This window comes from Bradyrhizobium sp. CCBAU 51753 (genome assembly GCF_015291565.1).
GTDB lineage: Bacteria > Pseudomonadota > Alphaproteobacteria > Rhizobiales > Xanthobacteraceae > Bradyrhizobium > Bradyrhizobium ivorense.
Genome location: NZ_CP030037.1, coordinates 4,169,645 through 4,222,924, shown reverse-complemented (window position 1 = coordinate 4,222,924; position 53,280 = coordinate 4,169,645). Strand labels below are relative to the sequence as shown.

At 66.1% G+C, this 53,280-nt stretch carries 58 protein-coding genes and 1 pseudogene (2 of these 59 only partly in view); 29 read left to right on the top strand and 30 right to left on the bottom strand.

Annotation, left to right across the window (positions count from 1 at the left end):
- Positions 1-532 carry the 5' portion of a GlxA family transcriptional regulator gene (locus tag XH93_RS18940; RefSeq protein ID WP_194474717.1) on the bottom strand. It extends 434 nt beyond the left edge of the window, so only the first 532 of its 966 coding nucleotides appear in the window; it begins with the start codon at positions 530-532; its stop codon lies off the left edge, out of view.
- Positions 533-740: 208 nt separating this feature from the next.
- Between XH93_RS18940 and XH93_RS18935 the strand changes: the two genes are divergently transcribed.
- Positions 741-1,382, top strand: a complete 642-nt coding sequence (locus XH93_RS18935) for an HD domain-containing protein (protein ID WP_194474716.1) — start codon at positions 741-743, stop codon at positions 1,380-1,382.
- Between the two features lie 24 nt (positions 1,383-1,406).
- On the opposite strand, the gene XH93_RS18930 is transcribed toward XH93_RS18935, so the two are convergent.
- The gene (locus XH93_RS18930; protein ID WP_139483037.1) at positions 1,407-1,862 is read right to left on the bottom strand and encodes an SRPBCC domain-containing protein; all 456 of its coding nucleotides are present in this window, start codon (positions 1,860-1,862) and stop codon (positions 1,407-1,409) included.
- Positions 1,863-1,938: 76 nt separating this feature from the next.
- Here XH93_RS18930 and XH93_RS18925 point away from each other — a divergent pair, with 76 nt between their 5' ends.
- Positions 1,939-3,027: an adenylate/guanylate cyclase domain-containing protein gene (locus tag XH93_RS18925; protein WP_194474715.1), complete on the top strand. Its 1,089-nt coding sequence runs from the start codon at positions 1,939-1,941 to the stop codon at positions 3,025-3,027.
- A 5-nt stretch (positions 3,028-3,032) separates the two neighbouring features.
- Here the strand turns inward: XH93_RS18925 and XH93_RS18920 are convergent, their stop codons facing one another.
- Complete coding sequence (locus tag XH93_RS18920) at positions 3,033-3,287, bottom strand: hypothetical protein (protein WP_194474714.1); 255 nt, start codon at positions 3,285-3,287, stop codon at positions 3,033-3,035.
- Positions 3,288-3,375: 88 nt separating this feature from the next.
- On the opposite strand from XH93_RS18920, the gene XH93_RS18915 reads away from it, so the two are divergent.
- Positions 3,376-4,596, top strand: coding sequence for a helix-turn-helix domain-containing protein (locus XH93_RS18915; protein ID WP_194474713.1), 1,221 nt, complete (start codon positions 3,376-3,378; stop codon positions 4,594-4,596).
- 88 nt (positions 4,597-4,684) lie between these two features.
- Entirely contained in the window at positions 4,685-5,335 is a 651-nt protein-coding gene (locus XH93_RS18910) for a glutaminyl-peptide cyclotransferase (protein WP_139861276.1), read from the top strand.
- A 19-nt stretch (positions 5,336-5,354) separates the two neighbouring features.
- Here XH93_RS18910 and XH93_RS18905 read toward each other — a convergent pair whose 3' ends face one another.
- The 5 genes from XH93_RS18905 to XH93_RS18885 form a co-directional block, all read right to left on the bottom strand.
- Positions 5,355-6,572 carry an MFS transporter gene (locus tag XH93_RS18905; protein ID WP_194474712.1) on the bottom strand — a complete coding sequence of 406 codons (1,218 nt, stop codon included), beginning with the start codon at positions 6,570-6,572 and terminating at the stop codon, positions 5,355-5,357.
- A 269-nt stretch (positions 6,573-6,841) separates the two neighbouring features.
- Positions 6,842-8,008 (bottom strand): substrate-binding protein, encoded by a 1,167-nt coding sequence (locus tag XH93_RS18900; protein WP_194474711.1) that lies wholly within the window; start codon positions 8,006-8,008, stop codon positions 6,842-6,844.
- A 21-nt stretch (positions 8,009-8,029) separates the two neighbouring features.
- A complete protein-coding gene (locus tag XH93_RS18895) occupies positions 8,030-8,755 on the bottom strand; it encodes a site-2 protease family protein (RefSeq protein WP_194474710.1) in 726 nt (241 codons plus the stop codon).
- The gene (locus XH93_RS18890; protein ID WP_246799664.1) at positions 8,752-9,582 is read right to left on the bottom strand and encodes a DUF2167 domain-containing protein; all 831 of its coding nucleotides are present in this window, start codon (positions 9,580-9,582) and stop codon (positions 8,752-8,754) included. The genes XH93_RS18895 and XH93_RS18890 overlap by 4 nt, the downstream gene beginning before the upstream one ends.
- A gap of 10 nt (positions 9,583-9,592) precedes the next feature.
- Positions 9,593-9,886, bottom strand: coding sequence for a hypothetical protein (locus XH93_RS18885; protein ID WP_194475556.1), 294 nt, complete (start codon positions 9,884-9,886; stop codon positions 9,593-9,595).
- A gap of 350 nt (positions 9,887-10,236) precedes the next feature.
- On the opposite strand from XH93_RS18885, the gene XH93_RS18880 reads away from it, so the two are divergent.
- Entirely contained in the window at positions 10,237-11,577 is a 1,341-nt protein-coding gene (locus XH93_RS18880) for an RtcB family protein (RefSeq protein WP_194474709.1), read from the top strand.
- 261 nt (positions 11,578-11,838) lie between these two features.
- Positions 11,839-12,362, top strand: a pseudogene (locus tag XH93_RS18875) (AAA family ATPase).
- 8 nt (positions 12,363-12,370) lie between these two features.
- On the opposite strand, the gene XH93_RS18870 reads toward XH93_RS18875, so the two are convergent.
- Both XH93_RS18870 and XH93_RS18865 read right to left on the bottom strand, forming a co-directional pair.
- Positions 12,371-12,922: a carboxymuconolactone decarboxylase family protein gene (locus XH93_RS18870; RefSeq protein ID WP_194474708.1), complete on the bottom strand. Its 552-nt coding sequence runs from the start codon at positions 12,920-12,922 to the stop codon at positions 12,371-12,373.
- Between the two features lie 75 nt (positions 12,923-12,997).
- Positions 12,998-13,459 (bottom strand): MarR family winged helix-turn-helix transcriptional regulator, encoded by a 462-nt coding sequence (locus XH93_RS18865; protein WP_246799663.1) that lies wholly within the window; start codon positions 13,457-13,459, stop codon positions 12,998-13,000.
- 148 nt (positions 13,460-13,607) lie between these two features.
- Between XH93_RS18865 and XH93_RS18860 the strand changes: the two genes are divergently transcribed.
- Both XH93_RS18860 and XH93_RS18855 read left to right on the top strand, forming a co-directional pair.
- Positions 13,608-14,009: an Ohr family peroxiredoxin gene (locus XH93_RS18860; RefSeq protein WP_194474706.1), complete on the top strand. Its 402-nt coding sequence runs from the start codon at positions 13,608-13,610 to the stop codon at positions 14,007-14,009.
- 110 nt (positions 14,010-14,119) lie between these two features.
- On the top strand, positions 14,120-14,524 hold the full coding sequence (locus XH93_RS18855; protein ID WP_194475226.1) for a cupin domain-containing protein: 405 nt from the start codon (positions 14,120-14,122) through the stop codon (positions 14,522-14,524).
- A 12-nt stretch (positions 14,525-14,536) separates the two neighbouring features.
- On the opposite strand, the gene XH93_RS18850 is transcribed toward XH93_RS18855, so the two are convergent.
- Positions 14,537-16,051 (bottom strand): MFS transporter, encoded by a 1,515-nt coding sequence (locus XH93_RS18850; RefSeq protein WP_194474705.1) that lies wholly within the window; start codon positions 16,049-16,051, stop codon positions 14,537-14,539.
- A gap of 239 nt (positions 16,052-16,290) precedes the next feature.
- Between XH93_RS18850 and XH93_RS18845 the strand changes: the two genes are divergently transcribed.
- Complete coding sequence (locus XH93_RS18845; protein ID WP_194474704.1) at positions 16,291-17,187, top strand: LysR family transcriptional regulator; 897 nt, start codon at positions 16,291-16,293, stop codon at positions 17,185-17,187.
- Position 17,188: 1 nt separating this feature from the next.
- Here the strand turns inward: XH93_RS18845 and XH93_RS18840 are convergent, their stop codons facing one another.
- Positions 17,189-18,094: a LysR family transcriptional regulator gene (locus XH93_RS18840; RefSeq protein ID WP_194474703.1), complete on the bottom strand. Its 906-nt coding sequence runs from the start codon at positions 18,092-18,094 to the stop codon at positions 17,189-17,191.
- A gap of 87 nt (positions 18,095-18,181) precedes the next feature.
- Between XH93_RS18840 and XH93_RS18835 the strand changes: the two genes are divergently transcribed.
- A complete protein-coding gene (locus XH93_RS18835) occupies positions 18,182-19,618 on the top strand; it encodes an MFS transporter (protein WP_194474702.1) in 1,437 nt (478 codons plus the stop codon).
- A gap of 1 nt (position 19,619) precedes the next feature.
- Here the strand turns inward: XH93_RS18835 and XH93_RS18830 are convergent, their stop codons facing one another.
- Both XH93_RS18830 and XH93_RS18825 read right to left on the bottom strand, forming a co-directional pair.
- Positions 19,620-20,813, bottom strand: coding sequence for an MFS transporter (locus tag XH93_RS18830; RefSeq protein WP_210340501.1), 1,194 nt, complete (start codon positions 20,811-20,813; stop codon positions 19,620-19,622).
- Complete coding sequence (locus XH93_RS18825; protein ID WP_194474701.1) at positions 20,810-21,367, bottom strand: GNAT family N-acetyltransferase; 558 nt, start codon at positions 21,365-21,367, stop codon at positions 20,810-20,812. Before XH93_RS18825 ends, XH93_RS18830 begins: the two co-directional genes overlap by 4 nt.
- A 101-nt stretch (positions 21,368-21,468) precedes the next feature.
- Here XH93_RS18825 and XH93_RS18820 point away from each other — a divergent pair, with 101 nt between their 5' ends.
- Positions 21,469-22,362 carry a LysR family transcriptional regulator gene (locus tag XH93_RS18820; RefSeq protein WP_194474700.1) on the top strand — a complete coding sequence of 298 codons (894 nt, stop codon included), beginning with the start codon at positions 21,469-21,471 and terminating at the stop codon, positions 22,360-22,362.
- Between the two features lie 32 nt (positions 22,363-22,394).
- Here XH93_RS18820 and XH93_RS18815 read toward each other — a convergent pair whose 3' ends face one another.
- A complete protein-coding gene (locus tag XH93_RS18815; protein WP_194474699.1) occupies positions 22,395-23,183 on the bottom strand; it encodes a DUF899 domain-containing protein in 789 nt (262 codons plus the stop codon).
- Positions 23,184-23,456: 273 nt separating this feature from the next.
- Here XH93_RS18815 and XH93_RS18810 point away from each other — a divergent pair, with 273 nt between their 5' ends.
- Both XH93_RS18810 and XH93_RS18805 read left to right on the top strand, forming a co-directional pair.
- Positions 23,457-23,963 carry a MarR family winged helix-turn-helix transcriptional regulator gene (locus XH93_RS18810; RefSeq protein ID WP_194474698.1) on the top strand — a complete coding sequence of 169 codons (507 nt, stop codon included), beginning with the start codon at positions 23,457-23,459 and terminating at the stop codon, positions 23,961-23,963.
- Positions 23,960-24,820, top strand: a complete 861-nt coding sequence (locus tag XH93_RS18805) for a DMT family transporter (protein ID WP_194474697.1) — start codon at positions 23,960-23,962, stop codon at positions 24,818-24,820. The genes XH93_RS18810 and XH93_RS18805 overlap by 4 nt, the downstream gene beginning before the upstream one ends.
- Positions 24,821-25,064: 244 nt before the next feature.
- Here XH93_RS18805 and XH93_RS42350 read toward each other — a convergent pair whose 3' ends face one another.
- Positions 25,065-25,907 (bottom strand): GrpB family protein, encoded by an 843-nt coding sequence (locus tag XH93_RS42350; RefSeq protein WP_246799662.1) that lies wholly within the window; start codon positions 25,905-25,907, stop codon positions 25,065-25,067.
- Here XH93_RS42350 and XH93_RS18795 point away from each other — a divergent pair.
- The 5 genes from XH93_RS18795 to XH93_RS18775 all read left to right on the top strand — a co-directional run bounded on the left by XH93_RS18795 (position 25,827) and on the right by XH93_RS18775 (position 29,969).
- Entirely contained in the window at positions 25,827-26,684 is an 858-nt protein-coding gene (locus XH93_RS18795) for a LysR family transcriptional regulator (protein ID WP_246799661.1), read from the top strand. The genes XH93_RS42350 and XH93_RS18795 overlap by 81 nt on opposite strands.
- Before the next feature lie 123 nt (positions 26,685-26,807).
- Positions 26,808-27,872 carry an alpha/beta fold hydrolase gene (locus tag XH93_RS18790; protein ID WP_194474696.1) on the top strand — a complete coding sequence of 355 codons (1,065 nt, stop codon included), beginning with the start codon at positions 26,808-26,810 and terminating at the stop codon, positions 27,870-27,872.
- Between the two features lie 131 nt (positions 27,873-28,003).
- Positions 28,004-28,474 (top strand): carboxymuconolactone decarboxylase family protein, encoded by a 471-nt coding sequence (locus tag XH93_RS18785; RefSeq protein ID WP_194474695.1) that lies wholly within the window; start codon positions 28,004-28,006, stop codon positions 28,472-28,474.
- A 44-nt stretch (positions 28,475-28,518) separates the two neighbouring features.
- Entirely contained in the window at positions 28,519-29,388 is an 870-nt protein-coding gene (locus XH93_RS18780) for a bifunctional helix-turn-helix transcriptional regulator/GNAT family N-acetyltransferase (protein WP_194474694.1), read from the top strand.
- A 77-nt stretch (positions 29,389-29,465) separates the two neighbouring features.
- Complete coding sequence (locus tag XH93_RS18775) at positions 29,466-29,969, top strand: peptide deformylase (RefSeq protein ID WP_194474693.1); 504 nt, start codon at positions 29,466-29,468, stop codon at positions 29,967-29,969.
- Positions 29,970-30,032: 63 nt separating this feature from the next.
- Here the strand turns inward: XH93_RS18775 and XH93_RS18770 are convergent, their stop codons facing one another.
- The 3 genes from XH93_RS18770 to XH93_RS18760 all read right to left on the bottom strand — a co-directional run bounded on the left by XH93_RS18770 (position 30,033) and on the right by XH93_RS18760 (position 31,964).
- Positions 30,033-30,506, bottom strand: a complete 474-nt coding sequence (locus XH93_RS18770) for a VOC family protein (protein WP_139861299.1) — start codon at positions 30,504-30,506, stop codon at positions 30,033-30,035.
- 429 nt (positions 30,507-30,935) lie between these two features.
- Positions 30,936-31,637 (bottom strand): isoprenylcysteine carboxylmethyltransferase family protein, encoded by a 702-nt coding sequence (locus XH93_RS18765; RefSeq protein WP_194474692.1) that lies wholly within the window; start codon positions 31,635-31,637, stop codon positions 30,936-30,938.
- Positions 31,638-31,676: 39 nt separating this feature from the next.
- Positions 31,677-31,964: a hypothetical protein gene (locus XH93_RS18760; protein ID WP_194474691.1), complete on the bottom strand. Its 288-nt coding sequence runs from the start codon at positions 31,962-31,964 to the stop codon at positions 31,677-31,679.
- Between the two features lie 65 nt (positions 31,965-32,029).
- On the opposite strand from XH93_RS18760, the gene XH93_RS18755 reads away from it, so the two are divergent.
- Positions 32,030-32,491 (top strand): GbsR/MarR family transcriptional regulator, encoded by a 462-nt coding sequence (locus XH93_RS18755; protein ID WP_194474690.1) that lies wholly within the window; start codon positions 32,030-32,032, stop codon positions 32,489-32,491.
- Between the two features lie 37 nt (positions 32,492-32,528).
- On the opposite strand, the gene XH93_RS18750 is transcribed toward XH93_RS18755, so the two are convergent.
- Positions 32,529-33,044, bottom strand: coding sequence for a hypothetical protein (locus tag XH93_RS18750; protein ID WP_194474689.1), 516 nt, complete (start codon positions 33,042-33,044; stop codon positions 32,529-32,531).
- Between the two features lie 12 nt (positions 33,045-33,056).
- Positions 33,057-33,887: a class I SAM-dependent methyltransferase gene (locus XH93_RS18745; RefSeq protein WP_194474688.1), complete on the bottom strand. Its 831-nt coding sequence runs from the start codon at positions 33,885-33,887 to the stop codon at positions 33,057-33,059.
- An 86-nt stretch (positions 33,888-33,973) separates the two neighbouring features.
- On the opposite strand from XH93_RS18745, the gene XH93_RS18740 reads away from it, so the two are divergent.
- Together XH93_RS18740 and XH93_RS18735 are read left to right on the top strand one after the other, a co-directional pair.
- A complete protein-coding gene (locus tag XH93_RS18740) occupies positions 33,974-34,927 on the top strand; it encodes a LysR family transcriptional regulator (protein ID WP_194474687.1) in 954 nt (317 codons plus the stop codon).
- 99 nt (positions 34,928-35,026) lie between these two features.
- Positions 35,027-35,665, top strand: a complete 639-nt coding sequence (locus XH93_RS18735) for a glutathione S-transferase family protein (protein ID WP_194474686.1) — start codon at positions 35,027-35,029, stop codon at positions 35,663-35,665.
- Positions 35,666-35,772: 107 nt separating this feature from the next.
- Here the strand turns inward: XH93_RS18735 and XH93_RS18730 are convergent, their stop codons facing one another.
- Complete coding sequence (locus XH93_RS18730; protein WP_194474685.1) at positions 35,773-36,528, bottom strand: SDR family oxidoreductase; 756 nt, start codon at positions 36,526-36,528, stop codon at positions 35,773-35,775.
- A gap of 594 nt (positions 36,529-37,122) precedes the next feature.
- Here XH93_RS18730 and XH93_RS18725 point away from each other — a divergent pair.
- Positions 37,123-38,952 carry a Vps62-related protein gene (locus XH93_RS18725; protein WP_210340500.1) on the top strand — a complete coding sequence of 610 codons (1,830 nt, stop codon included), beginning with the start codon at positions 37,123-37,125 and terminating at the stop codon, positions 38,950-38,952.
- 182 nt (positions 38,953-39,134) lie between these two features.
- On the opposite strand, the gene XH93_RS18720 is transcribed toward XH93_RS18725, so the two are convergent.
- Entirely contained in the window at positions 39,135-40,025 is an 891-nt protein-coding gene (locus XH93_RS18720) for a LysR family transcriptional regulator (protein ID WP_194474683.1), read from the bottom strand.
- 298 nt (positions 40,026-40,323) lie between these two features.
- On the opposite strand from XH93_RS18720, the gene XH93_RS18715 reads away from it, so the two are divergent.
- Together XH93_RS18715 and XH93_RS18710 are read left to right on the top strand one after the other, a co-directional pair.
- The gene (locus tag XH93_RS18715; protein ID WP_194474682.1) at positions 40,324-41,058 is read left to right on the top strand and encodes an SDR family NAD(P)-dependent oxidoreductase; all 735 of its coding nucleotides are present in this window, start codon (positions 40,324-40,326) and stop codon (positions 41,056-41,058) included.
- A gap of 42 nt (positions 41,059-41,100) precedes the next feature.
- A complete protein-coding gene (locus XH93_RS18710; protein ID WP_194474681.1) occupies positions 41,101-41,700 on the top strand; it encodes an NADPH-dependent F420 reductase in 600 nt (199 codons plus the stop codon).
- Between the two features lie 129 nt (positions 41,701-41,829).
- Here XH93_RS18710 and XH93_RS18705 read toward each other — a convergent pair whose 3' ends face one another.
- Both XH93_RS18705 and guaA read right to left on the bottom strand, forming a co-directional pair.
- Complete coding sequence (locus XH93_RS18705; RefSeq protein WP_194475218.1) at positions 41,830-42,732, bottom strand: HNH endonuclease; 903 nt, start codon at positions 42,730-42,732, stop codon at positions 41,830-41,832.
- A gap of 88 nt (positions 42,733-42,820) precedes the next feature.
- Entirely contained in the window at positions 42,821-44,416 is a 1,596-nt protein-coding gene (gene guaA, locus XH93_RS18700; protein WP_194474680.1) for a glutamine-hydrolyzing GMP synthase, read from the bottom strand.
- A gap of 138 nt (positions 44,417-44,554) precedes the next feature.
- Here guaA and XH93_RS18695 point away from each other — a divergent pair, with 138 nt between their 5' ends.
- Both XH93_RS18695 and XH93_RS18690 read left to right on the top strand, forming a co-directional pair.
- A complete protein-coding gene (locus tag XH93_RS18695) occupies positions 44,555-44,926 on the top strand; it encodes a nuclear transport factor 2 family protein (protein ID WP_194474679.1) in 372 nt (123 codons plus the stop codon).
- Between the two features lie 174 nt (positions 44,927-45,100).
- The gene (locus XH93_RS18690) at positions 45,101-45,433 is read left to right on the top strand and encodes a DHCW motif cupin fold protein (protein WP_194474678.1); all 333 of its coding nucleotides are present in this window, start codon (positions 45,101-45,103) and stop codon (positions 45,431-45,433) included.
- 173 nt (positions 45,434-45,606) lie between these two features.
- Here the strand turns inward: XH93_RS18690 and XH93_RS18685 are convergent, their stop codons facing one another.
- Positions 45,607-46,059: a helix-turn-helix domain-containing protein gene (locus XH93_RS18685; RefSeq protein WP_194474677.1), complete on the bottom strand. Its 453-nt coding sequence runs from the start codon at positions 46,057-46,059 to the stop codon at positions 45,607-45,609.
- A gap of 106 nt (positions 46,060-46,165) precedes the next feature.
- Between XH93_RS18685 and XH93_RS18680 the strand changes: the two genes are divergently transcribed.
- A complete protein-coding gene (locus XH93_RS18680; protein ID WP_246799660.1) occupies positions 46,166-47,410 on the top strand; it encodes an MFS transporter in 1,245 nt (414 codons plus the stop codon).
- Positions 47,411-47,522: 112 nt separating this feature from the next.
- Here XH93_RS18680 and XH93_RS18675 read toward each other — a convergent pair whose 3' ends face one another.
- Positions 47,523-48,821: an RsmB/NOP family class I SAM-dependent RNA methyltransferase gene (locus XH93_RS18675; RefSeq protein WP_194474675.1), complete on the bottom strand. Its 1,299-nt coding sequence runs from the start codon at positions 48,819-48,821 to the stop codon at positions 47,523-47,525.
- Positions 48,822-49,049: 228 nt separating this feature from the next.
- Between XH93_RS18675 and XH93_RS18670 the strand changes: the two genes are divergently transcribed.
- Both XH93_RS18670 and XH93_RS18665 read left to right on the top strand, forming a co-directional pair.
- A protein-coding gene (locus XH93_RS18670) for an IS630 family transposase (protein WP_139480399.1) occupies positions 49,050-50,001 on the top strand; the annotation gives its coding sequence in 2 pieces (ribosomal slippage) (positions 49,050-49,396 and positions 49,395-50,001; 954 coding nt in all).
- A 238-nt stretch (positions 50,002-50,239) separates the two neighbouring features.
- Positions 50,240-51,076 carry a metallophosphoesterase gene (locus XH93_RS18665; RefSeq protein ID WP_194474674.1) on the top strand — a complete coding sequence of 279 codons (837 nt, stop codon included), beginning with the start codon at positions 50,240-50,242 and terminating at the stop codon, positions 51,074-51,076.
- A 179-nt stretch (positions 51,077-51,255) separates the two neighbouring features.
- Here the strand turns inward: XH93_RS18665 and XH93_RS18660 are convergent, their stop codons facing one another.
- From XH93_RS18660 to guaB, 3 genes are all read right to left on the bottom strand, one after another.
- Positions 51,256-51,510 (bottom strand): hypothetical protein, encoded by a 255-nt coding sequence (locus XH93_RS18660; RefSeq protein ID WP_194474673.1) that lies wholly within the window; start codon positions 51,508-51,510, stop codon positions 51,256-51,258.
- A gap of 175 nt (positions 51,511-51,685) precedes the next feature.
- Entirely contained in the window at positions 51,686-52,708 is a 1,023-nt protein-coding gene (locus tag XH93_RS18655; protein ID WP_139861368.1) for an NADP-dependent oxidoreductase, read from the bottom strand.
- Positions 52,709-52,956: 248 nt separating this feature from the next.
- On the bottom strand, positions 52,957-53,280 hold the 3' portion of the coding sequence (gene guaB / locus XH93_RS18650) for an IMP dehydrogenase (protein ID WP_194474672.1). The gene runs 1,167 nt beyond the window's last position; only the last 324 of its 1,491 coding nucleotides appear in the window; its start codon lies off the right edge, out of view; its stop codon occupies positions 52,957-52,959.

Genomic DNA, 53,280 nt, shown 5'->3' with positions numbered 1-53,280 from the left:
GTTCGGCGACCAGCGCGAGACCAAGATCGATGCCTGCGGTCACGCCCGCCGAGGTCATCAGCCTGCCGTCGCGAATATGGATGCGATCGAACATCACCTCGGCCGCCGGGAAGCGCGCCGCGAGCCGCTGCGCGTTCTGCCAATGCGTCGTGACCTTGTGGCCGTCGAGCAATCCGGCATGGCCGAGCGCGAAGGCACCGGTGCAGATCGAACCATAGAGTTCGGCGCGCTCCGGCGCCGCGCGCAGCCACTGCGTCAGTTCGGGATCGGGCTCGGCGTCGGGCAACCCCGGACCGCCGGCAACGAGCAGGATGTCGAAGCCCTCCCGCGCCTCATCGAAGCTGAGGTCGGCCGAGATCTTCATGCCGTTCGACGCGCGCAGCGGGTCGCGGCTGGCGCCGACCAGCACGGTCTCATAGCCATCGCCGGCCGCGACGAAGCCGTTGGTTTCGGCAAAGACGTCGACGGGACCTGCGACATCGAGCGCCTGCACCCCTTCGTGAATCGCGATCGCGACTTTCTGAACCGCCATATCCCTTCCCTGTTCCGCTGGCGCGAAACGACGTGCGGTTGTCGCGATCCGGCGGCGCAGCATTGTTGCGGCCAGCGGCCAAAACCGGCGACAACATCGCCAACGGATCGCGCCGCGAGGCAATCCGAACACACCGTAAGGACGAGCGCCGGGCCTCGCGTGTTCGCACGCCACGGCATCGTCTTGCCACATCGAGGAGCGTCTTGAAATGACCGAGATCATCGCCGGCATTCGCATTCCCGACAGCGCCATGGCGCGTGCCGCCACCCAGCTGGTCCGCGATACCGAAGACGACCTGCTCTACAATCACAGCCGCCGCGTCTTCCTGTGGGGCGCGCTGACCGGCAACCGCCGCGGACTGAAATACGATTCCGAGCTGCTCTATATCGGCGCAATGTTTCACGACATGGGCCTGACCGCGGCGCATGCCAGCCCCGATTTGCGCTTCGAGGTCGACGGCGCCAACGCCGCGCGCGACTTCCTCAAGGGCTACGGCGTGGCGGAGCGCGACATCGAAGACGTCTGGACCGCGATCGCGCTGCACACCACGCCCGGCGTCCCCGAGCACATGCGCCCGACCATCGCGCTGGTGACCGCGGGTGTCGAGATGGACGTGCTCGGCATCGCCTATGACGACTTTTCGCGCGAGCACCGCGATCACGTCTGCGCGCATCATCCGCGCGAGGCGAACTTCAAGGAAAACATCATCGATCATTTCGCCGCCGGCATCATCAGGAAGCCGCAGACCACCTTCGGCAACGTCAAGGCCGACGTGCTGGCGCTGAAGGACCCGAGCTTCAAGCGCACCAATTTCTGCTCGATCATCCTCGGCTCGAAATGGCCGGGCTGAGACGGCAGTTGTACAACCGTGCCGTCAGCGGCGACCGGCGGGACCGAGATCCGGTCCCGGATCGCGGCCGGCGGCTACCAGTGCGAGCCGGTCGATATAGTGCGCCCATCCCTCGTTATGGCTGGCGCACTGCGCCGCATTGGGCAGGCCGCTATGGGTCATGCGCAGCAAGGTGCCGTTGTCCTTGTCGACCAGGTCGATCTCGATCAGGCTCGATCCGGGCGGCACCTCCTCGCTGCCCTCCCAGCCAAAGCTGTATGCGAGGCGATGCACCGGCACGACCTCGCGGAACGTGCCGCGCGCGGCGCGCGTGCGTTCCTTGTTGAGGCTGAGAAAATAAAGCCCGCCGGGCTGCGGCTCGGTCGCCGCTTCCAGTCCCATCCAGGCGATGATCTTCTGCGGATCGGTCAGGAACGCGAACACGGTCGCGGGCGGAGCTGCGATCTGCATCTCGCGTTGAACGACGAAGGCTTCGGTCATCGATCCATCCTCCATTGGCGGCGGGGTTGCAGGGATAGTGCGTGACAACGGCGGGGCGTCAACCCCATGATGGGCGATGCATCTGTCTTCGACGCTGAGCTGGCTGGTCGACGCCGCCGCCGAGACCGCGGGCGCCAACCGGCTGCTGGCGGAGCTCGGCGCACATCTGGTTGCGGACGGCCTGCCGCTTGCCGGCGGCGCGTTGACGCTCGAGGTTCCGCACCCCCTGATCGCCAGGCGCACCTGGCTGTGGCGCGCCGGTGATGGCGAGGTGATCGAGGCGCTCGGCTTCGCGCCGGAGCAGCCGTTTGCCATGCCCGACATGGTGGGATCCGCGGACGCCGGCCGGCGCTGGCTCAGCGGCCTTGCGCCCGGTCCCGTGCATGAGGACACGATCGGATCGCGGGTCGACGGCCCGACGCTGGGCTGGATCGGAACTCGCCCTTTCACCGCGGATGAAGCCGATCAGCTGCGCCAAGCGGCGCGGTTCGCCGCGGCGCCGCTGGCCGCGCTTGCTTCGCGCGCGACCTTGATGGCGGCGCTCGAGGCCTATCTCGGCCGCCGCAGCGCGGCACGCGTGCTGGCCTCGCCGCTGCGCCGCAACACCGGGGAGACCATCCGGGCGGCGCTGCTGTTCGCCGATTTGCGCGGCTTCACCGCGCTCTCCGAGCACCATCCGCCCGCGGAGGTGATCGCGGCACTCGACGCCTGGTTCGACCGCATTGCCGGCGCGATCCACGCCTTCGGCGGCGAGGTGCTGAAATTCATCGGCGACGGTCTGCTCGCGATCTTTCCAGTTACCGACGCTCCCCGCGCCGCCTGCGAGGCGGCGCTGCGGGCGGTGGCGGCGGCGCGGGTCGGGATGGCGCATCTCGACGCCGGGCGCCGCAAGCAGGGCCAGCCGCCGCTGGCGTTCGGCGCAGCGCTGCATCTCGGCGAGGTGCATTGGGGCAATATCGGCGCCGCCGATCGTCTCGACTTCACCGCGATCGGCTCGGCGGTCAATCTGGTCAGCCGGCTCGAGGGGCTGTGCAAGCCGCTGGAGCAGACCGTGCTGGTGTCCGGCGCGCTGGCCGCCGAAGTCGACATGCCGCTGGTCGCGCTCGGCAGCTATGAGCTGCGCGGCATCGCACAGCCCTGCGCGGTGTTCGCGCTGCCAGATTGAAATGGTCATCGGACCAGCCGCAGCCACGGCGCCAGATGGAAGGCGCTCATCAGAGCGTACATCGGCACCATGCCGCCCAGCGAGAACGGCTCCGCCATGCCGATGCACAGCACGTCGGCCGGCGCGGCTGCCGCGATCATCGCCATCAGGGCGAAGGTCGGCGCCGCCGTCAGCGACAGATAGTGCGCCATCGTGCGGGCGAAGCCGCCGAACCCCGCGGAAAACTCCGGCTTGCTGGTTCCGATTGTCTCGCAGCTCATGATTCACTCTCCCATGCTGGTCCACTGTCATGTGCTAGGTTAGAACCGGACCTCGGAGGGCGAGAGTGACAAGTGTGTCGGGATTTGCATGGACTCGCTGATCACGGCAGCGGCGCTCGCGCTCGCGGCGGGTGATCCCCTCGGCGCACTGAAACGGGTGGCCCTGCGCGACGATGCGCCGGCGCTGGCGCTGCGCGGCATCGCGATGGCGCGGCTCGGCGACTTCGTCCGCGCCAAGGACCTGCTGCGCCGCGCCGGCCGCGCCTTCGGCCCGAAGGAGGCGGTTGCACGGGCGCGCTGCGTCGTCGCCGAGGCCGAGATCGCGCTGGTGTCGCGCGATTTGTCGTTTCCCAAGCGCGCGCTCGCCACGGCACGGGCGACCCTCGATTCGCATGGCGATGCGCTCAACGCCGCACACGCCGGCTATCTCGAAATCCGCCGCCTGCTGCTGATCGGAAGCCTGGATGAGGCCGAGCGCATGCTCAGCGGTCTCGACCCCTCGCCTTTGCCGCCGGCGCTGCGGGTCGGTCATGAGCTGGTCGTCGCCGGCATCGCGATGCGGCGGCTGCGAGTAAAGCCGGCGCGCGAGGCGATCGCGCGGGCCGGCGATGCCGCACGCCGTACCGGCATCGCAGCGCTCGCAGCCGAGGTCGACAGCACCGCGCGCCTGCTGACGACGCCGGCGGCGCGGCTGATCGCGCGCGGCAGCGAGCGTTCGTTGCTGCTCGAGGAGGTCGAGGCGCTGATGGGCTCGAAGGCGCTGGTGGTGGATGCCTGCCGCTACGTCGTGCGCGATGTCAGCACGACCATCGCGCTGACGACGCGGCCGGTGCTGTTCGCGCTGGCGCGGGCGCTGGGCGAAGCCTGGCCGAACGACGTCTCGCGCGCAAAATTGATCGCGCGGGCGTTTCGCGGCAAGCAGGCCGATGAATCGCACCGCGCGCGGCTACGGGTCGAGATCGGCCGGCTGCGGCGGGCGCTGCGGCCGCTCGCCGAGCTCAGCGCGACGCCTGACGGTTTCGTGCTCAAGCCGCATGGCCGGCGCGAGGTGGCGGTGCTGGCGCTGCCGGTCGACGAGGAGCACGCCGAGGTGCTGGCCTTTCTCGCCGACGGCGAGGCCTGGTCGAGTTCGGCGCTGTCGGTTGCGCTCGGCGCGAGCCAGCGCACCGTGCAGCGCGCGCTCGATGCGTTGGCCGCCTCGGGCAAGGTGCAATCGGTCGGCCGCGCCCGCGCGCGGCGCTGGATGACGCCGCCGGTGGTCGGATTCACGACGACGTTGTTACTCCCTGCCCTGCTGCCGAACGGCTAGCATCAGGAAGCATTCAGAGCGTTTTCAAGCGAAGTGGATACCGGTTCGCGTGAAGAAAACGCGTCAAACAAAATTTCAGGAGCGGAGCATGAAGACGTCAGAAGCCGAGATCATCCGGGAATACGGCCCGTTCGACGGCGTGGAGCGCGTGGGCGGCGTCACCTTCGACGGCACGCAGGTGTGGTTTGCGGCCGGCGACCGCCTGATCGCGTTCGATCCCGATAGCGGCAAGACCACGCGCACCATCGACGTCGCGGCCCATGCCGGCACCGCCTTCGACGGCAAGCATCTCTATCAGATCGCCGAGGACCGCATCCAGAAGATCGATCCGAACAGCGGTCGCGTGGTGTCGACGATCCCCGCCCCCGGCGGCGGACGCGATTCCGGCCTCGCCTGGGCCGAAGGCGCGCTGTGGGTCGGCGAGTATCGCGACCGCAAGATTTTGCAGATCGATCCCGAGACCGGCGCGATCCTGCGCACCATCGAGAGCAACCGCTTCGTCACCGGCGTCAGCTGGGTCGACGGCGAGCTCTGGCACGCCACCTGGGAAGACGACAAAAGCGACGTGCGGCGCATCGATCCGCAAACCGGCGACGTGCTCGAACGGCTCGAAATGCCGGAAGGCAAGTTCGTCTCCGGCCTCGAGTCCGACGGCGCCGACCGGTTCTTCTGCGGCACCGGATCCACCGGCAACAAGGTGCGCGCGATCCGCCGGCCGAAGCGCGGCGCCCGCAAGTGACGCCGCGCCTCAGCAAACGCTACGCCGGCGCAGGCACGGCCGTGGGCCGCGCCGCCGGCATCGGGCGGAACGTCATCATGATCAGGAAGGCGCCGATGCCGACCGCCCAAGAGCCGACATAGAGCCAAGTGTAGCTGGCGAAGGTGTCGTAGATCAGGCCACCGGCCAACGGTCCGGTCGCCATGCCGAGGCTGCCGGCCATCGCGGTGCCGCCGATCACGGTTCCCATCATCCGCAGCGGAAAGTTCTCGCGCACCAGCACCGAGTAGAGCGGCATGGTGCCGGCATAAATGAAGCCGAACACCGCCGCCACCGCATAGAATGCGGCAAGTTCGCGCACGAAGGCGTAGCCGAGCGCACCGAACGCCTGCGCCAGCAGACCAAGCACCAGCACGCGCTTGGCACCGAAGCGGTCGCCGAGCAGGCCGAAGGCAATGCGGCCGCCCATGCCGGCGAGCCCCTCGACGCTGTAGATCGTCACCGCCGCGACCATCGGAATGCCGCAGGTGATGGCGTAGCTGACGGTGTGGATGATCGGGCCCGAATGGGTGGCGCAGCAGAAGAAATTGGTCGCGATCAGGATGATGAATTGCGGCGAGCGCAGCGCCTGCGCCAGCGTCATCGCCGGCTCACCGTTCTCGGACGCCGCTGCGGCCTGCGCGTCGGCCAACGCCGGCGGCCGGCGCACCAAGAGCGACACCGGGATCATGATCGCGCCGACGACGCCGGAGACGATCAGCATTGCGGTCCGCCAATCATGGTTTGAGATCAGCCAGGCGGCGAGCGGCGACATCGTCATCGGCGCCATGCCCATGCCCGCCGACACCAGCGAGACGGCAAGGCTGCGGTGGGTGTCGAACCAGCCGGTGACGCAGGCCATCATCGGGGCGAAGATCGCCGCGGTGGCGGCCCCGACCAGCCCGCCGAACACGAATTGAAACGCCACCAGCGAGGTCGTCTGGCTCGCCAACGCGAGACTCGCCGCCAGCACGACCGAGCCGGTCAGCACCACCGGCAGCGGTCCGAACCGGTCGGACAGCGTACCCCAGATCATGCTGGTGAAGGCCATCGCGAGAAAACCGATCGTCATCGCGCTGGAGATGCCGGTCACCGACCAGCCGGTCTCCTTGGCCATCGGCTGGAGGAACACCGGCAGTGAAAACATGCCGCCAATCGCGACGCAGCCGAGCAGGCCGCCGGCCGCGACGATCACCCAGCGATAGGTCGAATTCGTCATTTCCTACTCCCATGCAGTTCGTTCTGGGGAGAAGACGAGCGGGGTGAAGCGGAACCGACAGCCGGTTTTGGTTTCCGCTCACTTTTTTGCGAGCATTGCCGCGGGCGTCGGCAGCCGTCGCAGGGGCGTGAGGCCAAATGCCGAAAAACAACCCCATGCAAAGTAGCCCGCCGGCAACTCAGCGGTATTATTCTACTATCCCGAAATCACGCTACCCCTCTCTTCCCCGCAAGCGGGCGAAGTCCGCGGCCTGCCGGTCAGCCAAGAATCTAGCGGTCGGCCGGCTTGCAGCCGGGCTGCGGCGTGATCGCGCCGAGCGCGCGGACCTGGACGAGATCCGTGCCCTCTGTCTTTGCGATGAACATGCTCATCGCCACGTGATGATCGTGGCCGATCGTCGCCGGGCCGGTCGGCGACGGAATGGCGAGGCCCGCCATGGCGTCGATGATCGCCTCCTTGTCGAGCTTGCCGGCCTTCTCGGCCGCCGCCTTGAGCGCGATCAGGGTGTTGTAGTGCGTCATCACATAGTTCGACACCGCGACGTCGGGCCCCGCCGCGGCGCGGGCCCTTGCGACAAACGCCTTGACGGCGGGATCTTCGCTCGCCGCGACCGCCGGCACCACGGCGACCATGTTCTGGCCCTTGCCGCGGAAAATGCCGAGATCGACCTCCGACAATCCGAGGAAGGCGACCGTGATGTCCTTCAGCAGTCCCGCATCGTCGGCCTGGCGGATGAAATCCATGCCGTCGCCCTTCAGCGCAAACAGCAGCACCTTGGCCTTGCTCGCCGCGACGTCCTTGATGATCGGCGAGAAGTCAGTCTCGGTCCCCAGCGTATATTTGGTGCCGACCACCTTGCCGCCGAGCTGCTCGATCAGCGGCTGCGCGATGTCGAACATCTGGTGCGGCCAGACCCGGTCGGCGCCGAGCTGGAAATAGCTGTTGCCGAAAGTCTGGGTCATGTAGGGCAACAATTGCCCGAGCTCCTGGTTCGGCACCGCGCCGAACGCGAACAGATAGCGGCTGCATTTGCCGCCCTCGTAATTGGTGGCGTAGAGCAGCGGCGTCTTGAAACTTTCGGCGAGCGGCACCAGCGCATTCAGATTGCGCGAGGTGATCGGACCGACCACCGCCAGCGCGCCATCCTTTTCGACCAGCGACCGCATCGCGTCCGCTGCGGCATCGGGGTTGGTCTTGTCGTCGGCATAGATCAGTTTGACCGGCCGGCCCAAAATGCCGCCGGCCGCGTTGATCTCGGCCGCGGCGAGATCGAGCCCAAGTTTTGCCTGCTGGCCATAAAGCTCGACGCCGCCGGAGAACGGCAGGACGGCACCGATGCGGATCGGCTCGGCCGGTTCGGCGGCGACGGAAGGGCGAACGGCCGCGAAACAGAGCAGCAGCGCGAACATGAAACAGCAAATCGATCGGCGCCGCATGCGCGTCTTCCTTTCGGTTCGTCAGATCGGACGAACGGTATGGCCCAGCATCTCGTGGACGTCGTAGCTCATGATCGCCAGCAGAGCCGCAAGCCCCAGATAGGCAGCACCATATTCGAGCTTGGTCTGCAGGGGCACGCCATAATAGGCGACGTTCTCGGGAGCGTGCGGATCGTACCGCCAGGCCTGAATGAGCTGCGGCACCGCCAGAATCGCCACGATCAAAAGCATCGGGCTCGGCCGGTAGAGCATCAGGGCCAGCAGGATCGGCACACCGGCGAACCAGATCCGCGGGCTGAGCACCGCCGTCACCCTGCCGCCGTCGAGTGGCGAGATCGGCAGCAGGTTGAACAGATTGAGGAACAGGCCCGAATAGGCGATCGCGAGCAGGAGCCCGCTGTCCACCGACCTCGCCCACCAATACACCGCCAGCGCGGCGATCGTCCCGACCACCGGACCTGCGATCGCGACATAGGCCTCGGTCTCGACATCCGCCGGCCGCTCCTTCAGCGCGATGAAGGCGCCCATGAAGGGGATGAAGGCCGGCGCCCCGACATCGAGGCCGCGCTGCCGTGCCGCGACGTAGTGGCCCATCTCATGCGCAAACAGCAGCGCAATGAAGCCCGCCGCGTAGCGCCAGCCCCATATCGTCGCGTAGAGCGCCAGCGACAGCAGCATGCTGCCGCCAGTGGTGGCGAGCTTGCCCCATTTCAGGCCGGAGAGCAGCAGAACCAGTAAGGCCTTCACGCCGGGCCACCGCCGGGATCGACGCGCGGCTTGCGGCGAAAGAACTTCATCAGGCCGGCGCCGACCGCCGCCGCCCCGAGCAGGAACACCTTGGCGAACTTCAGCACGAAGGCGATCACGATCGCGAACAGGCCGAGCTTCTTGGCGGCAACGCCACCGATCAGCGCGGCAAGGCCGTAGGCGGCGACGCGATCCGTGCTGGCGCTGAAGTCCTCGTAGCGCTTGCCGCCGTTATAGGAGAGATCGCCAAGCAGCTCTTGCGCGACCGGCTTCTCAGCGGCAATGCGGTCGGACGCCGACAGCAGGTTCAGGCTGAAATAGCCGTCGCGTCCCAGCGCGTAGGTGTTGAAATTGACCACCCTGGGCTCGTTTTCCGGCCGGCCCTTGTTCTTGCCCAGCATCGACCAAACCAGGCGATGGTTTGCAGCATCATAGGCCGGCGGCTGGATCCAACCGATCACCTCGAGCTCGGCAAAGCCGCGTGCAACACGATCCTTGTTGGCTTCTTCCATCCCCTCCTTGATGTTGCTCAGGAGCTCGTCGGCGTTCCAGTTCTTGGCGTCGTCATCCTTGATGTAGCCTTCCTTGACGTAGCGGATCACGACCATCCACTCGTCGTTCTGACGTGTTCCAACCACCAGGCCAATGAAGGTCGCATCGTGGACGACGTTGCCGAGCGCCCGCAACACGCGCGTTCCCTCCGCCTTCGGCACAAAGAAATAGTTCGCCGGCAGCTTGAGATGGGCCTGGTCGATCAGCGTGACGTCCGCAGGTCCCGCGGTGCCGGCCTGGCTGGCAGCCTGCCAGGCGGCCGTCAGCTCCGCCATTCGCGCGGCTTCACTCGGCGGCGACGACTGGGCGAATGCCGATGGCGGCACCAACAGGGCCGCCAGCATGACGGCCGCAATGAAAAATACCTTTCGCACCGGCACCCTCGCAAAAGCGGAAATGAATCGAACGATTCTCGGCAACAACCTTAAATAGCAGTATTGACCGATCAATTACACGGCATATCGCAGTTTTTCCCAAGGCATCAATCATGCGGAAAGGTTGTTCCGGTGCCCCCGCACCGGGCGGAATTGTCGTGCACACGAGCATTCCCCGGCGCGATCGCCAGAGCTGCTCATCCATCCCTGCTTGACATTCAGAGGTTGCAGGCGTATGTCGGCGGCCCTCGCGAACCCGATACTCGCGAATGAATGCGAGCGAACCGATGAGACTGAACCCGCAACAGCACGAATACGAACGGATCGGCGGACTATCGATTTGTCTGCGTCCGAACGTCCATGCACGCCCGGTTGATGGGAGCGGTCTCGCTTAAGCGGATCGAACATCCGTATCCACGGACCCTCCCGAGCCCAGCCGCTTCGGAGGGTTTTTTGTTGCCCCCGCGCGGCCAGGTCGACTTTGCGGCGAACACGATCTGGAACAGACTGCAAGGGCCGCCCATCGCTCTTGCAGTTGCAGCAGGAAACAAGACGATGCGAAGACCTGATCCCTACCAGGAGCGCGCCCGCGAACTCTGCCTCGCCGCGGGCATCGATCCGGATTCCCGGGTCGGCGAAGGCCGTGGCCAGCCGGCCTGGTGCCTGTATCGCGATGCCGCCCGCAAGGAGCAGCTCGCGCGCGAAACCGAGGCGGCCTCAGCCGAGATCGCGATGCTGCGTCCGCAGGAAGAGCGCTTCAAGAACGCGCCGCTCAAGGTGTTCGGCGAGCATGACGATGCGACCATCGCGCAGATGCGTAACTGCATGGCGGTCGGCAACGTCGTGTCCGGCGTGATCTGCGCGGACGGCCATCTCGGCTACGCCCAGCCGGTCGGCGGCGTGATCGCCTACGAGAAGCAGATCAGCATCTCCGGCGTCGGCTTCGACATCGGCTGCGGCAACATGGCGGCGCGGCTCGACGTGCGCTTCGACGACATCGCGGCGACGGTTCCGACCATCATCCGGGACGTGGCCAAGGTGATCTCGTTCGGCATCGGCCGAAAGAATGTCGAGAAGGTCGAGCACACGCTGTTCGACGATGGCGATGCCTGGCGCGAAAGCGACATGGAGGCGTACCGGCAGAAGGCGGTCGGCCAGCTCGGCACTGTCGGCTCCGGCAACCACTATGTCGACCTGATGCGCGACGAGGCCGGCTTCGTCTGGATCGGCGTCCACTTCGGCAGCCGCGGGCTCGGCCACACCAGCGCGACCCGCTACCTCAAGGCGGCCGGGGGCAAGGACGGCATGAACGTCCCGCCCGCGATCGTCGACGAGGACTCCGAGCTCGGGCGCCGCTACATCGCCGCGATGCAGCTCGCCGGGCGCTATGCCTATGCGGGCCGCGAGTGGGTCGTGGAGCGGGTGCGCCAGATCATCGGCGGCAAGCTCACCGACGCCGTGCACAACCACCACAACTACGCCTGGCGTGAAACCCATGGCGGGAAGGATCTGTGGGTGGTGCGCAAGGGCGCGACGCCGGCCTTCCCCGGTCAGCGGGGATTTGTCGGCGGATCGATGGGCGATGACGCCGTCATTCTCGAGGGCGTCGACAGTCCGGAGGCCAAGGCCTCGCTCTACTCGACCGTGCACGGCGCCGGGCGGCTGTTCGGCCGCAAGGAAGCCAAGCGCCGCTTCACGCGTGAGGAGATGGACCGCTGGCTGAACGAGCGCGGCGTCACGCTGGTTGGCGCCGATCTCGATGAAAGCCCGATGGCCTATCGGCGCCTGCCCGACGTGCTCGCCCGGCACGCCGGCACGGTGAAGGTGCTGCACACGCTGCGGCCGTTCGCGGTGGCGATGGCGGGTGAAGGCGAGTTCGATCCGTTCAAGGACTAGAACGGGATGAAGTTAGGTCGAATCGGATTGACCGCGGGCTCGGTCCACCTCTCCCCGACGGGGAGGGGTCGATTTGCGCAGCAAATCGGGTGAGGGGCCGCAGCTCTAATGAGAGACCTTGACCCCTCACCCGGCGCTACGCGCCGACCTCTCCCAAGGGAGAGGTGAACCTTCGCTGCCGCTCCAACCTAACCTAATGTCATCATGCTCTAGGCGAGGCGTACGCGCCTCGCCGCCTCCTCTCAACTCAAGGACACTTGATTGCAAAACCGCTTCGTCCTGATCTCGGGCTGCTCCGGCGGCGGCAAGTCGACGCTGCTGGCCGAACTGCGCGCACGCGGCTATCGCGTTGTGGAGGAGCCGGGCCGGCGCATCATCGCCGATGAACTGGCGTCGGGTGGCAAGGCCATGCCCTGGATCGATCCTGCGGCTTTCCTGCGTCGCGCCATCGACGTCGCGTTGGGCGACATGGGCTCGGCCAAGGCGCACTCCGGATGGGTGTTCTTCGATCGCGGCCTGGTCGATGCCGCCTCCGCGCTGGAGGCGTTGACGGGCGAGCCGGTGCTGCGGCCGCTGTGCGCGACGCGCTACCACAGGCGCGTGTTCATGGCGCCGCCATGGCCCGCCGGCACGGTTTCGAGACGGCGCCCGCCGAGTATCAGCGGCTGATGGAGACGCTGCCGGCGCTCGGCTACGATGTCATCAGCCTGCCGAAGACGTCGCCCTCAGCGCGCGCAGACTTCGTGCTGGCCACCCTCGCGGGCAACGGCACGCCGCCGCCCTGATCGAACCATTACTCCGCGGCCTCACGCTGCGGGACGCCCGCCTCGACGTCGAGCTGCAGGATGTCGTTGAAACGGTTGAAGGCGCCGCACAGCGCGATCCGCCAGGTCAGCTCGACGATCTGCGCTTCCGAAAAATGCTCGCGCAGGCGCGCAAAAATTTCGTCGCGCGTCTTGTTCCAGTTGTTGGTGACGGCGATCGCATATTCGACCACGAGCTTGTCGAGCGCATCGAGCTCGGGGTGATCCTTGTAGTCGAGCAGGCGCTCGGCACCCTCCTCCGAGACGCCCTGCACCGCGAGTTTCGGCGCATGGTGCGACACGCAGTAATCACATTTGTTGAGCAGCGACACCGTCACCAGCGCGAGCTCGAGATGCCGCTTCGACAGCACGGCCTCGTCGGCGAGATCGACCAGCAGCGACCACGTGTGCTTGAAGATCGGCGGACGCTGCGCCATCACGCCGGCCTGGTTCTCGAATGCGCCATAGGTCGTCATCTTGTCCCACAGCGGCTGCAGGTCGGATGACAGGTCGGCTCTCGTCTTGATCGACACGCGTGACATTGATTTCACCCTGGAACGGAATTGAACTGACCGAGCCTGCCCTCGTCGGCGATCCGGAGCAAGCAACCTGCGGTCCTACTTCGTTGCGCCCTGCGTGTTGCGCAAGAGATTGTCGCGCAGCCGGGCGACGCTCTTCTGCACCACCGGAAACTCGTCGCCGAGCCCGGTGGCGTCCCGCAGGGAGCCACCGAGATCCTGCTCGAGCAGGCGCCGCCCGGCCGGCGTCAGGGAGACCCGCACCTGCCGCTCGTCGGCGGGATCGCGGGCGCGGCGGATGTAGCCCGACTGCTCCAGCTTCTTGAGGATCGGCGTCAACGTATTGGATTCCAGGAACAGTTTTTCGCCGAGTTCGCTGACGGTCTGGTCGTCGGCCTCCGACAGCGCGATCATTGCGATGTACTGGGTGTAGGTCAGTCCGACCTTGTCCAGGATCGGCTTGTAGGCGCGGCCGAACGCCAGATTGGCGGAATAGACCGCAAAGCACAGGAAATTCGAGAGTTTTCGGCCTTTGGGATCGGTCTTCTGGGGGCGGGTCACGGGCGTCTCCGGAGTTTGTGAAGTCTGGGGCAATATAAATCGTATCCGATTAAATCGGAAGTGCTTGACAGCGCCTGTCGACCGGATTATTTCACAGCGCATCCGATTAGATCGGATACGATCTATCTTCATCAAAAAGGAGCTCGCCATGACCGCCACCGCAAAAGTTCTCGTCACCGGAAAGACCCACGTCACCGCCGGCCCGAACGGCGCCGCCCGTTCGCAAGACGGCTTCGTCGACGTCAAGCTGGCGCAGCCGCACCCGGCCGCCGAAAACCTGTTCGGCGCCGCCTGGTCGGCCTGCTACATCGGCGCGATCCAGCTCGCCGCCGGCCAGCGCAAGGTGAAGCTGCCGAGCGAGCCCGAGGTCGACGCCGAGATCGATCTGAACCAGGCCGGCAGCGCCTACTTCCTGAGCGCGCGCCTCAACGTCCGCGTCCCCGGCGTCGACCGCGCGGTGGCGCAGGAGCTGATCGAGGCCGCGCACGGCATCTGCCCCTACTCCAAGGCGGTCCACGGCAACATCGACGTCACGACCACCCTCGTCTGAACCACGCGACGACTTACGACACCAAACCCGTGCTCCGATCCGGACCGGCCGCATCTCGGCCCGGTCCGCGATCGGGACAACCGAGGACATTCGAGATGACCAGTACGATGATGAAGGCAACGCGCGTCCTCGCAAGGGCGGGCGTAATTGTCGCAAGCCTCCTCACCATCCCCACCGCCGAGGCGCAGCAGCCGGCGGGCATCACGCGCACCGACCTGCAGCGTCACGAACTCAGCGCGCCTGGCCGTGAGGCGGTGCAGGTGCGTGTCGACATCGCGCCGGGCAAGGCGTTCGGCCGGCACAGCCATCCGGGCGAGGAGATCATCTATGTGCTCGCCGGCACCTTCGAATACACCGTCGAAGGCAGGCCGCCGGCGACGTTGAAGGCCGGCGACGTGCTGTTCATTCCTGCCGGGACGATCCATGCCGCGAAGAACGTCGGCAACGTCACCGCAAGCGAGCTTGCGACCTATATCGTCGAGAAGGACAAGCCGCTGCTGACGCTGGCGAAGTGAAGCGCCCTCGCCTCACTTCGTGCACTGCACGGTCTGACGCACCGGCCGCGCGTTGAAGATCGCAAAGCTGAGCGCGGCCATGATCCAGACGCCGACCCCGCCATAGAGCATCACCCAGCCGAAGCCGCTCGCCAGCGCCTGATGCACGATCTGACCCGGCAGGTCCGGCGCGGAGGCGAGGTCGCCGGCCGCGACCCGTTCGGCAATCCGGCGCAGCTGCGCAAGGTCGAAGCCCGGCAGCACCGATTTGAGATGCGCCAGCACGCCGCTCGCCAGGATGAATCCCATCAGCGCGATGTTGACCGCAAGCGAAACCATCCGCGCGCTCATGTCGATGCCCGACGCCATGCCGGCGCGGTCGCTCGAGACCGAGCCCGTCGTGGTGTTGGTCACCGGCGTGTTGGTGATGCCAAGGCCAATGCCGGCGATCAGGCAGCCCGGCAGCATGGTCGCCCAATCCGGCTGTGCCGTGGCGCTGCCGAACTTCATCAACAGAAAGCCGGCGCCGATCGTGAACAGTCCGGCCGGAATGATGAGCCCCGGCTGGTAACGCAGCGACAGCCGCTCGGCGAACGGCGGCATCACCAAGGTCGGCAGCGTGTAGGCGAGCAGCGCCAGGCCGGCGGAGACGCTGTCATAGCCGAGGCCGGCGTGAAACCAGATCGGCAGATAGATCATGAACGGCCAGTAGCTGAGGTTCATCGCGGCCGAGCCGACGATCGCGCCGGAGAAGGCGGAAATCCGGAACACCGAGAAGTCGAACATCGGCCGCCGGCTGACTTTCTCGGCGACCAGGAACGCGATAAAACTCGCGGCGGAAACGCCGAGGATCGCAAGCCCCCTCACGCTGGCAAAGCCGAGGTCCGGCCCTTGCGTGATGTAGAAGGCAAGGCAGAACACCGCGAGCGACATCGTCACGATGCCGGCGACGTCGAGCGAGCTCGCCTTCGGGTCGCTGGATTCGTGCACGCCGCCGATCGTCAGCGCGAAGGCCACCGCCGCGAACAGCACATGGACCAGGAACACCCATTCCCAGCTCGCGACCGCGACCACCGCGCCGCCGATGATCGGCCCGAACCCGAGGCCGATGCCGAAGATCACGCCCCACCAGCCCCAGGCTGTGGCGCGCAGCCGCCCGCCCTGGAATTCATGCGAGAGCACCGCGATCTGGCAGATCAACAGCGCGCCGCCGCTTAGCCCCTGCAGGAAGCGGGCGATGATCAGCGTCTCGACATCGCGCGCAATGCCGCACAAGAGCGAGGTGATCCCGAATGCCGCGATGGCGACGAGGAACACGCGCTTGCGGCCAAAGCGGTCCGCCACCGTTCCGATCGCCATCAGCACCGTGGTGACGGCGATGGTGTAGGCGTTCATGATCCACTGCAAATCCTTGAAGTCGGCATGCAATACCCGCTCCAGCGTCGGCAGGATCGCGGGGATGCTGGAAATCTCCAACCCAAACATCAGACACGCAAGACAGACGGCGGACAGCACGACGGCGCCGCGACGGCTCAGCTCAGTTGACATGGTTCGGCCTTTTGCTGTGGCAAGCCGACGGCATACCGCACGCTGTTGCCAGGGTGCTGGCAGCAGCGTTGGTGTGGTCGACTCACGATGTATTGAGGCTGCGTTGCCAGGAATCGGGTGGACGATCGGGTGGACCGATCGGGTGGCCGCAGCGCTTCACCATGCAAGCTAGTCGCGGCTTGAGCATTGGTGAATTGGATGACTAGATATTTCAGAGACAACAAATCCGGATCAATGCCATGACCCTCGACGTCGATGCCGTGAAGGCATTTGTGACCATCGCCGACCTCAAGAGTTTTACCCGCGCCGCCGAAGCGCTCGGCAGCACGCAGGGCGCGATCAGCGTCAAGCTGAAGCGGCTGGAAAACCAGATCGGCCAAAGGCTGCTCGAACGGACGCCGCGGCTGGTCCGCCTGTCGGCGCAAGGCGCCGCGTTCTTGGCGCCGGCGCGCGAGCTGCTCGCCGCGCATGATCGCGCAATCGCCGGACTATCCCCGGCGCGCCGCCGCTTCGCGCTCGGCATCGCCAACCATGTCGGCGGCGCGGAGCTGCCGACCCTGCTGACGCGGCTGCACGCGCACGATCCGGCGCTCACCATCGAGGTGCGGCTCGAGGACTCTCGCGATCTGCTCGCCGGTTTTGACCACGGCGACATCGATGCCGCGATCATCCGCCGCGAGGACGATCGCCGCGACGGCGAAGTGCTGGCGACCGACGATTACGGCTGGTTAGCGACGCCGGACTTCGTGCATCGCGCAGGCGAGCCGCTGCGGCTCGCCGCCTCCTCGCCGTCCTGCGGCGTGCTCAACATCGCAACGCGCGCGCTCGCCGCGGCGGGAATTCCCTGGACCGAGGCGTTTTTGGGCTGCGCGTCCTTTGCTGTGGCCGACGCGGTCGCGGCCGGCCTCGCCACCTCGGTGTTTTCGCGCCGGCTCGCCCCCGCGGGCACAATCGAAGTCAGCAAGCGGTTCGGCCTGCCCGCTTTGCCGCCATCCGAGATCGTGCTGCTGTCGGCGCTGTCGGACGCAAGGTCCCGCGCGACGCTGAAGGCGCTGGTCAGCGCCTTTCGCGAGCATCACCGCAGGCCGGCGAACGCGGCAAGGGTGGAGCCTGCAGCTGCGACTCTCGAATCCTGATCTAGCGCTGCGCGGACCGCTTTCCCTCGAACAGCGCGCGCTCCGACGCCAGCGCCTTGGCGAGAAAGTCGAGCGTGGCGCGGATGCGCGCGGTGCGCTTGAGGTCGTCATGCGTCAAGAGCCACAGCGCCGATCGCGGCTCGGCCAGCGGCTTCGGCGCGATACGGCGCAGCCCGGGCGCGAGGTCGCCGACATAGCACGGCAGCAGCGCCAGCCCGAGTCCCGCGGCGGCGGCATCGCGCAACGCCGGCAACGCGTCGACGCGGCAGGTGACACGCGCGGCGCGCAGATGCTCGCGCATCCAGCCGGCGATCACCGTCCCCGCCAGCGCATCGTCGAGGCCGATCCAGTCGTGCGCGGAAAAGTCCTTGCCGTCATGCCGCGCGAGATAGGCGCGCGATCCGTAGACCGCGTGGGTGATGTCGGCAACGCGCCGTCCCACCAAAAGCTCTGATGGTGCCGGCGTCGGCCGGATCGCGATCTCGGCCTCGCGGCGCGTCAGGTTGGCCATCGCGTTCGAGATCACGATTTCCGGGTGAATGTCCGGATGCGCGGCGCGCAGCGCCGGCAGATGCCGCATCAACACCGCGCCGAGCGTGTCGGTCGTCGTGATCCGGACCGTGCCAGACGGCTTCAGATCCTGCCCCGCGAGCTTGCGCTCCAGCGCCAGCACCTCGTCCTCAAGACGGGCCGCGGACGCCGCCGCGCTCTCGCCGGCCGGCGTCGGCGCATAGCCGTCGCGGTAGCGTTCGAACAGCCGCGTTCCGATCGCTTTTTCGATCGCGCCGAGGCGGCGAAACACCGTCGAATGCGTCACGCCGAGCCGGCGCGCCGCCCCCGACAGGCTGGCCTCGCGGGTAATCGCCAGCACGAGACGAAGATCATTCCAGTCGAGCGAACTTTGCATTTTTGCAAACTCTGTTGGCAATACTGGATAATATCTTACCACAAATCGACAGGCCATCTTCCTCCCTATCAGCGGAGGAAGCGGCACGTGACGAGCGAGACCACCGAGACATTGCAATTCCACGATGCTCGCGCGGCGGCGGATCCGCGGCGCTGGCTGGCGCTGCCGGTGCTGCTCACCGGCGCCTTCCTGCCGATCCTCGACTTCAACGTCGTCAACCTCGCGCTGCCGGCCATCCGCGAAAATCTCGGCGCCAGCGCCGGCGAGGTGCAGTTCGTGATCTCGGCCTATGCCGCGACCTACGCCGTGTTCCTGATCACCGGCGGCCGGCTCGGCGATCTCTTGGGGCGGCGGCGCATGTTCCTGACCGGCGTCGCCGGCTTCACTATCGCCTCCGTGCTATGCGGCATCGCCTGGTCGCCCACCTTGCTGGTCGCCGGCCGCATCCTGCAGGGCCTCACCGCGACGGTGATGGCGCCGCAGGTGCTGGCCTCGATCCGCGTGCTGTTTCCCGCCGCCGAGCAAGGCCGCGCGCTCGGCTTCTACGGCGCGACCTTTGGCCTGGCCAACATCTGCGGCCAGTTGCTCGGCGGCGTGCTGGTGTCGGCGCATCCGTTCGGCCTCGCCTGGCAGGCAATCTTCCTGATCAATGTGCCGATCGGCCTCGCCGCGCTCATCGGCGGCATGCTGTTCATGACCGAGACGCGCGCCGCGCATGCGCAGCGGCTCGATATTGGTGGCGTCATCCTGCTGTCGCTGACGCTCGGCCTTTTGGTCTATCCGCTGATCGAGGGCCGCGAATCCGGCTGGCCGTTCTGGATCGTCGCGATGCTGCTGGCCTCGCCGCTGACGCTCGCGGCCTTCGTCCGCTTCGAGGCGCGCCTCGCCGCGCGCGGCGGCGACCCGCTGGTCGCGCTGCATCTGTTGCGCAACAGCGATTTCGTGATCGGGCTGGTGATGGCGCTCGCCTTCTACATGCTGTCGTCGTTCTATTTGACGTTCGCGGTGTACCTGCAAAGCGGCCTGCATCAGACCCCGCTCGCCGCCGGCCTCGCCACCCTGCCCTTCGCCACCGGCTTCTTTGTCGCCTCGCTGCTGTCGTCCTACGTCATGCAGTGGCTCGGCGTCCGCGCCCTGACGCTGGGCTTTGCGCTCCAGGTGATCGGCTTCGGCACGGTGATGTGTGCTGTCGGCGGCGCGCTTCCGCAAGGCCTCGAACTCGGCCTCGTCTGCGGCGGCTTGGGTTTTGGTACCGTGATGCCCTCGGTGATCAAGGCCGTGATCAGCAGCATCGATCCGCGCCATGCCGGGCTGGCATCGGGCATGATGATCTCGACCTTCCAGGTCGGCGCTGCGCTCGGCGTCGCCATCATCGGCGGCATCTTCTACAGCCTGCTCGGGCCGCGGCCGGACGCCGCCGATTACGCGCATGCCTTCACGATCGCGCTCGGCTGCAACGTCGCGCTGCTGGCGCTCGGCGGCTGGCTGTCGCTGTGGCTGCCGCGCGAGCCGGCGGCAGCGTGAACTACTGCTTCGCCACTTCGCGCGGCGGCGGAAACATCAGCGTCAGCAGCACCGCCGCCGTGAGCGTCATGGTGGCGAGGCCGGTGGACAGATAGAGCGCGCCCGCATTGCCGAAGCGGTCGATGACGACGGCATAGATCAGCGGCGCCGCCGCCGGCAGGATGAAGCTCGGGACGATCAGCCGGCCGACGATAGTGCCGTAACTGCGGGGATCGAACAGGATCAGCGGCAGCGTGCCCCGCGTGATGGTCAGAATGCCGTTGCAGGCGCCGTAGAGCAGCGCGAACGCAATTGCCATCGCCGTCGACGATCCGGCGAACAGCCCGGCGATGAACGCGAGCGGCATGATCAGGCAGGCCATCAAATTGAGCGCGAGCGGATCGAGCCGGGCACCAAACAGGATCTCGCAAAGACGCGCCGCGGACTGGCCGATCCCGCGCAGCGTCGCGATCCATACCGCGATCGTTGCACCCAGCCCGAGACCGGAGAGGACCGCGATCATGTGCGCGGACATTCCCGCGTTGAGGAAATTGGCGCCGGTCATGGTCACGGCGTAGAGCCCGCCGGCCACCGCAAGCTGCCGTCGGCCGACCGCGCGCGGCTGCCGCGGCGCCACGGCGCCGGCGCTCGGCGCGCCCGCGAACCGCCCGTTCGGAATGAAAAGATGCAGCGGGATCGTGAGCAGCGCAAAGCCCGCATAGGCCGATAGCGCAATGCGCCAGCCAAAATGCTCCGAGAGAATATGGCCGAGCGGCCAGAACACGGTAGCGGCCAGGCCGCCGAGCAGCGTGATTTCAGACATCGCGCGCCGTGCTTCCGGCCCGCCTATCCGCGCCAACGCCGCGAAGGCGGCATCGTACAGCGTCAGGCGCATCCCGAGGCCGAGCACGATCCACCAGGCATAATAGGTCCAGACCTGATGCGAGAGCGCGAGACCGGCGCAGCCGGCGGCGTTGACGACCGCGCCGGCGACCATGACGTCACGGCCGCCGCGGCGATCCACCCATTTGCCCGCGAGCGGTGATGCTACCCCCATCACCAGCAGCGCGACGGCAAAGCCGCCATCGACGATGTCGCGACTCCAGCCGAGCTCGGCGCCGATCTGCTCGCCGAAGCCGCCGATCAGATAGTAGGTGGCGCCCCAGGACATCAGCTGGCCAAGCCCGACGGCGGCCACGACCCGGCGTTCGATCACCGCGAAAATTCCTGCCCGGCCGGCAGCGCGGCGTCACCCGGCCCGAGCGGCCGCTGCATCAGCACGGTATCGACCCATTGGCCGAACTTGAAGCCGACCGACTTCAACGTCCCGACCGGCTGGAAACCCATCCGGCGATGCAGGGCGATCGAGCCGGCGTTGCCGCTGTTGCCGATCACCGCCAGCATCTGCCGCCACGGTCCCGCCTCGGTGCGCGCGATCAACATGTCGAGCAGTGCGACGCCGATGCGCCGTCCGCGCAGCGATTCCAGCACATAGACCGAGTCCTCGATGGTGTGGCGATAGGCCGGCCGCGGCCGATACGCCGTCGCGTAGCAATAGCCGGCGACGCGCCCGTCGACGTCGGCGACAAGATACGGCAACCCCGCCGCCAGCACGGCCTCGCGGCGGCCGAGCATCTCGTCCACCGTCGGCGGCACCTCTTCAAACGTCGCAAGGCCGGTCTCGACGTGATGCGCGTAGATGCGCTGCACCTCCGCCATGTCGACCTCGGTCGCGTCGCGAACCACGACGCCGTTGATGCCTGCCGCCATTCTGCTCTCTCCGCTTAAACCCCCAGCATTGCGCCAGCATGCGACGTGGCGTTATATAAGTGAAGCTTTTGCAATTTATGCAGATCATAAGAGTTGCTTTGATGAAGAACCTCAATCTCGCCTACCTCGAGAGTTTTCGCGTGGTGATCGCCAGCGGCAGCTTCTCGGCCGCCGCCGAGCGGCTGCAGCTCACGCAGCCCGCGGTCAGCCTGCAGGTGCGCCAGCTCGAGAAGAGCCTCAACGCTACCTTGATCGAGCGCGTCGGGCGCAAGGCGAGGCCCACCGCCGCCGGCAGCGCGCTGCTGTCGCATGCCGAGCAGATCAATGCGGCCGTCACGTCGGCGGTCGACGCCGTCACGCAGCAGACGAGTGGAACGGCGGGCCGCGTGAGGCTCGGCACCGGCGCCACCGCCTGCATCTTCCTGCTGCCGCCGATCCTGCGGGCGCTGCGCACCGCGCTGCCTTCGCTGGAGATTACGGTCACCACCGGCAACACGGCTGAGATCGCCAAGGCGGTCGAGGACAACACGATCGATATCGCGCTGGTCACGCTGCCGGTGTCGGGGCGCAGTTTCGAGATCACGCCGGTCATGGACGACGAGTTCGTGCTGATCGCGCCGCGGGCCATGGCGCTGCCGGCGCGGATCACGCCGGCGGTGCTGGCGAGCAAGCCGGTGCTGCTGTTCGAGCCCGGCGGCAACACGCGGCGCACCGCGGACGAGTGGCTCGCCCGCGGCCGTGTATCGCTGAAGCCGTTGATGTCGCTCGGCAGTGTCGAGGCGATCAAGGAAATGGTGCGCGCCGGCCTCGGCTGCGCGATCCTGCCCGGCATGGCCGTTCCGGCCAAGGCGACGCCGCGCGACCTGGTGGTGCGGTCGCTGTCGCCAAAGCTGCACCGCCGGCTTGCGGTGGTGATCCGCCGCGACAAGCGGCTCGATCGCGGGCTGCGGCAGACGCTGTCCGCGCTCAAGGCGCTCGCGAGAAAGGACAGTTAGGGAGGACGCCGTGCGTCCTCCCTATGGCATCGTCAGGTCGCCTTGCGCTCTTCCTCCGCGGCCTTGCGGAAGGCTTTCACGCCGGCATCGGTGACCTGGTCCCACTTCGAATTCGTCGTGGCTTCGGCATCATAATTGTCGTGCCAGTTCCACCATTTGTAGGGCGGGGTCTGCGGATAGCCTGCCGGCGAATCTTCCCAGACCTCCTGGCGGCCGAGCGGCGTGATGTCGAGATAGCTCCAGATCGTGCCGAACGCCTCGTCGCCGCGGCTGTTGACGAAATAGGTGCGGAAGATCTTGTCGCCGTCGCGGAAGAACACGTTGTGGCCGTGCCACTCGGCGACGCCGAAGTCGGCATCAAAGCTGTCGGTGATGGTGTACCAGGGCATCTCCCAGCCCATCCGCGCCTTCAGCCTGGCGATGTCGGGCTGCGGCGCCCGCGAGGCGTAGACCAGCGTCGTGTCGCGCTGATTGAGATGCGAGAGATGGCTGACCTGGTCGGCGCCGAGCGAGCAGCCGCGGCAGGCGTGGTCCGGCCAGCCGAACACGCCGGGCTCGAAGAAGGCGCGATAGACGATCAGCTGCCGGCGGCCCTCGAACAGGTCGCGCAGGCTGACCTTGCCGTTCGGTCCCTCGAACACATAGGGCTTGTCGACCGCCATCCACGGCATCCGCCGGCGCTCGGCGGCGAGCGCATCGCGCGCGCGCACCTGCGCCTTCTCCTTCACCAGCATTTGCAGGCGCGCCTGTTCCCACGCCTCGGGCGCGACAACCGGCGGCGTCTGCATGGCGGCCTGAGCGGTTTCGGATGATTTTGTCATGGTGGTTCAACCTCCTGAAAGCACGAACGCCGGGCCCGAAATGCGGTTCCCGCGTGGTCCGCCGCTCGTCATTGCTGATGACGCAGCATCGCGCGGTTGCGGTGCACGGTGGGAGTGACAAGTGTGTCGGGATTCCCGGCAATCGCGGTTGCCGCAGGGACGCAACGATCCAAGTGGTGCGTGGCCCCGACAGCATCGCGTCACTCGCATCCGGTGCCATTATTTATTGCAAAATACTTGCATCGTGCAATTATCTATGCAAGCCTTGGCGGCATGAGACAAGCCGCAACTGTTCCCGACGACGTCCTGAAGCTCAGCGCCTGGCTGCCCTACCGCCTGTTCCTTGTCGCGGCGCAGGTGGCGCGCCCGCTTGAGGGTTTTTACGGCGAAGCCTTCGGGTTGAGCCAGGCCGGCTGGCGTATCCTCGCCGTGATCGCCGAGCGGGATAGCGCCAACGCCGCCGAGATCGGCCGCGCCTGCGCGCTCGATCCGTTTGCGGTAAGCCGCGGCATCGGCCAGCTCGTCGAGCTCGGCTTTGCGGTGCGGCGATCAGGCAAGCTCGATCGGCGCACCGCGGCTGTCAGCATCACGCGGAGCGGCCGCAACGCCTTCAATCGGATCGCCGCGCTGGGCAACGCGATCGAGGCGCGGCTGCTGTCGCACCTTACGGAGGCTGAGCGGGCGACGCTCGGCTCCGCCCTCACCCGGCTGGAGGCGGAAAGCGCGCGGATCGACGCCGGCGGCTGGCGCGCGCTGCTCGACGATCGCGGCGGCTCATGACGGGGTTGCTGTTCGCGCTGACCGCACTGCTCTGGGGCGGCGGCGCGCTGGCGACCGCGATGCAGGCCGGCGTGACGCCCGCGCCGTGGTCGGTGGCGCTGCGTATGGTGCTAGCCGGCTTCATCCTGCTCGGCTACGGGCTGATCCGCGGCGTGCCGCTCGCGATCCCCCGACAACACCGGGCCGCCGTGGCGTTGCAGGGTTTGCTGTTCTTTGCCGTCGCCTTCATCGCCTTCTATGAAGCGACCGCGCGGATGCCGAGCGGACTTGCGGCGCTGGTGCTGTCGACCTCGTCGCTGTTCGCCGCCGTGATCGCGCGCGCCGCGCTCGGCGTTGCGATCTCCTCCGGCCTGGTCTGGGGCGCACTGTGCGGCATCATCGGACTGGCCATCATCTTCCTGCCCGGCGCCACCGTGCCGGGGGCGTCGCCGGTTGCGGGCTTTGCATGGGCGCTGGTCGCGGCGCTCGCGACCGGCGCCGGCACGACGGTCGGCGCGCGAAATCAGCGCGCAGGCCTGCCGATCGTCGCCGTGCTCGGCTGGGGCGCATTCGTCGGCGCCGCAGCGAGCGCGCTCTGGGCTGTCGCAACGAACACCTCTTTCGCGGCCGATGTGTCGTTCTCTTATCTGGCAAGTTTCCTCTATCTTGCGGTCGCCGCGTCCTGCATCACCTTCATGCTCTTTTTCGAGTTGGTGCGCCGGCTCGGTCCCGGCCGCGCCGCCTATACGCTCGCCGTGGTGCCGCTGGTTGCGCTGGTGCTGTCGGCACTGTTCGAGCACCTTGCCTTGGGCTGGCCGGTCCTCGCCGGAGCCGCCGCGATCCTCGGCGGCAATGTGCTGGTACTGTCACGCGCCTAGAGCGCGATGGCATGTGTCCCCTTCTGCCACGCTGGTCGCGCGCACCTCAGGGTGACGGGTTGGTTTGCTCAACTTGCTCTGTGTCATCACCCGCGCAGGCGGGTGATCCAGTATTCCAGAGGCAGTGGTGAAAGAACCGAGAGGCCGCGGCGTACTGCATCGCCCGGTCCATGTGCGCAATTGCGCACAGGCCGGGCGATGACAGCGGTGGGTGAGGACAAAGCTTCACACCTTCTCAGGAACGCTATGACTGCGACGCGCGCCATTGGCCGGCCTTTGTCAAGATGTCCTGCACGAATGCGTCCTTGCCGTTCCGGTAGGCGGCGATGTCGTCCTTGAACGTGGTCGCCAGTGTCCGCTTGAGATCAACGTAGGCGCTTACGGCGTCCGGATGCGCGCGAAGATAGTCGCGAAACAGCAGACGGCGCTGCCAGGCGGGCGCGGAAGGCTCCATGACGTGGACATGGTGGGTCCAGGGTCCTGCCGCGCCCTTCCGGAAGAACAGTTCATCGGGCAGCCAGGACCGGTACTCCGGCACGTAGCTGTAACCAAGCGCCGGAAGCGCTGCGATGCATCGTCCCTCCGCCTCGTTCAGATCCCTGACGCCGACCGCAAGATCGATGATCGGCTTCGCCGCCAAACCAGGCACCGCCGTGCTGCCGACATGCTCGATGCCGATGATGACAGCGCCAAGCACTTCCTCCAGCTTCGCTCGTTCCTGATCAAACATCCGCGGCCATGCCGGATCGTAGTCCGCAACAATGATCGCTCCGCCTCCGTATCGCTCCATGCTGCGGCTCTCCGGCAGTGCTGTTCGACAAATCTCGGGAACGCTCTCGGCGACAGCCATGAGATCACGGCCAGCAAGGAGAGCGAGGTCGCAATCACCTTGATACCATGGCACGCAATTCGCCGAACAGGATTGATCTTGCGTCGCGATACGGCGAATGTGCCCGCGATGCTCAGCCTGCGCCAGCTCCAGCAATTTCTCGCCGTCGCCGATTCCATGAGCTTTCGGCAGGCTGCCGACCGTCTCAACATGGCGCAGCCGCCGCTCACCGCCGCGATCCGGCAGATGGAAGAGCAACTCGGCGTGCGCCTGCTCGAACGCACCAACCGCATCACCGGCCTGACCGCCGCGGGCCAGGTGCTGCGGGACGAGGCACGGCGCACCATCGCCCAGGCGGAGCGCACGATCGCGCTGACGCGCCGCGCCGGCGCGGGCCTGACCGGCTCGCTTCGGATCGGCTTTGTCGCGACCGCAGTCCGCCACATCGTTCCGACGCTGATCGCGAATTTCCGCGAAACCCATCCGGACGTGGCGCTGGAGCTGATGGAAGCGCCGAGCGCCCGGCAGGTGGCGGCGCTGCTGGACGATCGGCTCGATCTCGGCATCGTGGCGCTGCCGCTGCCCGCCGGCGTTGAGCCGAAGATCGCGACACGGACGGTGCTGCGCAGCGAGCTGGTCGCGGCACTGCCGCAGCGGCACGCGCTGGCGCGAGAGCCGACAGCACCGCTTGCGCTCGCAGCGCTGGCGCATGAGCCGTGGATACTATTCCCCGCCAACGAAGGGCCCGGACTGCACGATCGCATCGTCGGCGCCTGCGCCGCCGCGGGATTTGCGCCTGATGTCGCGCAGCGCGCCGTGCAGATGGAGACGATCGTCGGCCTGGTCGCGGCAGGGCTCGGCGTGGCGCTGGTGCCGGCGCTGTTCAGGACGACGGGCTGGAGCGCCGTCGTGTTCCGCGCGATCGACGGCGCGCCCGTCCCCTATGAGGTCGCGCTGGCGTGGCGGCAGAGCGATGGCTCCGCAGCCCTGGCCGCGTTGCTCGCATCGCATGCGGCGCGCAATCCGGGCGACTGATCGCGCGGCGCCGCGGGCGCGATACGTCCGCTATATCGCGTCTTGAGCCAAACGGTATTGGATCGAATGCTGCAGCCTGCCTAGATTCCGATCGCATGCAAATCTGGATCGGTTGCGGACCTCATGAAACACTTTGTCCTGACCCTGGCGGCGCTGGCGGTTGGAACCATCGACACCGCTGGCGCCGTCGAAGCTGCCGTCGCGCGGCACGACTTTCACGTCACCACCGACGACGGCATGCGCCTCTGCGTCCGTGAGCTGCAAGCTCGCGGCAGCGATCAGCATGCGCAGCCCGTGATCCTGATCCACGGCGCCCGGGTGCCGGGTATCGCCAGCTTCGATCTAATGGTGCCCGATGGCTCGCTCGCCGCGGACCTCGCGCTGCGCACCGGCCGGCCGATCTATGTCATGGACGCCAGGGGCTACGGATGCTCGCAGCGTCCCGCCGAGTTCGATCAGGCTCCGGAGGCAAACCGCCCCGTCGTGCACGCCCATGAAGTCGCGCGCGACATCGCCGCCGTCGTCGCGGCCGTCAGGCAGAGATCGGACACGCAGAAGGTCACCCTGCTCGGCTGGGCCACCGGCGGCATGTGGGCGGCCTACTACGCCGCGCAGCATCCGGAACGCGTCGGTCATCTGGTGACGCTCAATGCGATCTATGGCGGTTCGGATCGTCATCCCCAGCTCGGGCCCGGCTCGGCGAACAGCGATCCCGGCCATCCGGACCGTATCAATCCGAAGATCGGCGCCTATGCCCGCAACGACGCCGGCTCGCTGCTGCCGGGCTGGGACAGGTCGATCCCGATCGAGGACAAGGCGGCATGGCGCGATCCCGCGCTGGTCGCGGCCTACCAGAAGGCCGCGCTGGACAGCGATGCGCAGTCCGGCAGCCAGACTCCGCCGGCGTTCCGCGCGCCGATGGGCGCGATCGAGGACAGTTTTTATCAGGCCAGCGGCCGGCGCCTGTTCGACGCGGCGTCGATCACCGCCCGTGTGCTGGCGATCCGCTGCGAGCATGATTTCTGGAGCCGGCCCGAGGACGTGCAAGCCTTTGCACATGACGCCGTGCGCGCCGCATCGCTGCGCGTCGTCGCGCTCGAGGGCGCCACACATTATGTGCATCTCGACCGGCCGGCGCGCGGACGCGACGCGCTGCTGCGCGAGGTGGTCGCGTTCCTGGCGGAGTGAGGCGCCACCTCCGGCGCGGCGCCGGCTCGGCGAACGCAATCCGCCTTTGCGTTGAAAAAAATTCGTCCGAATTGTCACATTGGCCGTTCCTCGTTCGTCTTGGTGTCATCAGCAACACAGGACTTCAGCCAATGACAGTCAGACTTGATCCCCTCGCCGCCGCCCCGAAGATCATGAAAATCTGGTTCGACGCATCCGTCACGATCGCCTCCAGCCTCGACCAGACCATCGCCGAACTGGTCAAGATCCGCGCCTCCCAGATCAATGGCTGCGCCAACTGCATCAATCTGCACACGACCTTCGCGCGCGAAGCCGGCGAGACCGAGCAACGCCTCTATCTGCTGTCGGCCTGGCGCGAAGCGCCCTGCTACAGCGACCGCGAACGCGCCGCGCTCGGCTGGACCGAGGCGCTGACGCGGCTCTGCGAGGAGCATACGCACGTCGCCGCCTACGAGGCGCTGAAGGCACACTTTTCCAAGGAGGAACAGGTCAAGCTGACGCTGCTGATCAACGTCATCAACGGCTGGAACCGGATCGCGGTCGGCTTCGGCGGCTTCATCGATCCGCAGGTCGTCAAGGCCAGCATGGCGAACGCCGCGTAAGCGCGCAATTGACGAGGAGCATATATCTGACTAAAGTCAGATATATGCTCGACCCTGTTTCCCGCGTCCGTCGCTTCAACCGTGCCGTGACCTCCGCCGTCGGCGCGCTCGACAGCTCGTTTCTCGGGCGCGGCCGGCCGCTCGGGGCGGCGCGCGTGCTGAACGCGATCGGGCACGGACGCACTGACGTCGCCGATATCAGGGATTATCTCGGCCTCGATTCCGGCCTGATGAGCCGCCTGCTGCGCAGCCTCGAAGATGAAGGCCTGATCGCGACGACGGTGCATGACGGCGACGCCCGCCGCCGCATCGCCCACCTGACGCCGGCCGGCCGGCGCGAGTTCAATGCCTATGAAGCGATCTCCAACCGGCAGGCCGAGGGCTTGCTGGCGCGCAACGCGCAGCGCGACGCATTGCTGGCGGCGATGGACCTGATCGCCTCGGCGCTCGGCCGCGACGGCACTGCCTTGCAGGAGACCAACCCGCGCAGCGAGGAGGCACGCTATTGTCTGGCGGCGTACTACGCCGAGCTGGCGCAGCGCTTCAGCCAAGGGTTTGACGTCAAGCTGTCGCGCGACCCCGACGCAAAGGACATGGTGCGGCCGCGCGGCAGCTTCATCGTGGCGATGTCGGACGGCCTGCCGATCGGCTGCGTCGGGCTGAAGGGCGGCGCCGAGTTCGCGGAGATCAAGCGGCTGTGGGTGGCGCCGGCCGCACGCGGACTGGGCCTCGGCCGCCGCCTGATGGACGCGGCCGAAACCGCCGCGCGCGAGCTCGGCATCGCGGTGCTGCGGCTCGACACCAACAGCGCGCTGGCGGAAGCCGGCCAGCTCTACCGCCGAAGCGGCTGGAGCGAGATCCCGCGCTTCAACGACGACCCCTACCCCGATCTGTTCTTCGAGAAGCGCCTCTGAACCGCACGGCGCGATGGACCGCGCACCGAGGGATTGAGCGTGTTGTCCGTCGCCACGTGCTGGCCTAAGACCATCGCATGACCATCCGCCCAATCGTCCGCTATCCCGATCCCCGCCTCGACCTCGCGGCTCAACCGGTCGATGTGTTCGACGACACGTTGCGCGAACTGGCGCAGGACCTGCTCGAGACCATGCACGCCGCGCCCGGCATCGGCATCACCGCGCCGCATATCGGCATTGCGCTGCGGGTTGTCGTGCTCGACCTCGGCGGAGGCGAAGGGCCGCAGACCTACGTCAATCCGGAGATCATCCGGGCCTCGCCGGAGATGATCCTGCACAAGGAAGGCAGCGTCTCGATGCCCGGCGTCAACGACGAGGTCGAGCGCCACGCCCGCGTCCGGGTCAAGTATCAGGACCTCGACGGTGTCGTGCAGTTCGAGGAAGCGGACGGGCTCCGCGCGGTCTGCCACCAGCATGAGATCGATCAGCTCGACGGCATGTTCTGGATCAGGCGGCTGTCGCGCCTGAAACGCGAGCGGCTGATCAAGCGATACGAGAAGATCTCGCGCAACCGGCATTAGTTAGCCGCGTAGCCCGCATGAGCGCAGCGACATGCTGCTATGTCATGCGTCGTAGTGACGTCCTCATCCCGCGGCCGCGCGCTCGATCGCGGCGATGTCGATGTTTTTCATCGTCAGCATCGCCTCCATGGCGCGCTTACCGGCGGCGCGATCGGGGCCGTTGACGAGCTCGAGCAGCCGCCGCGGCGTGATCTGCCAGGCAAAGCCCCAGCGATCCCTGCACCAGCCGCACGGTGCTTCCTGGCCGCCATTGCCGGTGACGGCGTTCCAATAGCGGTCGGTCTCCTCCTGGCTGTCGGTCAGGACCATGAAACTCACCGCCTCGTTCGGCTTGAAGTTCGATCCGCCGTTCAAGCCGACGAAGCGCCGGCCGAGCACGGTGAACTCGACTGTCAGCTCGTCGCCCTGCCCGATGCCCGGGATCGGCGATACATGGCCGGCATCAACGTGGCTGTCGGGAAAAGTCGCAGCATAAAACTCCGCCGCTTCGCGGGCGCGGCCTTGATCGAACCACAGGCATGTCACGAGGTCGGTCATCGCGGTCTCCTTGTTGTCGATTGGCGTGTGGTGCAAGTCGCCATCAGCACACAACTCGGCGACAATAGTTTGGCGCCCCCCCATCAGTTCCGTCATCCTGAGGTGGCCGCTTCTTCAGCGGCCCTCGAAGGATCGACGGCCCCGCTGGTGGCCGATTCATCCTTCGAGGCTCGCGTTGCAGCGCAAGTGCGCTGCAACGCTGCACCTCAGGATGACGGGTTGGTTTGCTCAGCTTGCTCGGTGTCATCACCCGGCTTGACCGGGTGATCCAGTATTCCAGAGACGGCGGTGATGGAAGCGAGAGGCCCCGGCGTACTGGATCGCCCGGTCAAGCCGGGCGATGACAACGGTAGATGAGGGCAAAGCTTCACACCCTCTCAGGATGACGGGTCAGGCATTTGCGCAAGTCACCGCATTCAACCACTACCGTCACCAGACGCCGGGCAGCAGCCGGTACCGCGTTCGGCTTGCGTAGTCAGCGTAGCCCGGCAGTTCGGCCTGCAGCAGGCCATCCTCGAGCCGGGTCCTGATCACCAGCAACACGATCGCGAGTGCCGCCGGCAGCAATCCCCACCAGGAGCCCAGCGCCAGCGGGATGGCGATGAACATCGCGATCGCGGCGGTGTAGCCGGGATGACGGACGAAACCGTACGGCCCTGATGTGATCACGCGCTGCGCCCGCTCCTGTTGGATGCGGACGCCCGGCTCGAAGAACGGATTGACGGCCTGCGCCCAGGTCGTGATCACGATGCTGCCGGCGAACAGGAGATAGCCGAGCACGACCACGGCGGGCGGCACGGTGGACCATCCCATCCGGCCGGCATCGAGCGCCGCGATCGGGATTTCCAGCACCAACACCGGCAGCATGACGGACAGCAGGATCAAGTCCCACGTCTTGGTGCCCGGCTGGATCCGGCTGCGGGCGCGGTAGATCATCGGATTGATCTTGGCCAGCAGCAGCGCGGAAAGGCCGAAGCCCGCGACGAGCGCTGCGACGAAGATCCAGCCTGGACGCCAGCCGATATCGCCTGCCGGGGCGAAGACCAGCGCCAGGAGCATCAGCGGCAGGGAGATGCCGTAGAGCAGCGCCATGGCGCGCGACATCGGTTTTGGGTCGACGACAGAGGTCATGATTTGCACTCCCATATGCCGGCACTTCGCCGTTGCCGGTCAGGCGTTCGCCGCTGCGCGCGGCCGGCCGGAAAACCAGCCGAAATACAGGCACACGGCAAACAGCACGAAGTGGATCGTCCCGCGCGTGAGGCTGAGCTGCGGCGACTGGACGGCGTCCGTCCAGATCAGCGGGACCGGAAGATCAGCCAGATAGAAGTAGAACTGCATCCCGCTGCTGACGAAGAACGCGCCGGCGAGAAATTTGCGGTACTCGCGGTAGCGCACCGCGACGTAGATCGTCGGCAGCCCGACGACGATGATTGCACCCACGAGATAGGGAAGCATGGCGCCCTCCTGAACTCGGAACTTGCCCGCTATCCTAAATCCATTATATTCGGAATATGCCGAATATGTCAAAGAAAGAAAAACTCGGCAAGGCCGAGCGGAGTTTCATCGCGGATATGGCGCGCCTGCTGACGCCGTGGGGCGTGCCGCCCGCCGCGGCGCAGCTGTACGGCTATTTGCTGCTGTGCCCTCGCCCGGTCAGCCTCGACGAGATCACCGATAGCCTCGGCATCAGCAAGAGCAGCGCCAGCGTCGCGGCGCGCCTCCTGGAGAGCTACACGCTGGCGCGCCGGCACCGCGAGAGCGGAACCAAGCGCGCGCTCTACGCGGTGGCCGAGGATTACGAGACCATGATCCAGCAGCAGAACCGCCTGCTCGATGCGATGGCCGACCAGTTCAATGCCGGGCGGGCGATCACCCCGTCGAAAGAGGTGCGCGCCCGTCTCGGCGAGATGGCGGACTTTTACCGGATCATGCGGAGCGCCATGGACGACGCCATCGGGCGCTGGAAGCGGAACCGGCCCTGATGTGATAGCCAGCGGGTGAAGCCGCCGCTGGTCCGCGTCATCGAACGGGCGAGGCTTGCCGCATCTCCGCCACAGGCTGCCGGACCAGCAGGATGAACGCCGCGACATGGGTGATCATCAGCAGCGGCACATAGACGATCGGGATCACGTAGTTGGCGCCGAGCTCGCCGGCGATCGGCGCAAGCCCGATCTGGATGCCGTGATAATAATCGACGAGGATGTCGACCGCGCCCACGAGGTTGAAGGCGACGACGAGCGCCCAGAACAGCGGACGGATGCGCACCGCGAGCAGCGCCAGCATGGCCAGCACGCCGGTGGCGAAATCGCCATAGGCGGCGAAGCTGGCGAAGTCGGCCGGCAGGTTGGCGCCGACCACGCCCGGCACCAGGAAGGATAGTCCGAAGAAGCGGAAGCTGTGCAGGGCCGCAATGGCGCGGTGCGCCGCGACGCGATCCATCGCCGCGAGCCTCGGCCACGCATAGACCGAAAAGCAGAGCAGCCACGGGACGTAGCCGAGCGCGAGATGGATCTGGAAGATGGTTGCCGTCGACATCTCAAATTCCTTTCAGGCGTTGATGGACACCGCTTCGAACACCGCGGTCAGGACGCCGAGCCGGCCTTCCATCAGATTGCGTCCGAGGTTGCTGGAGAGCTGCAGGAAGTCCGGCCCCATCACGACGCCGAGATTTGGCGACGGCGGCGGGTCGGAGGCGCGCAGTTGCGCGAACCAGGCCTTGCCGGCCTCGGTGTCGTCCTGCCAGACCAGCGTGCGAAAGCCCGCCGGCTCGATCGCCTCGCGCGTCGCAGCGTCGGTCAGCAGAAAGCTGGTGGCCGGCGTGCGCGCCCAGGGCACCGGATAATGCGGCTCGCCGCTCTTCGAGACGATGTCGAAGATCGCAAAGCGGCCGCCCGGCTTCAGCACCCGGCGGATCTCGCGATAGAGCTGCGCGCGGTCGGCGATGTTCATCGCCACATGCTGCAGCAGCGCTGCGTCGAAACGGCCGTCGTCGAACGGAAGCTTCTCCGCGCTCGCGACTTGAAACGACACCAGCCCGCTCTGCCCGGTCCGCTCGGTCAGATAGCGCGCGGCATCGACGAACGGCTCGCTGAGGTCGACGCCGGTCACCGCGCAGCCGCGGCTCGCGGCGAGAAAGCGCGCCGGGCCGCCGATGCCCGACCCGACATCGAGCACCGACATGCTGGCCGTGATTCCGGCAAGGTCGGCAAGCTCGGCGGTGGCAGGCAGCCCGCAGGTGTGGAACTGGTCGAGCGGCGCCAGCTGCCGCGGAGTCAGTTGCTGGTTTTCCGGCCCGAGCACGGCCAGCGCCGTCTTCAGCCGCGCGGTCAGGCCGGTCGCGCGATAATGGTCGCGCACGCCATCAAGAACATCGGTCATGTCGGAACTCCTCCGGGATTCACGTCCTGGCCGCAGAGATAGACGCGCTTCCAGCGAGCGACTATCCGCGATAATGTTGTCAGGCCATGAAGCAGAACTTCACAGTCCGGCAGGGCGCACTCGACGGCGTCGAGACCTTTCTCGCCGTGGCCCGGCAGCGCAGCTTTCGCCGCGCCGCGGCGGCGCTCGGCGTCACGCCGTCGGCCGTCAGCCAGGCGGTGCGCGCGCTCGAGGCACGATTGAGCGCGGCGCTGTTCGTCCGCACCACGCGCAATGTCGGACTGACCGAGGCCGGCCAGCGATTTCTCGAACGCGCCGCGCCCGCCTTCGCCGAGCTCGTCGCCGCGGGCGAAGCCGCGCGCGACCTCGGGCAGCGTCCGGCCGGGCTGCTGCGCCTCGCCGTGCCCCGTGGCGTCGTCCCGCTGATCCTCGAGCCGATCATCGGCCCGTTCTGCCAGGCCTATCCCGAGATCGAGCTGGAGATCGCCGCCAGCGACGAGATGGTCGATCTCGCGGCCGGCGGCTTCGACGCCGGCATTCGCTTCGGCCAGTTCATCGCGGCCGACATGGTCGCGGTGCGCCTGACCGCACCCTTCCCCTTCGTGGTGGTCGGCAGCCCCGACTATCTGCGCGCGCGCAAGCGGCCGGAGCGCATCGCCGACCTGCGCGACCACGCCTGCCTGCGCATCCGCCGCGCCAACGGATCGATCGCGCCGTGGTCCTTCATCGACGGCAACAAGACGATCGAGGCGATCGTCGCCGGCCCGCTGGTCGCGCACGACTATCCGACGCTGCTCGGTGCGGCGATCCAGGGCGTCGGGCTGGCGCAGGTGCCGGCGCCGATCGCCAAGGCGCCGATCGCGGACGGCCGGCTGCGCGCGGTGCTGACGCCGTTCGCGGTCACGACGCCGGGCGTGTTCCTGTATTACTCCGACCGGCGTCAGGTATTGCCAAAACTGCGGGTGTTCATCGAGCACGTCAAACTGCGCAACGCGGCAGCGCCGCGCGGCGGAACGCGCAAGCCGAAGCAGACCGCGTAGCGGCGCCCGCCGTGCACCAAAAAGAATTCAGTATCTGCTGTCGGGCGGCGAACCACGCGTTCGTCCTCGGACTGCAAGGCAGGGACGAGGAGAGACACGATGACCATCACCATCACCGCCTTTGAACGCTCCCCCGACGGCGGCAAGGGACTGGCGCGAGACTCGCGGGTCCGCTGGGCGCTCGAGGAAGTCGGCCAGCCCTACGAAGTCCGGCTTGTCTCATTCCGCGCGATGAAGGAGAAGGCGCATCTGGCGCTGCATCCGTTCGGCCAGATCCCGACCTACGAGGAAGGCGACTTTGCCCTGTTCGAGACCGGCGCGATCGTGCTCCACATCGCCGAGCGTTACCCGGGCCTGCTGCCCGGCGATGCTAATGCCCGCGCCCGCGCCATCAGCTGGATGTTCGCCGCGCTCAACACGGTGGAGCCGCCGATCCTCGAGCTCGTCACCGCGAGGATCTTCGAGGCCGACAAGCCCTGGAGCAAGGACCGCCTGCCGCTGGTGATGGATCGCGTCCGCGAACGGCTGAACCAGCTCTCCGCGCGCCTCGGCGATGCCGAATGGCTCGACGGCGCCTTCAGCGCCGGCGATCTGCTGATGGCGTCGGTGCTGCTGCGGTCGAGATCATCCGGCATTCTCGACGAATATCCGAACCTTGCCGCCTACCTCGCCCGCGGCGAAGCGCGGCCGGCGTACCAGCGAGCGTTCGCGGCGCAGCTCGCTGTGAATGCCCGCTGACCACTGACTGTCGTAGCCCGCACAGGCAACGCGAGATGCGAGAAAAGCTGCGACGTCCTGTTGGGCGAGCCCCTGATATCGCGGGGCTCGTCCGTGCTGCTCTCCCGTCAGCTCGGGTTCATCGCCGCAAAGATCTCTTCGTAGCGGCCGTCGCGCTCGGCGCTTCGCCTGGCGCGGTCGCGTTCGACCAGCACCTCGCCGCGCGCGTGATCGCCCCGCGCCAGAAGCTGCATCACCTCGACGACATAGGCATCGAGGGGCATGGCGCGCGGGTCGGACGCCTGCTGCGTGCCGGTTAGCTCCGTCTGCACATAGGGTGGAGCCAATTCGAGCACCTCGATCGGAACGTTGCGGAGCTGATGCCGCACCGATTGCAGCCAAGAGTGCAGGAACGCCTTGCTGGCACAGTAGGTCGGGAAATCGGCCCGCGGCACGAAGGCAAGGTTGGAGCTGGTCGCGACGATCGTCGCTTTCGGCTGCCGCTTCAGCAGCGGCAGGAACGCCGCCGTCGTGCGCAGCACGCCGAGGATGTTGGTCTCCACGATCGCCGCGGCATCGGAAACATTCCAGCCGTCGGCGGTCATATCCTCGGCGCGCGAGATGCCGGCATTCGCGATGAGCACGTTCAGCTCGGGGAATCGCGCGCGAACTTCGGTCGCGAGCCGCGGCAACGCGGTAGGATCGTCGAGATCAAGCGGCATCCCGACAAGCCCGGGCCGGCCCGCCGTGACGCGGTCAAGCAGCGCCTGCCGCCGTCCCGTGACGATGACGCGGTTGCCGCGTGCGTGAAATGCCTCCGCCAGCCCCCGGCCAATGCCGCTGGTGCCGCCGGTGACGAGGATCGTATTGCCAGTCATATTCATGGGTGTTGCCTTTCCATCGGGATCTGATCACCGGAAAGACGACGGCGGCCTGCGGGCATGTGCCGGCCAGCCGACAGCACGCATCGTGACGCGGCCAGGCCGCGCCAACAATGGACACGTCGATCGGACAAGCGCCCGCAGAGGAGGAATTGGGTGGCATACCGTTGCGTCTTTCCCGCCGAGATCTCCCTGCTGGGACCCTCTCGACCAAGGACGCGTTGGATGACGGTAACGCCTACGGCAGCGCGGGTTGACCGGCTGCGGGACCATGGGTAGCGGCGCGGGCCGAGATCGTCAAGACCGCAACACTGTAGCCGCAGAAGCGAAGCGACGCGCGGGACGGATCGCGTTGCGGGACGGCCCGGCTGGTCCCGGATATCGCTACGCTCATCCGGGCTACGCTTGCCGTTCAGCTTTCGAGCAATGCCAACACATTGACCTGCGGAAATCGCTAAATCACCGCGACATACAACCATTGATAGTACACTTTTAGTTGAGTGGCTTTGCGCGCATGAATCGGCAGTATGGCTCGCATACTTAGCGTCTTTGGGGAGCGGTCCGATGGCTTGGGGTTCTCTGACAGAAATTGTCGCGATGTTCGCACCGAGGGCGTTCCTCGACTCGCAGGAAGTGAACTTCCCCTCATCGACCAACGACTTCTGCGCCCAGGTCGGATATCAGGCCTTTGACGGACCGTACTTTCCGCCGCCGTGGCAGTGGAGTGACATCAAGACGTTCGGCCCGCTGGATTTCCTGTCGGTCCCGCCCACGGTGCCCCCCACATTCGTGGGCGGCAATCTGACCGACGCGACGGCCTACGTCCACGTCAAAGCCGTGCAGGGCCAGGCAAATCTGGTCGATATCCAGTACTGGCTGTTCTACAATTTCAACGGCGCGGAGACGCTGCGGGTCGAAGCGCCCCTGGTCAGCCCAGGCGAGATGCCGCTGCCGCAGTCCTACCATTTTGGCGACTGGGAATGCGTCACCGTGCGGGTGAACAGCAGCCAGCAGGTCGTGGCGGTCTGCTTCTCCCAGCATTCCACCGAGCAGTGGTGTCTGCCGAGCGAGGTGACCTTCACCGGCGCCAATCCCCACACCTATGTGTCGAGGGGCTCGCACGCGAACCGCCCGGAACCGGGCGGGCCATTCTGGATCAAGGCCATCGACGTCAACTTCATGACGTTTGGCCCTGTCGACTATGCCGACGGCGCCGGGAAGGTCGTGGATTACTGGAAATCGTTCGTGATCGTCGCCAACGATGCCCCGCAATACTTCCCCGACCAGCCGGCCGATCCCGGCTGGCTGAAGTTTCAGGGCACATGGGGCCAGTCGTTATCCACGCCGCTGAGCCCGCAACAGGTCGTGGAGGGGATTCTGCTGGCAGCCAGCAAATCGCCCGTGATGGCTCCGTTCATATCGGTGCTCGGGACCATTGTGGGTTCGACCGCCCTTGCCCTCGAATTCGCCGGCATTATCGACTTCTCGAAGAACGCTCCGACCAATCCGCCCACCAAGGGCCTGTGGCAGAATGCACTCCCGCTCGAACCGCCGCTGTCGAGCAAGTTCGCTCCCGCGCTGGCATCGTTCGAGCAGAGCTCGGACGCGATCGAGCTGTCGCTGGCGTTCGTCGTCAACGACAGCAGCAATGAGATCTGCACTGCGTCCACCACCGACGGGGTGGACTGGACCGCAGCGACCGAGGTCAAGCAGACCAGCCGCGCCGCGCCGTGCCTGGTGCCGTTCAACGGCGGCCTCTGCCTCGCGTTCATCTCCAACGACGGCGATCACCGGATCTTGACCTGCCTGTCGACCGACGGTGCGACCTGGGCAGGCAACTATCACACCGGCCAGACCAGCCCGGCCCGGCCCGCTTTGGCTGTGTTCGACAGCAAATTGTGGGTGGCGTTCATCTCCAACGACAGCAGCGATCGGCTGCTGATCTGCTCGTCGGCGGACGGCAAGACCTGGTCGGACAACGAGCAGGTCACCGGGCAAACGACGTCGACCGGACCGGCGCTGGCCTCGTTCAACGGCAAGCTCTGGGTCGCGTTCGTTGCAAACAACAGCAGCAATCAGCTGCTGCTGTGCTCATCATCCGACGGCAAGGTCTGGGGCGCCAACTCGCTCATACCTCAGGCCGCCAGCCCGCAGCAGCCTTCGCTGGCCGTCTTCAACAACAAGCTCTGGCTGGCGTTCCTCGACGACGACAACGATGTCTGGATCACCTCGTCCAGCGACGGCCTGCTCTGGAGCATCAAACCGCAGCCAACGGGCTTGCCGAGCCAGGCAGCCCCTACCCTCGCCGTGTTCGACGAGACGCTGTATCTCGCGTGCATCGACAGCTCGAACCGGATCACGCTCTATTCCTCGCCCGACGGCGCGACATGGTCGGAGGGATCGGTAATATTCCCGCCGGCGATTTGAGGGGATGGAGGACGCAATTTCCTTCCGGAGCGATCCCCTGCTCCCACTCGATTGTTCGCATCGTGCCTAGAGCATGATCCGGAAAAGTGTGAAGCGGTTTTCTGGAAAGATCATGCTCAAACAAAGAGCTAAAGCGCGATGACGATTCAACCTAATCTCATCGCGCTTTAGTGAGTTGCGCGTCAGTCGCGCGATATGGACAGTCCCGCGAGAAGCGGCGCGTACGCGGCGAGCCTGCTGGATACGAACTCAGTGAAAAGCCGCACGCGCTTGGTCTTGCGTGTCTCCCCCTGCGTGAGCAGCCAGAGCGTTCCGTACATGTGCAGGCCGGTGCCCGGCACCCTCGCCAGCAGGGGATCGGCATCTCCGACGAAGCACGGCAGCGTCGTCATCCCGATCCCCTGCCGTACTGCGGCGATCTGCGCCTCGGCGTCCGTGACCCTGAACGGAACCCCTGCGGTGCGAACCTCGCGGGCCCAGTCCGGAATTCCATGAATGCTGATGACGATCCACCTGACGGCATCAGCCGCGCCTGCACGCCACGCGGCGAGCCGATCGCAGGACATGTAGACGGCGCCGAACACCTCCGGTCCCTTCAGGCCGTGAAGATTGAGCGGCAGGGTTTTGCGGTCGTAGACGACGCGGAGCGCGACGTCGGCCTCCCGGTTGGTCAGATTTGCCAGCTCGCCGGACGACAAGATGTCCATCTCGATGTCCGGATGCAGGCGCGCGAAATCGGCGAAGTCCGGCATCAGCAGGTGTGTCGCAAGCGGCGGTGCCAGCGTCACCCGCAGAAGCCCGCGCACGCTCTGGTCGCGCCCGAAGATGCGCGTCTCCAGCTGGTGCGACGAGGCTTCCATCTGATCCGCGAATTCGAGGACCTCCTCGCCCGCGGCCGTCAGGCGGTAGCCCGAAGGCAGCTTTTCGAACACGTTCACCCCAAGCCGTTCCTCCAGTTGGCCGACGCGTCGCAGCACGGTCGAGTGATTCACTCCGAGGCGCTCGGCGGCAGCCCGCACCGAGCCTCCGCGCGCGACGGCAAGAAAATATCGAACGTCATCCCAGTCGATCATGGTGCAATCCGGCACCGCTGGGGTGCGCCATCCAAAGCCGCTGTCCAATACATCGAGCAAGCACTTCGTATGTAGGTAGCACGGGCGGTCAGCACAGCCCTTGCCGACGAGCGCGGCGTCATTCCGAACGGCGGACACTCGTCGTCGCGGCCGGCTTCAGTCGTCCAGCCGGATCGATTTCGCACCACCGATGTGCGCGCTTCCGCACTCAACGCCTGACGCCGGCGGGCCTACTTCGAGGTTCAGGTTCTCGGGGCCTCCCCGGACGAGCCAAAGACGGAGCCTGAAAGGAGAAGTCATGGGAAAGCTTGCGGGTAAGATTGCAGTCATCACGGGTGGATCGAGCGGCATGGCGCTGGCGAGCGCCAAGCGGTTCGTTGAAGAAGGCGCCTATGTTTTCATCATGGGCCGCAGGCAGCAGGCGCTCGACGAGGCCGTCAGGCTGATTGGCCGGAGCGTGACCGGCGTGCGCGGCGACGCGGCCAATCTCGACGACCTCGACCGTCTGTTTGACACGGTCAAGCGGGAAAAAGGCAATATCGACGTCCTGTACGCGAGCGCCGGCACGGGCGAAGCCCTCCCACTGGGCGAGATTACCGAGCAGCACTTCGATGCGACCTTCGGCCTGAATACGCGCGGCACGCTGTTCACGGTCCAGAAGGCATTGCCGCTGTTCAACGATGGCGGATCGATCTTCATGACGGGGTCGGTTGCTTCGGTGAAGGGTTTTCCTGGTTACAGCGTGTATGCGGCGAGCAAGGCGGCGTTGCACGCATTCGCGCGCGGATGGCTCAACGAGCTGAAGGGCAGGAATATCCGGGTGAACGTGCTGAGTCCGGGGCCGATCGCCACGCCGATGCAGGACCAGGTTCTCACCGAGGAGGGGAAGCGGATGTTCGAGTCGTTGATCCCGCGGGGAAAGATGGGTCGTCCCGAGGAAATCGCGGCGGCCGCGCTGTTTCTTGCTTCGGACGATTCGAGCTTCGTGAATGGGGTGGACTTGTCCGTCGACGGCGGCTTCTCGGCGATCTGAAAGATCGAGCAATCAATATCAACACGGGATCGGAGAAACATCATGAGCTATGCGATTGTAGGATTCGGTAAGGTGGGCCAGGCCCTCGCCCACGCCTTCGCCCGCAAGAACATCGACGTGACCGTGGCGAGCCGCCGGCCGCCCGAGGCGTTGGCGCCGCAGGCTCGCGCGATTGGACCCACGGTCATCGCCAAGTCGCTGCGGGATGCACTCGAGGCCGACACGATCATCCTCGCGGTCCCGTTCGGCGAGCATCGCGAGGTTGCGAAGGCCCTGCCGAGCTGGAAAGGCAAGACGGTGATCGACGCGATGAACGCGCAAGTCCCCCTTGAGGAGCTGGACGGTCTTTTGTCGTCCGCCTTCGTCGCCAAGACGTTCACCGGCGCCAGGCTCGTGAAAGGCTTCAATCACCTGATCGCGGCCAAACTCGCCGCCGATCCGATCGTCGACGGTGGCCACCGGGTCGTCTTTCTCTCGAGTGACGACGAGGACGCGACCACTCCCGTGGCGGCCCTGGCCAAACAACTCGGGTTCGCACCCGTCAAGCTGGGAAAGCTCAACGAGGGTGGCGCACTGGTGCACGCACGCGGCCGCGTGTGGGGCCCACTGATCTTCCAGGATTTGTTCAAGAAGGAGCAGTAGTCGATCTACGAGCGTGTGATTGGGCCCGAGAGACGAGCAGCCCGCATGAGCGCAGCGACATGCGGGGCCGGTTGCGATGCGCGCACAGGCCGGTCCCGGATATCGCGTCGCTCATCCGGGCTACGCTTCCTATTGCTTGAAGCAGTTCTCGCGGTGCCACTTTAGGAAGTGTGGGTGCGGACGATCCGACAAACGGTGCGGTCCAAGCGCGCGACCCGACTTGTTGATGATCGACCGTATTCCCTCAGGGTCGTTCGTCTGGCGCGAGATCAATATCTCCAAATCATCGGCCAAGCCAATGAGACCGCGATCAAACATCCAGTGTGCCGTGCCCGAAAGCGCCAGGCCATTGCTGACGATATCCGGCCCGTTCGCTTCCACTGGTTGAATATGTGCAGCAGCGACTTCCGCTCGTCCTTTGCCATTAATGAGTCTGAGCCCAGTGATGGCGCAGCGTTCCTCGTAGGCACGGAGCACGACACGACGAAAAACCTGGTCGCGCATAATCCTCGACATCGTCACGCTTACGCGGTCTCGTTCTTGGTCGTGTATGAAGGGCGCTTGTGCTCCTTCGCCAATATCGAGAGACAGGACGTCATTGTCGGAACGAGGCAACAGAGGCGTTTCTTCCTCGAAGCCTAGTTTGACAATCCTAGCGAAGTCTTCAGGCGAGAGTGGACGAACCGCCGACTGAGCCCGTCCGGAAATGCGTCCCTGGTCATTGAGAACACCCCGCTCTACTGGTCCCGTGGCACTGTTGAAGGGGACGGGATTTGCGAAATCGAGATAGCTTCCAGGCTCGATCAGCGCGAGATACATCCCGGAGATGCCGGGGTCTGGGATAACTTGGCTCACCTTTGCGATAGCAAAGTAACCTTTTGTCTCAGTCACTTTGCTTGGCTCGTAGTAGACAATCCAGTCGCCAATACAGGCCTCGACGCGGCGCAAATACTGGCTGGGGAATTGATACTTTTCCGCAGGACTATCCTCGTAGATCGAGTCCGACCGATGAATGAATACCCCAAATCCCATAACTTCTTCGGCCCGGACTTCCTGATCTATTTGGCCTTCGTGACAATGCTCCAAGGACTTATCAGGCGCTTGGTCTTTCCAAGCGACCTCACTCCCACTCAATCGTCCCCGGCGGCTTGCTGGTCACGTCGTACACCACCCGGTTCACGCCCTTCACCTCGTTGATGATGCGCGTGGCGGTCTCGCCTAAAAACTTCATGTCGAACTGGTAGAAGTCGGCGGTCATGCCGTCGGTGGAGGTGACGGCGCGCAGGCCGACGACGTATTCGTAGGTGCGGCCGTCGCCCATCACGCCGACGGTTTTGACCGGCAGCAGCACGGCAAAGGCCTGCCAGATCGCGTCGTAGAGGCCGTGCTTGCGGATCTGGTCGATGTAGACGGCATCCGCGTTGCGGAGGATGTCGAGTTTTTCGCGGGTGATGTCACCGGGGCAGCGGATGGCGAGGCCGGGGCCCGGGAACGGGTGGCGGCCGACAAAGACTTCGGGCAGGCCGAGCTCGCGGCCGAGCACGCGCACCTCGTCCTTGAACAGTTCGCGCAAGGGTTCGACCAGCTTCATGTTCATGCGATCAGGCAGGCCGCCGACATTGTGGTGCGACTTGATGGTCACCGACGGGCCGCCGGTGAAGGAGACGCTCTCGATCACGTCGGGATAGAGCGTGCCTTGCGCCAAAAATTCTGCGCCGCCGATCTTCTTGGCTTCCGCCTCGAACACGTCGATGAAGAGTCGGCCGATGGTCTTGCGCTTCACCTCGGGGTCGGTGACGCCTTCGAGCTCGCCGAGGAATTGTTTCGACGCGTCGACGTGGACCAGCGGGATGTTGTAGTGGTTGCGAAACAGGTCGACGACGGTTTTGGCCTCGTCGAGCCGCAGCAGGCCGTGATCGACGAACACGCAGGTGAGCTGGTCGCCGATCGCTTCATGGATCAGCACCGCGGCCACCGCCGAGTCCACGCCGCCGGAGAGACCGCAGATCACCTTGCCCTTGCCGACCTGGGCGCGGATTTTTTCGATCGCCTCCTCGCGGAAGGCACGCATGGTCCAGTCGCCGGTCAGGCCGGCGATCTTGCGCACGAAATTGCGAATCAGTTTTGCGCCGTCGGGCGTGTGCACCACCTCGGGGTGGAACATCAGGCCGTAATATCTGCGCGTCTCGTCCTGGATGATCGCGAACGGCGCGTTCGGCGAGGTGCCGGCCACCGTGAAGCCGGGCGGCATTTTTGTGATGCGGTCGCCGTGGCTCATCCACACCTGGTGCTTTTCGCCAAAACCCCAGACGCCGTCGAACAGCGCGCTGTTCGTCTTCACCTCGACATCGGCGCGGCCGAATTCGCGATGATGGCCGCCCTCGACCTCGCCGCCGAGCTGTGCCGCCAGCGTCATCTGGCCGTAGCAGATGCCGAGCACGGGAACGCCGGACTCGAAGATCAGCTGCGGCGCGCGCGGCGAGCCGGTCTCATGCACCGATTCCGGGCCGCCGGAGAGGATCACCGCCTTCGGCTTCATCTCGTTGAAGGCGGCCTCCGCCTTCTGGAACGGCACGATCTCGGAATAGACGCCCATCTCGCGGACGCGGCGGGCGATCAGTTGCGTCACCTGACTGCCGAAATCGACAATCAGAATCTTGTCATGCGCCGAGGCCACAGGGGGCGTCGACTCCAGGTTTTTCGGTGCGGCTGTCATGGCAAGCAAATACGCTGCTACGCCCGCCCCCGCAACCGCGCCCGGCTCTGCGCCCACATGCTTCTTTGGGCATGGACAAATCCATATATGTCAGTATTATTGACCTAATTTGGTCAAGAGCAATTACGGAGGAAACCCATGCCAGACCACCACGAACCGGCGCTGCTGGCGGCGCTCGGTCGCGACTGGATCGCCGCCTGGAACGCGCGCGATCTCGAGCGGGTGCTGACGCTCTATGCCGAGGATGCCGAGATGACCTCGGACCGCATTCCCGCGCTCGGCTTCGGGGCGTCAGGCACGGTGCGCGGCAAGGACCAGCTGCGCGCCTATTGGGGCACCGCGCTGGCAAAGCTGCCGGGGCTGCATTTCGAGCTGATCGACCTCTACGTCTCGCCGGACAGCGTCGTCGTGTTCTATCAGAACGAACGCGGCAAGAAGATCTGTGAGTATCTGCGGCTCGATGCGGCGGGCAAGATCGTGCAGGGCTCGGCGAACCATCTGGTGGTGTGAGGCCCAGATCCCTCCCCGTCATTGCGAGCGAAGCGACGTGTCCGCCGAAGCCTTGGCGAAGGCGGAAGCAATCCATTTCACCGCCTGTGTGGAGCGATGGATTGCTTCGTCGCTATCGCTCCTCGCAATGACGGCGGATGGGCGGTAGGGTAAGCAAATCTCAGGATCCCCAGCATGAAAATCCCTGCCCTGCCATTCACCGTCACCGACTGGAGCCGGATCGAGCCGACGGTGCATCCTGGCGACACTGGCCAGGCGCTGTGGCGCACGCTCAATATCGGCGATTTGCGGGTGCGGATGGTCGAGTATTCGCCGGGCTATGTCGCCGACCACTGGTGCGATCGCGGCCATGTGCTGTTCGTGGTGCAGGGCGAGCTCGAGACCGAGCTGCGCGACGGCCGCCGCTTCACGCTGAAGCCGGGCATGAGCTACCAGGTCTCCGATTTCGGCGATGCCGCGCATCGCTCGTCGACGGCGACGGGCGCGACGCTGTTCATCGTGGATTGAGTATTTCCGAGGCCTCGCAACCGATCGGGTCATCCCCGCGTAAACGCTCCGCGTTTGTCGCTGGAGGTGCGAGCTCTTGCGAGCCTCGAAGGATGAATCGGCCACGGGCGGGGCCGTGCATCCTTCGAGGCTCGCCGAAGAGGCTCGCACCTCAGGATGACGGTCAGACATTGTCAGCGCTTGCGCGCGGCGACCTTCCTCACCCTGGTCTCCGACCACGCCAGCGGCCGCCCCGCCTTTGACGGCAGCACCAGTTGGCCGACCCGCTCGCCTTGCGCGTCGACCAGCACGGAATGCGGCTCGCCGCGTGCGAACAGATTGGCTTCGCCCCATTGCCGCAGGCTGACGACGACGGGGAACAGCGCGTGCCCCTTCTTCGTCAGCGCATATTCCTGGTAGGCGCTGCCGTCTGACGCGGCGACCTGCTCGAGCACGCCCAGTTCCACCAGCTTGCGCAAGCGCGCCGTCAGCATGCCCTTGGCGATGCCGAGATTCCTCTGAAAGTCGCCGAACCGGCGCAGGCCGTCGAACGCGTCGCGCACGATCAACAGCGACCACCAGTCGCCGATCGCATCCAGTGCGCGCGCCACCGGGCAGTCGTCCCCAGCGAAACCGGTGCGCTGCATCGCGCCCTCCTCGTTCACGATTTCGAACTGGTCTTAAAATAGGACTAGACAGCGCGCAATGCAACTGGTCTCATGATAAGACCAGAATAGCAGACGGAGAATGATGATGACGAGCCAGCATGTAGCGGCCGCACAGGCCACCACCAGCGAAGCGACCGCCGGCCGGCTTTCGCCCGCAATCGTGCTGCTGTTTGCGGTCGCCTGCGGGCTCAGCGTCGCCAACATCTATTTCGCGCAGCCGCTGCTCGATGCGATGGCGCAGGATCTCGACATCGCCCCGGCCGCGATCGGCATCGTCGTGACGCTGACGCAAATCGGCTATGCGCTCGGCCTGATGCTGATCGTGCCGCTCGGCGACCTCTGGGATCGCCGCCGCCTGATCGTCGGCCAGACCGTGTTGTCGGCGGCAGCGCTCGTCATCGTCGGCACGGCGTCAAGCGCCGCGGTGCTGCTGGCCGGCATGGTGCTGGTCGGGCTGCTCGCGGTCGTCGTCCAGGTGCTGGTCGCCTTCGCCGCGACGCTGGCGACGCCGGCCGAACGCGGCCGCACCATTGGCACGGTAACCAGCGGCGTGGTGTCCGGCATCCTGCTCGCCCGCTTCGCGTCGGGCACGCTGGCCGATATCGGCGGCTGGCGCACCGTCTATCTGGTATCGGCAGCGCTGATGCTGGCGATGGCGGCGCTGCTCGCGCTTGTGCTGCCGCGCCGGCAGCCGCAGGCGATGCGTGGGGCGTCCTATCTGCGCCTGCTGCGCTCGACCGCCATGCTGTTCGTCGAGGAGCCGATCCTGCGCGAGCGCGCCATGTTTGCGCTGCTGATCTTTGCCAATCTCAACGTGTTCTGGACCTCGGTGGTGCTGCCACTCTCGGCGCCGCCATTCGCGCTCTCGCACACCACCATCGGCATGCTCGGGATCGCCGGCGTCGCCGGGGCGCTGGCGGCGCGCAATTCCGGCCGGCTCGCCGACCGCGGCTGGGGACAGCGCACCACCGGGCTGTCGCTGTTGCTGATGCTCGCGGCCTGGCTGCCGCTCGCCTGCCTGCACACCTCGCTGTGGCTGCTGGTCGCCGGCGTGCTGATGCTCGACTTCGCACTGCAGGCCGTGCATGTGACCAACCAGAGCCTGATCGTAGCCGCGAGGCCCGAAGCGTCGAGCCGGCTGATCGGCGGCTACATGGTGTTCTATTCGATCGGCAGCGCGCTCGGCGCGATCTCCTCGACGGCGGTCTACGCGGCGGCGGGATGGATCGGCGTCTGCGTACTCGGCGCCGCGATCAGCGCCGCGGCGCTGCTGGTGTGGATCATTACGGTGAGCCGGGTGGCGGCGGTGTGCTCGGCCGCGGGATCGTAGGGTGGGTTAGCCGAAGGCGTAACCCACCGTTCACCGCAAGAAAGATGGATGGTGGGTTACGCTGCGCTAACCCACCCTACGAAGCTGCGCTCGCAATGACGCGGTGAAAGCATTACGCCTTCTTCAGCACCGAGACGAAGAATCCATCCGTTCCGGTGCGCCGTGGCGTCATCAGCCAGCCCTCGTCGGACTGCAGTGCTGCGTCGGCAAAGGCCTCGGCCTTGTCCCACAGCACGCTCGCGGTCTCTTCCGGCGGCTGCACCGAGAACTCCGGATGTTTTGCCACGAACGCCCGCACCTGCTCGCCGTTCTCCTCAGCCAGCACCGAGCAGGTGATGTAGGCGATCCGGCCGCCCGCCTTCACCAGCGGCGCGGCGCGCGCCAGCACCTCAGCCTGATCCTTCAGCCGCACCTCGAGCGCGCCGGGGCGCATGCGCCATTTGGCGTCGGGGTTGCGGCGCCAGGTGCCGGTGCCGGTGCAGGGCGCGTCGATCAGCACGAGATCGGCGGAGGCCTTGATGTCGGAGAGCACGTCGGCCTCGCCGCGCGGGGTGCGGACCTCGCAATTGTGCACGCCGGCGCGCGACAGCCGCTCATGGATCGGCGCGAGCTGGCGCTTGTCGTGATCGGTTGCGATCAGCCGGCCCTTGCCGCCCATCATGGCCGCGATCGCCAGCGTCTTGCCGCCGGCGCCGGCGCAGAGGTCGATCACCTGCTCGCCGGGTTTTGCCGCCGAGAACAGCGCGGCGAGCTGCGAGCCTTCGTCCTGCACCTCGATCGCGCCCTTGATGAAATCCTCCTCGGCATTGATGCCGGGATTGCGCGCATCGGCACCGAGCGCGATGCGCAGGCCGAGCGGCGACCACGGCGTCTCGACGGCGCCGAGATGCGAAAGCCGCGGCAGGATCTTCTCGCGCTTGCCCTTCAGCGTGTTGACCCGCAGGTCGAGCGGCGCGCGGCTCGCCATCGCGGTCGCCTCGGCCGCGCGGTCGTCGCCGAACACCTTTGCCAGATACGGATCGAGCCATTCCGGATAGTCGCCGGCGACGGCGGCCGGCGCGTCGGCGAGCGAGCGCGAGCTCAGCGCGGCCTCCTCGGCCGTGCTCAGCGGATCCGGCGCAAACCGGCTGCCGTCGCACAGCGCGGCGATGGTGGCGAGGTCCATGCCGCGCTCGAGCTTGAGCATGCCGAGCAGCCGCGCGCGGGCGCTGTCGTCGTCCATCAGGTAGGCGGCGGAGGATTGCCGGCGCAGCACGTCCCAGATCAGGCCGGAGATCGCGGCGCGATCGCCGGAACCGGCATAGCGGTGCGCGGTGCCCCATTCCTTCAGCGCCTTGGCGGCGGGAATCCGCTGGGCGTCGATGGTCGTGATCAGGTCGATTGCGGCGGAGAGCCGGGCAGCAGGGGTCATCGATCTCTTTCGGTTGGGCGCACGAGGGCCTCTTAGAGCTATTTCCGTTCCGATGGAATCGGAACGGAGCTCTAGATTCTTGTTTTGACGCGTTTTCTTCACGCGAACCGGTATCCACTTCGCTGGAAAACGCTCTAGAGCATTTTCCGATCTGGCGGAATCGAAAGGGATTCCCTTCCGGGGCAAATCGTGATTCACCCTGAGGGCTGGTGATGGAGGCCAGCCCCCATGGCTAAACCCCTCTCGCCGGATCTTCGCCTTCGCATTGTTCGGGCCGTGGAAGATGAAGGCATGAGCTGTCGGGGCGCCGCCGGCCGGTTCGGCGTGGCGCCGTCGACAGCGATCGAACTGGTCAGCGAGTGGCGAAGCACCGGCGCCTGTGAGGCGGGAGCGCAGGGTGGCGACCGGCGTTCGGCTCGGATCGAGGGGCATGCTGCAGAGATCCTCTCCCTGGTCGAGGCTACGCCTGACATGACGCTGGCCGAGATCGCCGATCATCTCTTCAAAGTCCACGGCGAGCGTTTCGCGCCGAGCGTGGTCTGGCGGTTCTTCGATCGCCGCAACATCACGTTCAAAAAAAACATCGCACGCCAGCGAGCAGGATCGGCCGGACGTCGCCGCTGAACGCGCGGCGTGGAAGGCATCCCAGCCTGAGATCGACATCCACCGGTTGGTGTTCATCGACGAGACCGGAGCCTCGACCAAGATGGCGCGGCTCTATGGCCGTTCGCCGTACGGCCAGCGCTGTGTTGCAGCGCTCCCGCATGGTCATTGGAAGACGACGACCTTCGTCGGCGCGCTCAGGGCGACTGGCATGACGGCGCCGATGGTCCTCGATGGCCCCATGGATGGTTCGGCGTTCGAGGCTTACGTGACGCAAGTCCTCGTGCCGACACTCAGGCCCGGCGACATCGTGGTGATGGACAATCTCGCAGCACACAAGCGGGCCGAGGTCGGCATCGCAATCGATGCAGCGGGCGCTCGGCTCCTCTATCTGCCGCCTTATTCGCCCGACCTCAATCCGATCGAAATGGCCTTCGCCAAGCTCAAAGCCGCCCTTCGAAAGGCGGCCGCCAGATCTATCGAGGCTTTGGTCAACGCTATCGCCCTCGCCTTGGCCGCCTTCACCGCCCAAGAGTGTCTGAACTTCTTCGCCGCTGCCGGCTATGATCGCGTCTGATCAGAATCTGCTCTAGCGTTCAGGCCCGATCCTGGCAATCAACAGCCTGCCGAGCTCGTTGAACCATGATCCAAGCTCGGTTGGCCAACTCACAGGAATGAGGACGGTTTCAGTCCCTGTAGGTGCGATCGAACAGGACTTCAAACAAGACCTCAAACAACGCAGCGAATTGCGACGGCGGAATCGTCATCGTTCCGACTTCTCGCCCGGCCTATGATCCGGCGGAAAGGATCGACGCATGACCGAATTTCGCCTGACGCAGATCTCCGACACCCACCTCGCCCACCGTCTTAAGATCCTCACCGACAACTTCCACCGCGTCGCCGAGCACATTGACGCGACGCGGCCCGACCTCGTGCTCAACACCGGCGACGTCGCCTGGGACGGGCCGACCAGCCGCGCCGATCTCGTCTTCGCCAAAGAGCAGCACGCTGCGCTGCCGGTCGACTGCCGCTATTTGCCCGGCAATCACGACATCGGCGACAACCCGACCGCGGTCGGCCCGGCGCCGTCGCAGCTGCCCACCGCCGAGACCTGCAACGCGTTCACGTCCGTGATCGGCGAGGACCGCTGGCAGTTCGACGCCGCCGGCTGGTACTTCATCGGCCTCAATTCGCTGATCATGAACACCGGTCTCGACCGCGAGGCCGAGCAGTTCGACTGGCTCGCCGAGCAGCTCGGCAAGGTCGGCGGCAAGCCGGTCGCGCTGTTCCTGCATAAGCCGCTCTATCTCGACCTGCCCGCGGATCCTGAGCGCGTGGAGACCGCGATCCGTTTCGTGCCACAGCCGGCGCGGCAGCGACTGATCGAGATGTTCGGCAAGGTCGATCTGCGGCTGGTCGGCAGCGGCCATGTGCATCAGCGCCGCGACTACACGTTTGCGCATGTCAGGCAGATCTGGGCGCCGTCGGCCGGCTTCATCATCTCGGACGCGCGGCAGGAGCGGATCGGCGTCAAGGAGACCGGCCTGGTCGAATACCGCTTCCGGCCCGACAATTTTGAGGTGCGCCACGTCAAGGCCAAGGGTCAGGCCGACATCGACCTCGACACGCTGATCGCCCAACTGCAGTCCTAAGAAGGCCCAAACGCCCCTGCCGTCATTGCGAGCGAAGCGAAGCAATCCATCCGTCCGCATATGCTGATCCATGGATTGCTTCGCGGAGCCTGTCATCGGGCGCGCGTTCGCGCGACCCGTTGGCTCGCAATGACGTGGATAGAGCGGTAAACGCCGGCTCGGACGGCGTGAGCGGTCAGCTACCGCGCCGCGTCGTGCAGATCCCGCTTGATGACGGCGAGCAGTGTCTGCAGCGAGTCCGCGCCGGGCTGCGCTGCCGGCGCCGCCGGCCGTGCGGGAGGCACCGGCGGCATCGCACGCGCCCGCTCGATGTCGGGCCGCTCCTCAACGAACTTTCCGTGTAAAACGTCGTCGCGCCGGCCCATGACGAACATCGTCGCCCAATAACCGACAGCGAGCAGGATAACCCCGCAAACAACAAGCTCAAAAATCATGGCTACACCTGAAATATAGCCATATTGATTCAACTGCTGCGGGTCCCCGGTCAAGCAAATGGGGGCGAAAAGCCCCCAAATCCCGCCGATTGTGGCGTTTTTGATACGATTCTGCGCGGAATAGGACCCTGCGCCCCGCTCCGATGCAACCGGAGCGGGGCTCCCGCTTCTCCGCTCAGGCCTTGTCCGGCCCGACCCGGACCAGCTGCTTGCCGAAATTGGCACCCTTGAGCAGACCCATGAAGGCCTCCGGAGCGCTGTCCAGCCCCTCGGTCACGAACTCCTTGTACTTGACCTTGCCCTCGCGGACCCATTGCGACATGTCGCGCAGGAAGTCGCCATGCATGGCGGCAAAATCGCTGACGATGAAGCCGCGGAAGGTCAGCCGCTTGGTCAGGATCGCGAACATGATCGTCGAGGCCCATTTCGGTGCCCTTGCTTCCCTGTCGTTGTAATGCGCGATCAGGCCGCACACCGGCACGCGAGCGAATGCATTGAGCTGCGGGTAGACCGCCTCGAACACGGGACCACCGACATTCTCGAAATAGACGTCGATGCCCTTCGGGCACGCCTCCTTCAGCTTGGCCGCCAAATCCGGATCGCGATGGTCCAGGCAGGCATCGAAACCGAGCTCATTCTTCACATAGTCGCATTTGTCCTTGCCACCCGCGATGCCGACCGCACGCGCGCCCTTGATCTTTGCGATCTGGCCAACCGCCGATCCGACCGCGCCGGACGCGCCGGCAACGACCACGGTCTCGCCCGGCTTCGGCTTGCCGATCTCGAGCAGGCCCGTATAGGCGGTCATACCGGGCATGCCGAGCACACCGACGGCCGTGGAGATCGGCGCGATTTTGGGATCGATCTTGGCGAGGCCCTGGCCGTTGGACAGCGCATGCGTCTGCCAGCCCGCGCGCGACAGCACGATGTCGCCCTTGGCAAAGCCCGGGTTGTTCGAGGCGATCACCTCGCTGACGGTGCCCGCCTCCATGACGCCCCCCACGGGGACCGGCGCGGCGTAGGACGGACCATCATTCATGCGGCCGCGCATATAGGGATCGAGCGACAGCCAGATGGTGCGGAGCAGGACCTCGCCCGCACCCGGCGTCGGCGGCGTGTAGTCCTCGAGCCTGAAGTTGGCCGCGGTTGGCTCGCCCTGCGGGCGTGAGGCGAGAACGATGCGCTTTCCTTGGGACATGCTTTTTCCTCCGAAACGATTGGTTACGTGGCGCAAACGTAGTCATGCAATCCAGCTCCCTGCAAGGGAGATGGATTTGCTCGTTCAGATGCAGCGTTTGAAATTCTGTTTGAAATGACGACCGTCATGCCGAAGCGCAACGCACGTCATTCCGGGGCTCGCGCAGCGAGAACCCGGAATCTCGAGATTCTCAGGCGCGCAATTGCGCGCCATAGTTCGCTTCGCGCCCCGGAATGACGTGGAGAGTCTTACACCCCGCCCGGATAGTTCGGGGCTTCCCGCGTGATGGTCACGTCGTGGACGTGGCTCTCGCGCAGGCCGGCGCCGGTGATGCGGACGAACTGCGCCTTGGCGTGGAAGTCGGCGATGTTGCGGGCGCCGACGTAGCCCATCGCCGCACGGAGGCCGCCGGCGAGTTGGTGCATGACGTTGGCGACCGGGCCCTTGTAGGGCACCTGGCCCTCGATGCCTTCGGGGACGAGCTTCAGCGTGTCCTTGATGTCCTGCTGGAAGTAGCGGTCGGCAGATCCCCGCGCCATCGCGCCGACCGAACCCATGCCGCGATAGGCCTT

Bases quoted from the DNA above. Each gene is read 5' to 3' on its own strand.
- XH93_RS18745 (WP_194474688.1), bottom strand. From the start codon at position 33,887: ATGACCGATGTTCTTGATGGCGTGCGCGACCATTATCGCGCGACCGGC.
- XH93_RS18820 (WP_194474700.1), top strand. From the start codon at position 21,469: ATGAAGAACCTCAATCTCGCCTACCTCGAGAGTTTTCGCGTGGTGATC.
- XH93_RS18660 (WP_194474673.1), bottom strand. From the start codon at position 51,510: ATGATTTTTGAGCTTGTTGTTTGCGGGGTTATCCTGCTCGCTGTCGGT.
- XH93_RS18825 (WP_194474701.1), bottom strand. From the start codon at position 21,367: ATGGCGGCAGGCATCAACGGCGTCGTGGTTCGCGACGCGACCGAGGTC.
- XH93_RS18845 (WP_194474704.1), top strand. From the start codon at position 16,291: ATGACCCTCGACGTCGATGCCGTGAAGGCATTTGTGACCATCGCCGAC.
- XH93_RS18795 (WP_246799661.1), top strand. From the start codon at position 25,827: ATGAGCTTTCGGCAGGCTGCCGACCGTCTCAACATGGCGCAGCCGCCG.
- XH93_RS18775 (WP_194474693.1), top strand. From the start codon at position 29,466: ATGACCATCCGCCCAATCGTCCGCTATCCCGATCCCCGCCTCGACCTC.
- XH93_RS18860 (WP_194474706.1), top strand. From the start codon at position 13,608: ATGACCGCCACCGCAAAAGTTCTCGTCACCGGAAAGACCCACGTCACC.
- XH93_RS18690 (WP_194474678.1), top strand. From the start codon at position 45,101: ATGAAAATCCCTGCCCTGCCATTCACCGTCACCGACTGGAGCCGGATC.
- XH93_RS18915 (WP_194474713.1), top strand. From the start codon at position 3,376: ATGGACTCGCTGATCACGGCAGCGGCGCTCGCGCTCGCGGCGGGTGAT.
- XH93_RS18725 (WP_210340500.1), top strand. From the start codon at position 37,123: ATGTTCGCACCGAGGGCGTTCCTCGACTCGCAGGAAGTGAACTTCCCC.
- XH93_RS18925 (WP_194474715.1), top strand. From the start codon at position 1,939: ATGCATCTGTCTTCGACGCTGAGCTGGCTGGTCGACGCCGCCGCCGAG.
- XH93_RS18710 (WP_194474681.1), top strand. From the start codon at position 41,101: ATGAGCTATGCGATTGTAGGATTCGGTAAGGTGGGCCAGGCCCTCGCC.
- XH93_RS18920 (WP_194474714.1), bottom strand. From the start codon at position 3,287: ATGAGCTGCGAGACAATCGGAACCAGCAAGCCGGAGTTTTCCGCGGGG.
- XH93_RS18695 (WP_194474679.1), top strand. From the start codon at position 44,555: ATGCCAGACCACCACGAACCGGCGCTGCTGGCGGCGCTCGGTCGCGAC.
- XH93_RS18680 (WP_246799660.1), top strand. From the start codon at position 46,166: ATGACGAGCCAGCATGTAGCGGCCGCACAGGCCACCACCAGCGAAGCG.
- XH93_RS18760 (WP_194474691.1), bottom strand. From the start codon at position 31,964: ATGCTTCCCTATCTCGTGGGTGCAATCATCGTCGTCGGGCTGCCGACG.
- XH93_RS18780 (WP_194474694.1), top strand. From the start codon at position 28,519: ATGCTCGACCCTGTTTCCCGCGTCCGTCGCTTCAACCGTGCCGTGACC.
- XH93_RS18930 (WP_139483037.1), bottom strand. From the start codon at position 1,862: ATGACCGAAGCCTTCGTCGTTCAACGCGAGATGCAGATCGCAGCTCCG.
- XH93_RS18935 (WP_194474716.1), top strand. From the start codon at position 741: ATGACCGAGATCATCGCCGGCATTCGCATTCCCGACAGCGCCATGGCG.
- XH93_RS18675 (WP_194474675.1), bottom strand. From the start codon at position 48,821: ATGACCCCTGCTGCCCGGCTCTCCGCCGCAATCGACCTGATCACGACC.
- XH93_RS18890 (WP_246799664.1), bottom strand. From the start codon at position 9,582: ATGGCGGAGCTGACGGCCGCCTGGCAGGCTGCCAGCCAGGCCGGCACC.
- XH93_RS18735 (WP_194474686.1), top strand. From the start codon at position 35,027: ATGACCATCACCATCACCGCCTTTGAACGCTCCCCCGACGGCGGCAAG.
- XH93_RS18655 (WP_139861368.1), bottom strand. From the start codon at position 52,708: ATGTCCCAAGGAAAGCGCATCGTTCTCGCCTCACGCCCGCAGGGCGAG.
- XH93_RS18750 (WP_194474689.1), bottom strand. From the start codon at position 33,044: ATGTCGACGGCAACCATCTTCCAGATCCATCTCGCGCTCGGCTACGTC.
- XH93_RS18910 (WP_139861276.1), top strand. From the start codon at position 4,685: ATGAAGACGTCAGAAGCCGAGATCATCCGGGAATACGGCCCGTTCGAC.
- XH93_RS18685 (WP_194474677.1), bottom strand. From the start codon at position 46,059: ATGCAGCGCACCGGTTTCGCTGGGGACGACTGCCCGGTGGCGCGCGCA.
- XH93_RS18840 (WP_194474703.1), bottom strand. From the start codon at position 18,094: ATGCAAAGTTCGCTCGACTGGAATGATCTTCGTCTCGTGCTGGCGATT.
- XH93_RS18730 (WP_194474685.1), bottom strand. From the start codon at position 36,528: ATGAATATGACTGGCAATACGATCCTCGTCACCGGCGGCACCAGCGGC.
- XH93_RS18770 (WP_139861299.1), bottom strand. From the start codon at position 30,506: ATGACCGACCTCGTGACATGCCTGTGGTTCGATCAAGGCCGCGCCCGC.
- XH93_RS18870 (WP_194474708.1), bottom strand. From the start codon at position 12,922: ATGTCACGCGTGTCGATCAAGACGAGAGCCGACCTGTCATCCGACCTG.
- XH93_RS18790 (WP_194474696.1), top strand. From the start codon at position 26,808: ATGAAACACTTTGTCCTGACCCTGGCGGCGCTGGCGGTTGGAACCATC.
- XH93_RS18665 (WP_194474674.1), top strand. From the start codon at position 50,240: ATGACCGAATTTCGCCTGACGCAGATCTCCGACACCCACCTCGCCCAC.
- XH93_RS18805 (WP_194474697.1), top strand. From the start codon at position 23,960: ATGACGGGGTTGCTGTTCGCGCTGACCGCACTGCTCTGGGGCGGCGGC.
- XH93_RS18880 (WP_194474709.1), top strand. From the start codon at position 10,237: ATGCGAAGACCTGATCCCTACCAGGAGCGCGCCCGCGAACTCTGCCTC.
- XH93_RS18720 (WP_194474683.1), bottom strand. From the start codon at position 40,025: ATGATCGACTGGGATGACGTTCGATATTTTCTTGCCGTCGCGCGCGGA.
- XH93_RS18885 (WP_194475556.1), bottom strand. From the start codon at position 9,886: ATGGATGAGCAGCTCTGGCGATCGCGCCGGGGAATGCTCGTGTGCACG.
- XH93_RS18855 (WP_194475226.1), top strand. From the start codon at position 14,120: ATGAAGGCAACGCGCGTCCTCGCAAGGGCGGGCGTAATTGTCGCAAGC.
- XH93_RS18905 (WP_194474712.1), bottom strand. From the start codon at position 6,572: ATGACGAATTCGACCTATCGCTGGGTGATCGTCGCGGCCGGCGGCCTG.
- XH93_RS18815 (WP_194474699.1), bottom strand. From the start codon at position 23,183: ATGACAAAATCATCCGAAACCGCTCAGGCCGCCATGCAGACGCCGCCG.
- guaA (WP_194474680.1), bottom strand. From the start codon at position 44,416: ATGACAGCCGCACCGAAAAACCTGGAGTCGACGCCCCCTGTGGCCTCG.
- XH93_RS18705 (WP_194475218.1), bottom strand. From the start codon at position 42,732: ATGGGATTTGGGGTATTCATTCATCGGTCGGACTCGATCTACGAGGAT.
- XH93_RS18810 (WP_194474698.1), top strand. From the start codon at position 23,457: ATGAGACAAGCCGCAACTGTTCCCGACGACGTCCTGAAGCTCAGCGCC.
- XH93_RS18755 (WP_194474690.1), top strand. From the start codon at position 32,030: ATGTCAAAGAAAGAAAAACTCGGCAAGGCCGAGCGGAGTTTCATCGCG.
- XH93_RS18715 (WP_194474682.1), top strand. From the start codon at position 40,324: ATGGGAAAGCTTGCGGGTAAGATTGCAGTCATCACGGGTGGATCGAGC.
- XH93_RS18850 (WP_194474705.1), bottom strand. From the start codon at position 16,051: ATGTCAACTGAGCTGAGCCGTCGCGGCGCCGTCGTGCTGTCCGCCGTC.
- XH93_RS18765 (WP_194474692.1), bottom strand. From the start codon at position 31,637: ATGACCTCTGTCGTCGACCCAAAACCGATGTCGCGCGCCATGGCGCTG.
- XH93_RS18900 (WP_194474711.1), bottom strand. From the start codon at position 8,008: ATGCGGCGCCGATCGATTTGCTGTTTCATGTTCGCGCTGCTGCTCTGT.
- XH93_RS18740 (WP_194474687.1), top strand. From the start codon at position 33,974: ATGAAGCAGAACTTCACAGTCCGGCAGGGCGCACTCGACGGCGTCGAG.
- XH93_RS18785 (WP_194474695.1), top strand. From the start codon at position 28,004: ATGACAGTCAGACTTGATCCCCTCGCCGCCGCCCCGAAGATCATGAAA.